This is a genomic window from Streptomyces sp. NPDC052687 (assembly GCF_040678395.1).
Lineage (GTDB): Bacteria > Actinomycetota > Actinomycetes > Streptomycetales > Streptomycetaceae > Streptomyces.
The window spans coordinates 56458-113337 of record NZ_JBFATR010000007.1 but is presented as its reverse complement, the minus strand read 5'-3'; the positions used below and the strand labels follow the sequence as shown (position 1 = coordinate 113337).

Below are 56880 nucleotides of genomic sequence, written 5' to 3'. Positions count from 1 at the left end.
TGCTCGCCAGGGGCCCCCGTTCGGTCGTGGTCACTCTGGGCGCGCGGGGTGCGCTGGTGGCGTCGGCGGAGGGAGTGGCGCGGGTGCCGTCCGTGAAGGTCGAGGCGGTGGACACGACGGGTGCGGGCGACGCGTTCACGGCGGCGCTGGCCTGGCGGCTGGGGTCCGGGGAGTCGCTCGCGGACGCGGCGGCGTACGCGGCCCGGGTCGGCGCGGCGGCCGTCACCCGCGCGGGCGCGCAGGAGTCGTACCCGACGGCGGCGGAGGTCGCGGCGCTGTGAGGAAGGCCGGGATCCTGAACCGGCATCTGGCCGGTGCCCTGGCCGAACTGGGCCACGGCCACGAGGTGCTGGTCTGCGACGCCGGTATGCCGGTCCCCGACGGCCCCCGGGTGGTGGACCTGGCCTTCCGGGCGGGGGTGCCGTCCTTCGCCGAGGTGCTGGAGGGCCTGCTGGACGAGCTGGTCGTGGAGGGCGCGACGGCGGCGAGGGAGGTGCGGGCCGCCAATCCGCCGGCGGCAAAGTTGCTGGCCGGCTGCTTCCCCGAGCTGACGCTCGTCCCGCACGAGCGGCTGAAGGAGCTGGCGGCGGGCGCACGGCTGGTCGTGCGGACCGGGGAGGCGCGGCCGTACGCGAACGTGCTGTTGCGGTGCGGGGTGTTCTTCTGAGCCGCCGTCCCGCGGATGCCCGGACGCTTCGAGGGGGCCCGGTCGTGAACCGACCGGGCCCCCTCGGCTTGCCCCCTCCGTCAGAACCCCCGTGATCCCCCGTGATCCCCCGTGATCCCCCGTGATCCCCCCGGATCCCCCTCCAGAAGTCCTGATGCACCGTACGACCGGCGAGGTGGGTGAAGGGTTGCACGCGGGGGCCGGGATTTTTTTCAGAGCCGTACGGGGTCTCCCTCGGCGACCGGTCCGAGCCGGACCACCTCCGCGTAGACCCCCGCGATGGGTTCCGGATCGCGGCCGGGGGCGGCGGGGAAGGCGTTGGTGCGGCGGATGACGCGCAGCGCCTCCGGGTCGCGGGGCAGGGTGCCGTGGGCCATGGTCGGGATGGCGCAGCGGGGCGTCCCGGCGACCACGCGCAGCACGGCCTTCTCGCCGACGCGCAGTTCGCGGCCGATCCAGTCGTTCTCGGCGAAGCCGTCGCCGCCGGTGTCGATCAGCAGGTTGGGCCGGTAGCGCTCCGGTTCGGCGAGGCCGCGCGGGTTCTCGGCGGCCAGCCGTTCGAGGGTCGCCGTGGTGATCAGGTGCACCGGGGCGCCCAGGAAGAGGGAGGCCGGCACGGGGGCGGGGCCGAGGGTGACGGGCCGGCCGAGGTACGCCGAGAGCACGGCGTCGGCGTCCGGGGCGGTGCTGTGGGTGCCCGCGCCGTCCGGCAGGGTGATCCGGACTCCGCCCTGCTCGTCGAGGGCCGCGCCGCAGCCGAGGACCGTCTGGTAGAGCCGGGGCAGGAGTGCGGTGACGGACTCGCCGCTGTCCGGGTCCAGCAACGCCAGCCGCCGATCTCCCGCGAGCCCTCGTGCGGTGAGATCGGCGGTGCGGAGGCGTTGGCCGAGCATGGCCTTGACGGGGTAGCGCCAGAGTGCGGTGACCGTGCCCGGCTGTGTGTCCATGCCTCCGAGCATCACACGGAGGACATCGCTCCCTCAGGCTTTCCATCCATCACGTGTTCGATGAAACGCGCGGCGGTCTCGGCCAGCACCTCCCGCCCGTCACGCGCCCACAACGCCTCGTTGAACAGCTCCACTTCGATGGCGCCGGTGTAGCCGGCCGCCTCGACGTAGCCCTTCCACTCGCGCATGTCGATCGCGCCGTCGCCGATCTGGCCGCGCCCGTTGAGGACGCCCTCCGGCAGGGGGGTGGTCCAGTCGGCGAGCTGGAAGGTGTGGATCCGGCCGGCGGCGCCCGCGCGGGCGATCTCGGCGGGGGCCCGGTCGTCCCACCACAGGTGGTACGTGTCGACGGTGACGCCGACCTGGTGGGCGGGGAAGCGTTCGGCGAGGTCGAGGGCCTGGGTGAGGGTCGAGACGACGCAGCGGTCGGCGGCGTACATCGGGTGCAGCGGCTCGATGGCCAGGCGTACGCCGTGCCGCTCGGCGTAGGGGCCGAGTTCGGCGAGCGCGTCGGCGATGCGTTCGCGGGCGCCGTGCAGGTCCTTGGAGCCGACCGGGAGGCCGCCGGAGACCAGGACGAGGGTGTCGGTGCCGAGGGCCGCCGCCTCGTCGACGGCCCGGCGGTTGTCGTCCAGCGCGCGGGCGCGCTCCGCCGGGTCGGTCGCCGTGAGGAAGCCGCCGCGGCACAGGGTGGTCACCGTCAGGCCCGCGTCGCGGACCAGTTCCGCGGTGGCCTCCACGCCGTACGCCTGGACGGGTTCGCGCCACAGGCCGACGTTGCGGACGCCCAGGTGCCCGCAGGCCTCCGCGAGTTCCGGCAGGGACAGCTGCTTCACCGTCATCTGGTTGATGGAGAAGCGGGTCAGGTCCGCGGTCACTGGGTCACTCCGTACATCGCCAGCAGGGTCTTCATCCGCTCCTCGGCCAGCTTCGGGTCCGGGAACAGGCCGAGGCCGTCGGCGAGTTCGTACGCGCGGGCGAAGTGCGGCAGGGAGCGGGCCGACTGGAGGCCGCCGACCATGGTGAAGTGGGACTGGTGGCCGGCCAGCCAGGCCAGGAAGACCACGCCCGTCTTGTAGAAGCGGGTGGGGGCCTGGAAGAGGTGGCGGGACAGCTCGACGGTGGGGTCGAGCAGGCCCCGGAAGCCGGTGACGTCCCCGGTGTCGAGGACGCGGACCGCCTCGGCCGCCAGCGGGCCCAGCGGGTCGAAGATGCCGAGCAGGGCGTGGCTGAAGCCCTGGTCGTCGCCCGCGATCAGCTCCGGGTAGTGGAAGTCGTCGCCGGTGTAGCAGCGCACGCCCTGCGGGAGGCGGCGGCGCAGATCGATCTCGCGCTGGGCGTCGAGGAGGGACACCTTGATGCCGTCGACCTTGTCGGGGTGGGCGGCGATCACCTCCAGGAAGGTGTCGGTGGCCGCGTCCAGGTCGGACGAGCCCCAGTAGCCCTCCAGCGCCGGGTCGAACATGGGGCCGAGCCAGTGCAGGATCACCGGTTCGGCGGCCTGGCGGAGCAGGTGGCCGTAGATCTCCAGGTAGTCCTCGGGGCCGGAGGCGGCCTTCGCGAGGGCGCGGGAGGCCATGACGATGGCCTGGGCGCCCGCCTCCTCGACGACCGCGAGCTGCTCCTCGTAGGCGGCGCGGACCTCGGCGAGGGTGCCGGCGGGGAGCTGGTCGGTGCCGACGCCGCAGGCGACACGGCCGCCCGCCGCCTTCGCCTCGGCGGCGGACCGGCGGATCAGCTCGGCCGCGCCCGCCCAGTCCAGGCCCATGCCGCGCTGGGCGGTGTCCATGGCCTCGGCGACACCGAGCCCGTGGGACCACAGGTGGCGGCGGAAGGCGAGGGTGGCGTCCCAGTCGACGGCGGCCGGGGAGTCGGGGGTGACGTCGGCGTACGGGTCGGCGACGACGTGCGCCGCGGAGAAGACCGTACGGGAGGTGAAGGGGGCGCCGGGGGTGACGGCGAGGGGGTCGGTGCGCGGCTCGTAGGCGCGCAGGCCGCCCTGGAAGTCGGGGAGCTTGATGGTCACAGGGAGATCTCCGGTACGTCGAGACGGCGGCCCTCCGCCGAGGACTTCAGGCCCAGCTCGGCGAGCTGGACGCCGCGGGCGCCGGCGAGCAGGTCCCAGTGGTAGGGAGCATCGGCGTAGACGTGCTTGAGGAACAGCTCCCACTGGGCCTTGAAGCCGTTGTCGAACTCCTGGTTGTCCGGGATCTCCTGCCACTGGTCGCGGAAGACCTCGGTGGCGGGGATGTCCGGGTTCCACACCGGCTTGGGGGTGGCGCTGCGGTGCTGGACGCGGCAGTTGCGCAGGCCCGCCACCGCGGAGCCCTCGGTGCCGTCGACCTGGAACTCGACGAGTTCGTCGCGGTTGACGCGGACCGCCCAGGAGGAGTTGATCTGGGCGATGGCGCCGCCCTCCAGCTCGAAGATGCCGTAGGCGGCGTCGTCGGCGGTGGCGTCGTACGGCTTGCCCTCCTCGTCCCAGCGCTGCGGGATGTGGGTGGCGGTGAGCGCCTGCACGGACGTGACCCGGCCGAACAGCTCGTGCAGCACGTACTCCCAGTGCGGGAACATGTCGACGACGATGCCGCCGCCGTCCTCGGCGCGGTAGTTCCACGACGGGCGCTGGGCGGCCTGCCAGTCGCCCTCGAAGACCCAGTAGCCGAACTCGCCGCGGATGGACAGGATCCGGCCGAAGAAGCCGCCGTCGATGAGGCGCTTGAGCTTGAGCAGGCCCGGCAGGAACAGCTTGTCCTGGACGACGCCGTGCTTGATGCCGGCCTGCGCGGCCAGGCGGGCCAGCTCCAGGGCGCCGTCGAGGCCGGTGGCGGTGGGCTTCTCGGTGTAGACGTGCTTGCCGGCGGCGATCGCCTTCCTGATCGCCTCCTCGCGGGCGGAGGTGACCTGCGCGTCGAAGTAGATGTCGGTGTCCGGGTCGGTGAGGACGGCGTCGAGGTCGGTGGAGACGTGCTCCAGGCCGTGCCGCTCGGCGAGCGCCCTCAGCGCGTGCTCGCGGCGGCCGACCAGGACCGGCTCGGGCCACAGCACGGTGCCGTCGCCCAGGTCGAGGCCGCCCTGGTCCCGGATGGCGAGGAGGGAGCGGACGAGGTGCTGGCGGTAGCCCATCCGCCCCGTCACACCGTTCATGGCGATACGCACCGTCTTGCGTGTCACGTCGGTTCCTTCCTAGGCGTCGTACGCGTCGTACGCGGGTGTGCGCGCCGCGTACGCCCCCTGGCCGTGCCGGCAGTGACTGGTGAGCGGTACAGCAAGCGCTTTCTATAGGGAGAAGCTAGCCTCTCGGCACGGGTCCGGACAAGACCGGTGCACACTCGGTTCGTTCGAGGGGGCGAACAGGCGGGGCCGCCGGGCTTATGGTCGGGCTTATCGTCTGCACGGAACCGTGAGCGGGCGGGTCACCGTGTAGGACGACGTGGTGGGAGAGTCGGGGTGACGGGGGCCGCCGGGGGTCGGACGGCCAGCCTGACGGGCGACCGACGGGTGACCGACGGGTGACCTGGTGGGCGACCGACGGGTGACCGACGGGTGACCTGGTGGGCAGACCGGCGGGCGATCTCCGCCGAACGGGCACCCCCGCCCCACGCCGGCGGTGTACGACGAGGTACGACAGATGCGCGACATGCGCGAGACGCGCGACCGGAGGACGACGAGATGACGGTGACCCTGGCGGACGTGGCGGCCCGCGCCCAGGTCTCGCCCGCGACGGTGTCGCGCGTGCTGAACGGGAACTACCCCGTGGCCGCCTCGACCCGGGAGCGGGTGCTGAAGGCGGTCGACGAGCTGGACTACGTCCTCAACGGCCCCGCGAGCGCGCTCGCCGCCGCGACGTCCGACCTCGTCGGCATCCTCGTGAACGACATCGCCGACCCCTTCTTCGGGATCATGGCGAGCGCGATCCAGTCCGAGATCGGCGGGCCCGGCGGACGCGCGGGCGGCGAGCGGCTGGCGGTCGTCTGCAACACCGGCGGCTCGCCCGAGCGCGAGCTGACCTACCTCACGCTGCTGCAGCGCCAGCGGGCCGCCGCCGTGGTGCTGACCGGCGGGGCCGTGGAGAACGAACCGCACGCGTCGGCGGTGGCGGCGAAGCTGCGCAAGCTCAGCGACGCCGGGACCCGGGTCGTGCTGTGCGGGCGCCCGCCCGCGCCGGACACCGACGCCGTGGCCCTCACCTTCGACAACCGCGGCGGCGGCAAGGAGCTGACGGAACACCTGATCCGGCTCGGCCACCGCCGCCTCGGCTACATCGCCGGCCCCGAGGAGCGCACCACCACCCGCCACCGTCTGGAGGGGCACCGCGCGGCGCTCGCCGCGGCGGGCATCGAGGAGGACCCCCGCTGGACGGTCCACGGCCGCTACGACCGCCGCTCCGGCTACGAGGCGACCCTGGAGCTGCTGCGCCGCGACCCCACGCTGACCGCGGTGGTCGCCGCGAACGACTCCGTCGCCCTCGGCGCCTGCGCCGCCCTGCGCGAGTCCGGCCTGCGCATCCCCGAGGACGTCTCCGTCGCCGGCTTCGACGACCTGCCCTTCAGCATCGACGCGGTGCCGTCCCTGACGACGGTCCGCCTGCCCCTCGCCGAGGCGGGCGCCCGCGCGGGCCGTATCGCCATGGGCCGTGAGGAACCGCCGCCGGGCGGGGTGGCGACGGTGCGGGGGGAGCTGATGGTGCGGGGTTCCTCGGGGGCGCCCAAGTCCTGAAGGGGCAGCACGCCCGCCCCGCGCGACAGCCGGGATGCCGCCGGCATCGGGCTTGACCTCAACCACGGTTGAGGAGCGAGGGTCGGGGTCATGACCACTCAGGAATCGACGATCCTCCTCTTCCGGAACACCATGCGCATCACGGACGGTCACCTGGAGGGCTTCCGCGACGCCATCGCCAGTGCAGTGGCGTTCGCGGAGCGGCACGGACCGCAGCTGATGGTGGAGACCTTCGTGGACGAGGAGCGGATGCTCGCCCACAGCTTCCAGCTGTACCGGGACTCCGAAGCGGTCCGCGTCCACTGGAAGCTGGCGGACCCGTACATCCAGGACGTGATGAAGCACTGCCGGGTGGAGCGCTTCGAGGTGTTCGGCGAGCCGGACGCCGATGTGGCGGCGGGCGTGCGTGCGGCGCTCGGCGAGCAGTGTGAGCCGACGTTCCACTCCCGCATCGCCGGTTTCGTCCGCTTCGACTCCGCAGTGCAGGCATAGCGCCCGCCCCCTCCCCTGGTGGGGACGGTGACGCGGCGGGCGGGACGGCATCACACCGCGGCGTGCGGGCCCGGCACCGGTGGTCGTCCGGCCCGACGCCCGGTGGCCCGTCGGGGCGGGCCGGTCAGGTGGGGCCGGGGGCGTACTGCGCTTCGCCGTGGCCGAGCGACCAGTCGGCCGGTTCGTTCTCGGTGAGGGTGACGAAGACGTTGCGCGGTTCGACTCCGGCGTGGGCGTCGGCGAGTTGGGCGATACGGCGGTACAGGGACCGCTTCTGTTCGGGTGTGCGGCCCGCGCGGAGGGTGATGGCGACGTAGGCGATGCCCGCGTCGCGGGGGACGCCGAGGTAGCCGCCGTAGCGGAGGGTGCCGGCGGCGGTGTCGTGGGCGGTGAGGATCTGGAAGTGGTCGTCGGGCGGGATGCCGAGGGTCTCGGTCAGGGCCTGGTGGACGGCACGGCCGAGGGCGGGGAGGCGGTCGGGGTCGCCGGCGGCGTAGGCGTCTATGCGGACGAGGGGCATGAGGGGCCGGCCTCCTGTCGTCGGGGCTGTACATACTAGTAGTTACAGACAGTTCGGTGAACAGATCCGCTCGCGTGCGATTACTTTCGGCCCGGTCGGCCGTCTATCCCTCGACACAGCACGCACCCCCACACCCACCCCCACACCCACCCGCACACCGCGAAACCCGGGAGATCCCAGATGCGCATCATCATCAGCGAGTTCATCAGCCTCGACGGCGTCGTCCAGGCCCCGGGCGGCCCCGAGGAGGACGTGGACGGCGGTTTCGCGCACGGCGGCTGGACGCACCCCTACTTCGACCCGGAGGTCGTCGGCGGGGCCTTCGACGCGGCGCTGGAGGCGGCGGACGCGCTGCTGTTCGGGCGGCGGACGTGGCAGAACATGGCGTCGGCGTGGCCCGAGCGGGCCGGGGACCCGTTCGCCGACCGGATCAACTCCCTCCGGAAGTACGTCGTCTCCGACTCGCTCGACGAGTCCGACCTGACCTGGGACAACTCCGTGCGGATCCCCCGCTCGGAAGCCGTCGCCGAGCTGCGGAAGCTGCGCGAGAGCGACGGCCGGGGCCTGCTGGTCATGGGCAGCCCCACCCTCGCGCGCACGCTGATCGACGAGGGCCTGGTGGACGAGCTGCGGCTGATCGTGATGCCCGTGGTGCTGGGCGGCGGCAAGTCGATCTTCCCGAGCGGGGGCGCGAAGTTCCCCTTCGAGCTGGTCTCCACGACGAGGTCGGACGCCGGCACGCTGGTCAACGTCTACCGGCGGGCGGCCGGGTGAACCGTCCCGTGGACGGGAGCGGACGGCGGGCCTAGGCTCGACACCGTACGGCACCTCTGCCTGAGTCAAAGGCACGCGGGGGCGAGCATGACGGTCCAGGACATCCGCTCCTTCAACCGCTTCTACACGCACCTGATCGGCGCGCTGGAGCACGGGCGCCACCTGTACGCGCCGTACACGCTCACCGAGTCCCGCGTGCTCTACGAGCTGGCCCACGCGCCGCGCACCGACGTCGCCGACCTGCGCGCCCAGCTGCATCTGGACGCCGGGTACCTGACCCGCATCCTCAACGGGTTCGAGAAGGACGGGCTCGTCGAGCGCGGGCCCTCCGAGCGCGATCCCCGGCGCCGGCGGATCCGCCTCACCCCGCGCGGGCGGGAGACCGCCGAGCTGCTGGACGAGCGGGCGCGGCAGGCGGTCGGCGCGCTGCTCGCGGGCGTCGCGCCGGAGGACCGGCCACGGCTGGCGGAGGCGCTGCGGACGGTGCGCGCGCTGCTGTCCGGCGGCCGGGTCCCCCGCCCCGAGGACGTCGTCCTGCGCGCGCCCGCCCCCGGCGACCTCGGCTGGATCGTGCAGCGCAACGCCGCGCTGTACGCCGCCGAGTACGGCTGGAACGCCGAGTACGAGGCGCTGGTGGCGAGGATCGTCGCCGACTACGCGGAGGATCACGATCCGCGCCGGGAGCGGGTGTGGATCGCGGAGCTGGACGGGCGGCCGGTGGGGTGCGTGATGTGCGTACGCGACACGGCGCCCGGCACGGCCCGGCTGCGGCTGCTGCTGGTCGAGCCGGACGCGCGCGGCCTCGGCATCGGGGACCGGTTGGTCGCGGCGGTCGTCGCGTTCGCGCGCGAGGCGGGCTGCCGGGAGGTGGTGCTGTGGACGAACGACGTGCTGGCCGCCGCCCGGCGGATCTACCGGCGGCACGGCTTCACGCCGGTCGCCGAGAAGCCGCACCGCTCCTTCGGCAAGGACCTCGTCGGGCAGGACTGGCGGCTGGATCTGCGCGCGGCATCCGAGTGACATCGCGGGGCGCCGAGTAGGGTCGATAAGTATGAAACTGGCGTTCTCCACTCTCGGCGTCCCCGGTCTCCCCCTCCCCGATGTGCTGCGTCTCGCGGCGGAGCACGGCTATCACGGGGTCGAGTTGCGCGCGCACCGGGAGGAACCGGTGCACCCCGCGCTCAGCCCGTCCGAACGGGCCGACATCGCGGCCGAGTTCAAGGCGTCCGGTGTCGAACTGCTCGGCCTCGCCGGGTACCCGCGCGTGGCCGCGCCGGGCGACGACGAGCCGGTGCTCACGGAGATCCGCGCCCTGCTCGACCTGGCCCGCGATCTCGGCGCCCCGTTCGTCCGGGTCTTCCCGGGCGCCGACATCGCCGCGCAGCCGCCCGAGGAGGCCGACGCCACGGCCGCCCGGCGGCTGGGCGTGGCCGCCGAACTCGCCGCCGACGCGGGCGTGCGGATCCTGCTGGAGACCCACGACTCGCATCGCACGGGCGCCGACGTGATCCGGGTCCTCGGACCGGTCGGGCACCGGAACGCGGGCGCCCTGTGGGATGTGATGCACACCTGGCTGGGCGGCGAACAGCCCTCCGAGACGTACGCCGCCCTCGCCCCGCACCTCGGCTACGTCCAGGTCAAGGACATCGCCTCCGCCGAGGACACCGCCCCGCTCCCGCTCGGCGCGGGCGTGCTGCCGCTCGCCGAGTGCGTCGAGGTGCTGTCGCGGCACGGGTGGGACGGCTGGCTGTGCTGGGAGTACGAGAAGCGCTGGTACGAGACGGCACCCCCGCTGCCCGGCCTGCTGAGCGCGGGCCGGGACCATCTCGCCCGCCTGCTCAACGACTCGGCGTGACGCGCCCGCCGCGGGCGTCCGCTCAGCGCAGAGCCGCGGCCAGCTTCGCGAACTCCTCGTGGAAGCCGGGGAAGGTCTTGCGGACGCAGCCCGGGTCGTCGAAGGAGATGCCGGGTGCGCGCAGGCCCGCCACCGCGAAGGACATCACGATGCGGTGGTCGCCGTAGGACGTGATCTCCACGTCGCGTGCGGGGGCCGCCGGGTGGATCTCGATCCAGTCCGGGCCGGTCTCCACCCGCACCCCGAGGCGCCGCAGGTTGTGCGCGCAGGCCTCCAGCCGGTCGCACTCCTTCACGCGGGTGTTGGCGACGTCCTCGATGCGCACCGGGCCGGAGGCGTACGGCGCGATGGCGGCGAGGGTCGGCATGGTGTCGGAGATGTCGCGCATGTTGACGGTGAGGCCGCGCAGCTCGCCGCTGCCGCGCACCGTGGTCCGGTCGGCGCCGGTCTCCACGTGGGCGCCCATGCGGCGCAGTACGTCGACGAAGGCCAGGTCGCCCTGGAGGGCGCCCGCGCCGAGGCCGGGAACGGTCACCTCGCCGCCGGTGAGCGCGGCGGCGGCGAAGAAGTAGCTGGCGGTGGAGGCGTCCGGTTCGATGGCGTAGGTGGTGGCGCGGTAGCCGCCGGGCGGGACGACGTAGGTGGCGCCCTCGCGGCGTACCTCCACGCCGAAGGCACGCATCATCGCGATCGTGATCTCGACGTACGGCACGGACACCAGGTCGGTGACGGTGATCCGCAGGCCGCGGCGGGTGAGCGGGCCGAGCAGGAGGAGCGCCGTCAGGTACTGCGAGGACAGGCCCGCGTCCAGGGTGACCTCGCCGCCCTCGACGCCGTCGGCCTCCACGGTCAGCGGGTGGTGGCCCTCCTTCTCCTCGTGGCGGAGCTTCACACCGAGGTCGCGCAGGGCGCGGCTGAGGGGCAGCAGGGGGCGGCGGCGCATCTGCTCGGAGGCGTCGAAGCGGTAGGTGCCGTGGCCGGCGGCGACGAGGGCGGGCAGGAAACGGGCCGTGGTCGCGCCGTCGCGGCAGTAGACGTCGGCCTCGCGCGCGGCGGGGCCCTCGGGTCGGCCGTCGACCTGCCAGGTGTCCGGGGTGCGGCCGACCCGGTAGCCGAGCCGCGCCAGGCCTTCGGCGAAGCCCTCGGTGTCGTCGGACCGCAGCGGCCGCAGCAGGGTGGTGACGCCGTCGGCTGCCGCCGCGAGGAAGAGGGCGCGGGCGGTGATGGACTTGGAACCGGGGATGTCGACTACGGGCATGTCCCTATGATCGGCCGACGGTCGCCCCGGGGGCGGGAACGTCCACGGGATGGACCGCCGCGATCCGGGTCCACCGGGCCTCGGGCTGGGCCGGGGGCCGCTGCCGCGTGGGCGGCGAAGGTCCCGCCGGCCCTCACGCCCGTACGCCACCCACCACCGGCCCTCACCGGCACGCATGCCCGCACGCCACCCATCACCGGCCCTCACCGGCACGCACGCCCGCACGCCACCCACCACCGGCACGCCACCCACCTTCGAACGCCCCGCGCACCCCACCACCCCCGCAGCCACCGACTTCCGGAATCCGTCCGTCTGGCGGGAACCCGTCCCGCGTCGCCGTCGTCCCATCGCCGACCGCCGGAGAGTCACCGCGGTGCGGTGTCGGCCTCGCCGCCGGCTGCGAACGCCGACCACCCTCTCCGCCGCGCACGCGGCCGGCGGTATGCCGCCACCGGCGCGCCCCCCTCCCGTGCGCCGGTGGCGGCCCCTTCGCTGGGTACTGTGCGTTCCCTTGACTGGCAGAAACTTCCCGGATATTGGTGACCCCTCGGAAGTTTCCTTCAGCGGACCTCCTCCGGAAGGAGCGCACGTGCCCGACACCAGCACAGGAAACACCGCGAAACCCTCCAGACGCTCGGTCCTCGCCGCCACCGCGGCGGGCGTCACCGCCGCCCTCGCCGTCACCGGCCCCGCCCACGCGCACAACGACCACCGGCTGCGCCGCATCGTCTCCCGGATGTCCCTGGAGGAGAAGGTCGGCCAGCTCTTCGTCTCCCGGGCCTACGGCCACTCCGCCGACGCGCCCGACCAGGCCGACATCGACGCCAACCTGCGCGAGTTCGGCGTCCGCACCCCCGCCGAGCTGGTCGCCAAGTACCGCCTGGGCGGGGTCATCTACTTCGTGTGGGCGCACAACACCCGCACCCCGCGCCAGATCGCGGCGCTCTCCAACGGTCTGCAACGCGCCTCCCTGGCCCTCCCGCACCGTCTGCCGCTGCTGATCTCCACCGACCAGGAGCACGGCATCGTAGCCCGCATCGGCAAGCCGGCCACGCTCTTCCCCGGCGCGATGGCGATCGGCGCGGGCGGCTCGCGCACCGACGCGCGCACCCTCGGCCGGATCGCCGGCAAGGAGCTGCGCGCGATGGGCGTACGGCAGGACTACTCCCCCGTCGCCGACGTGAACGTCAACCCGGCCAACCCGGTGATCGGCGTGCGCTCCTTCGGCGCCGACCCGAGGGCGGTGGCCGAGCTGGTGGCCGCCGAGACCGCCGGGTACCAGCGCTCGGGCGTCGCGGCGGCCGCGAAGCACTTCCCCGGGCACGGCGACACCGAGACCGACAGCCACTACGGCTTCCCGGTCATCAAGCACACCCGCGAACAGTGGGAGAGGCTGGACGCGCCGCCGTTCCGCGCGGCGATCGAGGCCGGCATCGACGCCGTCATGACCGCGCACATCCTCGTCCCGGCCCTCGACGACTCCGGCGACCCGGCGACCCTCTCCCGCCCGATCCTCACCGGCGTCCTGCGCGAACAGCTCGGCTTCGACGGGGTGGTGGTCACCGACGCGCTCGACATGGCGGGCGTACGGCAGAAGTACGGCGACGACCGGGTGCCGGTGCTGGCGCTGAAGGCCGGCGTGGACCAGCTGCTGAACGCACCCAGGCTGGACCTGGCGTGGAACGCGGTCCTGAGGGCCGTCCAGGACGGGGAACTGACGGAGGAACGGCTGGAGGAATCGATCCTGCGGGTGCTGCGCCTGAAGGCGAGGCTGGGCCTGCTGGACAACCCGTGGACCGACGAGGAGGCGGTGGACCACACGGTGGGCACGCCCGTCCACCTGCGGACGGCGGACCGGATCGCCGAGCGCACGACCACCCTCCTGGTGAACGAGGACGACCTGCTCCCCCTCTCCCCCACCGACTCCCCCCGCCTGCTGGTGGTGGGCGCCGACCCGGCCTCCCCGTCCGGCACCACCGGCCCCCCGACCGGCGTCCTCGCGCGTGCCCTGACGGAACAGGGCTTCACCGCCACCGCGCTCTCCACCGGCACCGCCCCGTCCGCGGCGGTGATCGACCGGGCCGTCGCGGCGACCGCGGACGCGGACGCGGTGGTGGTGGCGACGTACAACGTGACCGCGACGAGCAGCCAGAAGACCCTGGTGGAACGACTCCTGGCGACGGGCCGCCCGGTCGTGGCGGTGGCCGTGCGCAACCCGTACGACGTGGCCCGCCTGCCCGGCGTCCGCGCGTACCTGGCGACGTACTCCTGGACGGACGTCGAAGTACGCGCCGCCGCCCGGGTCATCGCCGGAGTCGTCGATCCGCGCGGCAGGCTGCCGGTGCCGGTGCAGCGGGCCGACGATCCCGCGCGGGTGCTGTACCCGGTCGGACACGGTTTGTCGTACAAGACGTACTAGCCCCTGCGTCACACACCTGGCGCACCACCCCGACGGGCGCAAAGCGCTCCGCGCGTCTGGCGTGGGCCCGCCGCGGCGGGTCACGCTGGACGGGGGTGGGGGGATGGGACATGGGCGAGAGACGTGCCGTACCGGGTGCCGTGCCGGGCGCCCTGCCGGACGTCGCGCTCGGCCTGCTCCTGAGCCTGTTCCTGGGCCTGCTGCTGCCCATTCTGACGGGCTGTCAGTCCCTGCCGCCCGCCCGGGACGACACCACGGGGCCGCGGCCGGCCGCGCCCGCCTCACCGGCGGCCGGGACCGTGCCCTCGGGTCACGGGGCCGAGTTCCTGGGCGTCGACGAGTGCAGCTCGTTCGGCACGAGCAGCTTCACCGAGGTCTCGTGCGGCAGCGAACGCGCCGCCGCGCGCGTGGTGGCCCGCCACGACGGCACGGTGCGCGACGGCCCCCTGTGCCCCGCCACCACCGACTTCGTCCTCCACATCAGCGAACAGCGCCCGTCCTTCGACGAGGACGGCGACGGCGCGGTCCCGCGCGGCTACGCCTGCATGCGTTCCCTCGAGCTCCCGCACCCCGGCGACCCCGGTGGCGGAGGCGGCCCCCGCACCATCGTCGGCGACTGCGTCTACGCCTCCGGCGGCGGCGAGGTCCGCGAGACGCGCTGCGACGGCGAGGGCGAACGCGAGCCCGAGCACCGGGTGACGGAAGCCGTCCGTCAGCGCTCGGACTGCCCGCCCCCGACGGCCCTCTACATCCAACTGGGCGGCGAGAACCCGGTGGGCTGCGCCCGCCCCCTGTGACCGTACGAGGGAGGCGGGCGCAGCGCCTTGGGGTCGGACGCGGGACTACGGACGCAGCGTCCGTTCCGTGTCCCTCTTGTCGAGTTTGGCGTCGTACTTGGCCAGGGGCCTGGCCTTCGACGGGTCTGCCTGGACGGGGGCGGGGGCGACGCCCGCCCAGTCGAGGATCCGGGCCGTGGCGAGGGTCCTGTCGGAGTCGGTCAGGCCCGCGACGCGGGCGCCGTGGTTGGCGCCGGGGGCGGTGAAGACGTAGGAGTCGCGGGCGCCCTTGCCGAGGCGGAAGGGTTCGGCGCCCCAGGGGTCGTTCTCGCCGTAGACGAAGAGCATCCGGCGGGCGTTGTCGCGGACCCAGGAGTCCACGTCACGCATGACCCACGGCTGGAACCTCATCTCGATGTCCCGGGGGACGAAGTGGCGCGGGGGCAGGTAGCCGTAGCGGATGTACCGCTTCTCGATGTGCGGGAAGTGGATGGTGGGGGCGCCGAGCTGGGTGCCCGCCTGGTAGTAGTACGGGGTGTACGGCTCCAGGCCCTGGTCGGTGTAGAAGGAGAAGCCCGCGACCGTGTCGAGGGTGTTCCACAGCTCGTCGTCCGTCGCGTTCTTCGCGTCCGCGGGGATCGTGTCGCAGTCGGACAGCAGGCTGTACTGCCAGAAGCCCCAGACGTAGTCGAGGACCGTCGCCTCGTAGGCCTTGTCGAGGCTGCCGACGGTGTGGAAGGTGTAGCCGTTCTCCGCCGCGTACGTGGCGTAACGCTTCTCCAGGGAATCGCGCCGCACCAGCGCCTCGCGCTGCACGCCGTTCAGGCGGTCGCGGCACTCCTCGGTGCCGACGGTGGCGAAGAAGCGGTCGTAGGCGGAGTCCTCCTTGTTGACGACGTCGTTGGGGGCGACGTACGCGACGACGCCGTCCATGTCGCGCGGGTAGAAGCGCTCGTAGTACGTCGCCGTCATGCCGCCCTTGGAGCCGCCCGTGGAGAGCCACTTCCTGTCGTAGATGGGCTTGAGGGCCTTGAAGATGCGGTGCTGGTCGCTGGCGGCCTGCCAGATGTCCAGCTTGGTCCAGTCGGCCGGGCTGGGCCGGGACGGGGTGAAGTAGCGGTACTCCATGGAGACCTGGTTGCCGTCCACGATCTGGGTCGGCTCGCGGCGGCTGGGCGTCGTGGAGACGTTGTAGCCGCTGGTGTAGAAGACGGTCGGGCGGGAGACGTCCTTGTGCAGGACGGTGATCCGCTGCTGGAACGTGCCCTTCGCCGGGTTGCGGTGGTCCACCGGCTGGGCGTAGTTCAGGACGAAGAAGCGGTAGCCGGGGTACGGCTTCTCCTCCACCAGGCTCATGCCGGGTACGGCGAGGAGCCGGTCCTTGATGTCGGTCGTGCCCTGGGCCTCCGGCTGGACGGCGGTGGCCGTCCCCGCCGTGCTCAAGGCGCCTATGAGCACCGTGAGCGCGAGCAGCCATCTGAGCGCCTTGCGCATGCACCCTCCCCTGTGAGAACAGATGTGCGCCGGAAGCTATCGGAGCAACCCGGTTCACACCAGGGGGAGTTCGATGAACGGTGTGTCGGGCGTCAGCAGAGGATCCAGCCCGAGCTGACCGATCCTCCGCTCACCGAGCCCTTGACCCAGACGCAGCGCTGCCCGGCGTACACGGTCACGGCGGGCGTGCGCTTGCGGTACTTGCCCTTGCGGACCACCGGCCGGTGGCCGCGCGCCTGGACGCTGACCGACATGTTCCGCCGGGGGCCGGGGTTCTTGGCGTAGGTCACCGAGCAGACGTACCCGCCGCTCTTGTAGACGTGCACCGAGCCGGTGGAGAACGGCAGCGTCCTGACCTTGCGCCCGGGACAGGGCGCGGCCGCCGCGTGCGCCTCCGCGGGCGCGGCGAGCGCGAGCAGGCCGGCCGCGGTCAGTACGGACAGCGCGAGCGCCATCCGCCGTCGTATCGCCCCCGAGTCCACAGTCGTCCCCTCCCGTGCCGCACCCCTCGGCAGATTGACGTACGGATGTACGGACGCGCGGCGTACGCCGGATGGTTGCGTCGGGGCGGCCGGGAGGCGTTGGTGTGCGGGCCGCCGGGAGGGGGCCGGGGGGCGGCCGGGAGGCGTTGGTGTGCGGGCCGCCGGGAGGGGGCCGGGGGGCGGCCGGGAGGGGACGGTGTCAGGCGATCACGCCGGTGTCAGGCGACCACCACGGGGGTGTCCTCGCCGACGAACGTGCGCCACAGCTCGGCGTAGCGTCCGCCGCGCGCCAGCAGTTCCTCGTGGGTGCCGTCCTCGGCGATCCGGCCGTGGTCCATGACGATCACGCGGTCGGCGCGGGCGGCGGTGGTGAGGCGGTGGGCGACGACGAGGGTGGTGCGGCGGCCCGCGAGACGGTCCGTGGCCTGGTTGACCTGGGCCTCGGTGGCCAGGTCCAGCGCGGCCGTCGCCTCGTCGAGGAGCAGGATGTCCGGGTTCACCAGCTCCGCGCGGGCCAGGGCGATCAGCTGGCGCTGGCCGGCGGAGAGGTTGCGGCCCCGCTCGGCGACCTCGTGGAGGTAGCCGCCCTCCAGGCGGGCGATCATCTCGTGGGCGCCGACCGCGCGGGCGGCGGCCTCCACCTCGGCGTCGGTGGCGTCGGGGCGGCCGTAGGCGATGGCGTCGCGGACGGTGCCGGGGAAGAGGTACGCCTCCTGCGGGACGACGCCGAGGCGGTGGCGGTAGGCGGTGAGGTCGAGGTCGCGCAGGTCGTGGCCGTCGACGGTGACCCGGCCGCGCGTCGGGTCGTAGAACCGGGCGACCAGCTTCACCAGCGTCGACTTGCCCGCGCCGGTCTCGCCGACGAACGCGACGGTCTGCCCGGCCGGGATGCGCAGGTCGATGCCGGTGAGGGCCTCCTCCGGCTCGTCGGCGGAGCCGTACGCGAAGTGCACGTCCTCGAAGGCGACCTCGCCGCGCAGGGCCCGCACCGCGCGGGGCCGGTCGGCGGGGCGCGTGGAGGCGGGCTCGCGCAGGAGTTCCTGGATGCGGCCGAGGGAGACGGTCGCCTGCTGGTAGCCGTCGAAGACCTGGGAGAGCTGCTGCACCGGCGCGAAGAACAGGTCGATGTAGAGCAGGTACGCCACCAGGGCGCCCGTGGTGAGGGTGCCCGCGTCGATCCGCGCGGCGCCCGCGATCAGCACGGCCGCCGCCGCGACCGACGACAGGAACTGCACGAACGGGAAGTAGACGGAGATCAGCCACTGCCCGTGGACGCGGGCCTTCCGGTAGCCGTCGCTGCGCTCGGCGAACCGCCGCCCGCCGTCCCGCTCGCGCCGGAACGCCTGCACGATCCGCAGCCCGGCCACGGTCTCCTGGAGGTCGGCGTTGACCCCGGACACCCGCTCACGGGCCAGTTCGTACGCCTTCACACTCGCCCGGCGGAAGAAGAACGTGGCGATGATCAGCGGCGGCAGGGTGGCGAAGACGACGAGGGCGAGCTGGAGGTCGATCGCCACCAGGGCGATCATGATGCCGAAGAAGGTGACGACGGAGACGAACGCGGTGACCAGCCCGGTCTGCAGGAACGTCGACAGCGCGTCCACGTCCGTCGTCATCCGGGTCATGATCCGGCCGGTCAGCTCCCGCTCGTAGAAGTCGAGGCCGAGCCGCTGGAGCTGCGCGAAGATCTTCAGGCGCAGGGAGTAGAGCACGCGTTCGCCGGTGCGGCCCGTCATCCGGATCTCCCCGGTCTGCGCCGCCCACTGGGCGAGCACGGCCGCCAGGGCGAGCGCGGACGCCGCCCACACCGCGCCGAGGGACAGCTCGGAGACACCGCTGTCGATGCCGTGCCGGATCAGGACGGGCAGGAGCAGGCCCATGCCCGCGTCGACGGCGACGAGGGCGAGGCTGACGAGCAGGGCCGCCCCGAAGCCCTTCAGGAGCCTGCGCAGACCGTAGGAGTCCTCCGGGCGCACCGCCCGTGCCTCGTCCACGTCCGGGGTGTCGGTCGCCGGGGGCAGGGCCTCGACCTGGGCCAGCAGCTCCGGGGTGGCCGGGGTGCCGGCGAGGGCGGTGTCCTTCGGTTCGCGGTCGCCGGTCCACAGCCGGGGCGTCACGCCCCGCTCGGCGTCGAACTCGGCGTCCAGTTCCTCGCGGACGGAAGTGTCCTCGTCCTCGGCGGGGGCGGCCGGCGGGGTGTGGCCCGGGGAGACGCCGCCCAGCTCGTCGGGGTCGGTGAGCAGCCGCCGGTACAGGGCCGAGCGCTCCTGCAGCTCCTCGTGGGTGCCGAGGTCGGCGAGGCGCCCGCGGTCGAGGACGGCGATGCGGTCGGCGAGGTTCAGGGTGGAGCGGCGGTGCGCGATGAGGAGGGTCGTACGGCCCTCCATGACGTGCCGCAGCGCCTCGTGGATCTCGTGCTCCACGCGCGCGTCCACGGCGGAGGTCGCGTCGTCGAGGACGAGCAGGCGCGGGTCGGTGAGGATGGCGCGGGCGAGCGCGACGCGCTGGCGCTGGCCGCCGGAGAGGGTCAGGCCGTGCTCGCCGACGACGGTGTCGTAGCCGTCGGGCAGCTCGCTGATGAAGCCGTGCGCCTGGGCGGCGCGGGCGGCCTTCTCGATCTCCTCGTCGGTGGCGCCGGGGCGGCCGTAGGCGATGTTGGCGCGGACGGTGTCGGAGAAGAGGAACGAGTCCTCCGGGACCAGGCCGATCGCGGCGCGCAGCGAGTCGAGGGTCAGCTCGCGCACATCGTGCCCGCCGATCAGCACGGCGCCGCGCGTCACGTCGTAGAACCGCGGCAGGAGGAGGGAGACCGTGGACTTGCCGGAGCCGGAGGCGCCGACGACGGCGAGGGTCTCGCCGGGGCGGATCTCGAAGGAGAGGCCGTCGAGGACGGGGCGCTCGGGGTCGTAGCCGAAGGAGACGCCGTCGAACTCGACGGTCGCCGGGGCGTCGGCCGGCAGCTCCTTGGTGCCGTCGGTGAGGGTGGGCTCGGTGTCGATCAGCTCCAGGACGCGTTCGGTGCCGGCGCGGGCCTGCTGGCCGACGGTGAGGACCATGGCGAGCATCCGGACCGGGCCGACGAGCTGGGCGAGGTAGGTGGAGAAGGCGACGAAGGTGCCGAGGGTGACGTCGCCGCGGACGGCGAGCCAGCCGCCGAGGGCCAGCATGGCGACCTGGCCGAGGGCCGGGACGGCCTGCAGGGCGGGGGTGTACCGGCTGTTGAGCCGGATGGTCCGCAGCCGGCCCGCGAACAGCCGCCGCCCGACCTCGCGAAGCTTTTGCGTCTCCTGCTCCTCCTGCCCGAAGCCCTTCACCACGCGTACGCCGCTGACCGCGCCGTCGACGACGCCCGCGACGGCGGCGGCCTGCGCCTGGGCGTACCAGGTGGCCGGGTGCAGCTTGGTGCGGCTGCGCCTGGCGATCCACCACAGGGCGGGCGCGACGGCGAGGGCGACCAGCGTGAGCGGGATCGACAGCCAGGCCATGATGACCAGGGAGATCAGGAAGAGCAGGAAGTTCCCGATGGTCATCGGGAGCATGAAGAGCAGGCCCTGGATGAGCTGGAGGTCGCTGGTGGCCCGCCCGACGACCTGCCCGGTGGACAGCTCGTCCTGGCGCCGCCCGTCGAGCCGGGTGATCGTGGCGTACATCTCGGTCCGCAGGTCGTGCTGGACGTCGAGGGCGAGCCGGCCGCCGTAGTAGCGGCGGATGTAGGTGAGGACGTAGACGAGGAGGGCGGCGCCGATGAGGGCGCCGGCCCAGGGGGCCATCTGGCGGGTCTTGTCACCGATGACGTCGTCGATGATCACCTTGGTGATCAGCGGGACGATCGCCATGAGGGCCATGCCCCCGAGGGAGGAGCCGAGGGCGAGGACGACGTCCCTGGGATACCGCCAGGCATAGCCCCACAGCCGTCGTGCCCATCCCCGTTGCGTGCTCACGCGGGTGCCCTCCGTGATCATCCGGTTTCTCGCCTGATCTGCCGGAAGGCACCAACGCGCACGGAAGCGGATTTCATCCCTCCGCAACAATTGGCGGCGGGACGGGATGGGCTCGGCCGGGTCAGAGACGTACGCGCAGGAAGTAGAAGCGGGTGGTCTGGACGGCGTTCTGGTTGTCGTCGCTGGCGAGCAGGACGTGCAGGCGGCCGTGGGAGCGGCCGGTGACGGCCATGGCCTCGATGTTGTCGAGCAGCGGGTTGGGCTGCGGCTGCTTGGCGGTGGCGCCGAGGTCGGGGCAGTCGGCGAGGTCGGCGAGCAGCGTCTTGCGGACCGGCCGCACACCGCCCTGCCCGGTCAGGCGTTCGATCCCGCTGACGTCCGTGGCACCGCGGCGCGGGTCGGCGAGGTAGAGGCGGACCGTGTTGCCGACACCGGCGGTGAAGCCGCGCTCCAGGACGAGGAGGCGCCCGTCGGGCGTCGCGGTGATCTCGGGGACGCCGAGGCCGGGGTCGGTGCGGTAGGCGTACTGCGCGGCCGGGACGAAACGGTCGCCGCCGTGCGTCCGCCGCCAGGTCTGGACGCGGACCGTGCCGGTCTCGTCCCCGGAGAGGGCGTACTCCATGGCGGCGACGAGCGTACGGCCGTCGCGGGTCATGGTCAGCCCCTCGAAGGTGCCGTTGACGGGCGCGCGGCCCGCCGGGGCGACGCGCAGGGCGTCCGGCACGGGCAGCCGGTCGAGGATCCGGCCGTCACGGGAGTGGCGGCGGACGGACGGCTCGGTCTCGGAGGAGACGAGGTAGGTCCCGTCCCGGTCGACGACCAGCCCCTCCGAGTCGAGCGCGGCGCCGCTCTCGTCCGCGAGCGGCAGCGCGCCGCGCGGCTGGAGCGTCCGCCCGTCGAGCGAGAACAGCACCGACCGGTCGGAGACCGCCGCGAGGGCGCCGTCCCGGTCCACGGCCAGCGCGGAGAGGTTGCCGACGAAGGTGCCCTCGTACGTCGTCTTGTCGAGGGCGTCGGAGAAGCGCTCGATGGCGACGGCGGGCGAACAGGCGCCTTCCGGGTGGGCGTTGGCGGGCCCTGCGGCGGACAGGCAGGTGGCTGCGGCGAGGGTGGCGGTGGCGGTGGCGAGTACGGCTCTCTGCCGTATGGCTCTCAAACGCATGGGCGCCACCGTAGGGAGGGTCGGTGACGGACGGTAGACGGCCTGGTGAAGGGTGGGACGGGTCGCCTCGAGTTCTCACCCTTCCAGCAGATCACCGACATAGTCGCGGAGCTGAGGCGGAAGGTCGCCGAGGTCGATCTCGCGCAGAGCCGCGATGTGATGAACGTCGACATGGCCGGTGGAGGTGAGTTCGACGATGGCGTGCAACTCGGCTTCCAGGGCGGAGCTGTCCTTTTCCGAGACAGCAGCTGCCGCCAGCAGCGTCGCCAGAGCCGACGCCTGGGCCGGCGTGTACGCACCGATCCGGTCGGTCACTTCGTCGGCCGTGCGCTCCCGCGTCCGGGCATCGGATTCCAGAATCGTGCGCACAAGGCTGATGAAGTCGTGAGACTTCAATGGAAGCACCCGTTCGTCACTGGTACGGAAATGGAAATTCGGCCGGCCGGGGGACGGGACGATCGTGTCGCGCAGTTCGAATCTGGAAACAAATACGCTCGGCCCCAGCAGCGTCCGACTTGCTCCGGTGCACCTGAAAGTGCACCGGATATGCAAACGACACGCGCTCGTCTGCCTAATTAAGGTATCTCCTCGATAGCACACCATACGGCAGCAGCTTCATATTGAGACAGGTACTCGCTCAGGTAGAGCTCGGTTTCTTCCTTCAGATCCTCCTCTCGGAGCCATAGTGACTCGCATTCGGGGCACATGAAGAAATGTGAACCGTCGTCTTTCCTTCTGTATTTGCGGATCCAGTCCTGGCCGCAATGAGGACAGGCGATTTTTTGCATCAGGGCCAACTCCTGGGGAAGGCGGTAATTACTTCGTTTCCGTGCTCTACAGTTATGGAGATGTATTCTTCTCCGTCGTACAATCCTACCCGACGACCCATGGGGATGACATATGTCGCACGTGCTCCTTGATGATTCACGGAAACGGCCAAATCGCGCCTGTCCCAAGCTTCGTCAACAGTTTCCAGGATGCCCTTGGAGCCGGTATCGAATACTCCATGCTTGGGTTTGGATGGATTCTCGCGCGCATGTTCCATGACATGCAGAATGCGGTGACCCTCCGTCGATCCTGGGCCGTAATCCAGTCCGGCTGGTGATCGATACCAGCCGTCACCCAGATCTGTGAGGTCATAATCCGGGGCCAGGCCGAGCCGATCCGTCCATGTGTGCGGGTTGTGGACGTACGTGGCGGGGTTGGGCGCCGGGGCGAGCCCGAGCGGATCGGGGGTGAGATAGCGCGCGGTTTCGGGGTCGTAGTGGCGGAAGTAGTTGTAGTGCAGGCCGGTTTCCGGGTCGTAGTACTGCCCGGGGAACCGCAGCGGTGTGTACGTCGTGCTGTCCCTCGACCAGGCCGTCGTGCCCCACAACGTGCTCCGGGTGCGCCACGCGATCTCGCCCCGCTCGTCGATGAGCTCGCTCGGGGTACCGACCAGGTCGGTGACGATGGCGAAGAAGCGGGAGTCGATCTCCTCCTGTGGGGCGTCGGCGGTGGACAGGAGGCGTTCCGTCTGGGCCAGGGGGCGTAGGCCCTGGTGGTCCCAGGTGAGGGTGACCGGGTGGGGCAGGTCCGGGGCGGTCGTGGTCTGTTCGCACAGGGTGGTGCCGTCCCAGGTGAACAGCGCCTGCTCGAGCACCGTTTCGCCGTCCTCCGCCAGGCGCAGCTTGGCCGTGCGGCGGCCCAGTGGGTCGTACGTGTACCGCCAGCGGGTGCCGTCCGGAGTCGTCACCGCTGTCAGGCGGTCCTCGGTGTCCCATTCGTAGCGCCAGGTGTCCGGCTTGCGGGACAGCCGAGTTTTCTGGCGCAGGACTGTGCGGCCGAGGGTGTCGTGTTCGTAGCGGACTCGGCCGGCTCGGGTGATGCGGGTGCCCGTGTACTCTCGGTCGCCCACGGCCTCCGCGCCGGGGTGGGAGGTCGGCCAGGAGGCCGACGTCTGGTTGCCCGCCGCGTCGTAGGCGTACCGCTCGCTCCATCCGTCAGCGGTCACGGAGGTGACGCGGCCGGCTGGGTCCAGGTCGAAGGTGCGGGTGCCCGAGAGGTGGTCGGCCAGCTTGATGAGGTGGCCGTCGGCACGGTAGGAGTACGCGCGGCTGTTGAGGGTGCGGCCGTGTGCGGTCAGGTGCTGAGCGGCCAGCCGTCCCGCCTCGTCCCAGGCGGAGTGCAACGTGAAGAAGTCGTCGAAGGCATGGGACAGTTCACGGCCCGCGGCGTCGTAGGCGTACGTGATGTCGTGGCCACCGGAGGTCAGGTGGCCGAGGCGGCCGGCCTCGTCGTAGGCGTACGTGGTGACGTGGCCGGTGGGGGTCACGCGGCGGGACCGGCGACCGAGCACGTCGTACGTGTACGTGGTGGCGCGGCCATCGACGAGTTCGGTCTTGAGCCGGCCGCAGCGGTCGTAGCGGCGTATCAGTTCGGTGCCGGGACCGGAAGCGTGAAGGAGGCGACCTGCCAGGTCGTAGGCGTACTCGGTCACCTGCCCCGCGGCATCCTTTCGGATCACCCGGCCCATCGGGTCGTAGGTGAGGGAGACGACTCCGCCGAGATCGTCGATACGGGCCGACAACTGACCGGCCTCGTCCCGGCGGTAGCTGCGCGTGCGACCGTCGAAGTCGGACTCGGCGATGAGTCGCCCAGCCGCGTCGTACGCGTAGGTCCAGTGGAGTCCGTGCGGATTGGTGACCTTGGTGAGACGCAGGGCGGCATCGTGCTCGAACTCGTAGCGGGCCCCGTCCGGGTAGGTTCGGGCGGCGAGCAGATCGAAGTGGGTGTACTCGAACCTGGTCACCCCGCCGACCGCGTCGGTGTGGGTGAGGCAGTTGCCCTCGCCGTCGTACGTCCATGACGTCGTGGCCCCGCCCGGCTCGACACGCTGGGCGAGATTGCCGTCGGCGTCCCACACGAAACGGGTGACTCCGCCGGCCGGGTCGGTGATCCGCACGAGTCTGCCGAGGGCGTCGCGTTCCAGGCGGGTGGTGCCGCCGATCGGATCGACAACCTCCACGGGGAGGCCGGCGGCATCACAGCGGACCTGCGTGGTGGCGCCGAGAGCATCGGTGACCGAGGTGAGCCGACCGGCGTCGTCATAGGTGTATCGGGTGGTGTTTCCGGCCGGGTCGGTGACAGCGATCCGGTTGCCGCGCTCGTCGAACTCCTGCGTGCGGCGGGCAGTGTCCGGTCCGCTGATCTCCACCGGCAGTCCGAGCGGACCGTGCTCGACGCGGATCCGGCTGCCGTCGGGCCGGGTGACCGCGGCGCGCCGGCCGTCCTCGTCATAGGCGTAGGCGGTCGTGCGCCCCAGCGGGTCCGTGCGGGTGAGCAGGTTGCCGTGGCTGTCGTAAGTGAAGCGGGTGGTGTTGCCGAGCGGGTCGGTGGTGGCGATCACCCGGCAGCGGTTGTCGATGCGGTGGCGGGTGACGGCGCCGTCGGCGGTGGTGAGGGTGGTGGTGCGGTGGCCGGTTTCGGGGTCGGGGTCGGTGTAGGTGAGGGTGATCTGGAAGTGGCCGGCTTCGCCGCCTTCGGCTATGACGCGGTCGCGGTCGTCGTAGACGTAGTCGTAGCGGCTGTTGTTGGAGTCGATCCAGGCGGTGACGCGGCGGCGGTCGTCGTAGACGAAGGTGGTGGTGGCGCCGGAGGGCTTGGTGACGGTGGTGAGGTTGCCGTCCTGGTAGCCGTAGCGCATCAGGGGCAGGTCCGTGCCCGCCTCTCCCGCGCCGGCCAGGGACAGGGCGGTGACCAGGCCGTCGGCCGTGGTCAGCTTCACGTGGTGGCCGGCCGAGTGGACGAGGGCCAGGGGCAGGCCGTCGTCGGTGCGGTCGAGGGTGATCGTGTGGCCGTTGCGGTCGGTGACGGAGGTCAGCCAAGCGGTGCCGTCGCCGCCGGGTTCGCTGCCGGGCGGGGCGGTGAAGTGGCGGGTCAGGCCGGTTTCGGGGTCGGTGACGGTGTAGTCGCCGTCGGCGTCGCGGGCCAGGAGGGTGCGGGCGCGGCCGGACTCGGGACGGGTGGGGGCACCGGGGACGGGGTGCGGATATGGGATGAGCAGGCCGTCGGCGGTGACGTGGACGACGCCGACCGGGTCGATCTCCAGCCGCTCGTCGACGGTGGACGTCCAGGAGGGCCCCAGGAAGCGGCCGGCCGTGCAGCCGGACTCGGTGCGGCGGGTGAAGACCAGCGGCAGGATGCCGGGGATCGTCAGGTCCGTCTGGGGCAGGAACATCCGGCCGGAGGCGAGGTCGACCGGGTCGGTGCCGTCGGTGGTGCGCTCGCCGTCGGGGCGGTTGTGGGTGCCGTCCGGGGCGTCGTCGATCAGGTTGCGCGCGCGGGCGGCGTCGGCGGCGTCCGCGGCGACGCGCACCCCCTTCACCGCGGCCCCGCCACCGGCCGTGGCCGCGGTCAGCAGCGCGTCGGGTGCCAATCGGCCGAGGCCCTCGTAGGGGTCCTTCATGAAGTCGCTGATCATCTGCTTGCCGGTGCCAACCGGGTCGTTGACGGCGACGACCAGCCCGGCGGCGAGGCTGTTGAGGTTGGTGGCGTACTCGGCCGGGTGGGTGAGGTTGTACGGGTCCAGGGGGTTGATCCCGCGCACGAAGTTCACCAGGCCCGCGGTGCCCTTGATGACACCGCCGCCGAAGTGGTCGCCCATGATCTGCAGTTCCTGGAACCCGTCGCCCAACTGCTCGGTGTACGACGGCTTCTCGGGCGCCATGTCCCGCGCGGCGCGCACCGCGCCGCGGGCGGTCTCCGCGGCGGTGTTCCGCTGCTTGCGCGCCTCGGCGAGGATGTCCTGCGCCTCCTGCATCAGCTTCTTGCCCGGGTCCTCGAACGTCGAGGCGGGGCGCGGCGGGAGGGTGGACGGGTCGCGCTGGTCGGCGGGCTGGGCGTTGTAGCGCTCGACCGCCTTGTTGTAGTCGTCGACCTTCTTGCGGTGCGCGTCGGCGGCCTCCTCGGACTTCTTCACGCCCTCCTTCCACTTGTCGATCGCCGTCTGCGCCCGTCCCTGCGCCCATGTCACGGTCGCGGCGAACGACTCCAGCGCGCCGGCCGCCTTCTCGCACGCGTCGGCGCCCTTGAACCACTTCGGCGGCTGGGTGCTCACCGCCTTGCGTAGCGCCTCGGCCGCCTCACCCTTCAGCTCCGAGGAGTCCAGCCCTTTCAGGCCGCTCCCGGCGTCGTCGAACGCCTTCTGGAACGCGCGCAGCTTCTGCGCGGTGGAGCGCAGCTTGTCCGGGCTGCCGTAGATCAGCTTGGTCTTGTCCTCGGTCTGCCCGAGGTCCATCTCGTCGACCTCGGCGCCCATCCGGTTGGCGACCGAACGGGACTGCTCGCGCACCCAGTCCGCACCGGACTCCCAGCCGACGTCGTCCAGCCGGTCCGCCGTCCACTTCCCGGCGTCCTCGACCCGGTTGCCGACCCACTCGACACCGTCCTCGACGGCGTTCTCCACCGAGTCCGGCGTGATGTCACTGATGAAGTCGCCGATACCCATGTTCAGTTGCCCCCGTTGTCACCCTGCTGCTGCGCCTGCCGGGCGCGTTCCTCCGGCGACGGGCCGAAGGTGTCGTCCAGCGCCTGGTTCCACTGGTCGTCGGAGATGCCGAGCGCGTCGTTGAGGATCTGCGACTGCCGGCCGCCCTGCCCCTCGGTCAGGACCGTCCGGCCGGTGTCCTTCCAGGTCTGCGCCATCTCCTGACCGGCCCGGTCGAAGGACTCCGGGCTCCAGTCCGGGTCGAGGGCGTCGGGTGTGAAGACGTCGCCCCAGTTCTGCCGCGTGATGTCCTCCTCGGAGGCGTGCGGGTTGCCGCCCATCACGGAGTTCACGCCCACCTTCAGCGCGCCCTGAACGTACTGGTCGTGCTCCCACTGGGTGCCCGCGGCGAGGCCGAGACGGTTGGCGATCTCGCTCGCGTCGTGCACCAGGGCGCGGACGCCCCACTCCCAGCGCTCGCAGAAGTCCTCGAAGTCGACCGACAGGCCGTGGTGGCCGGCCTCCATCCCCGTCATCGACAGCTCGGAGAAGCCCTTGCCCATCACCGAGCCGGTGGCGCCGCCCAGGTCGCCCAGCCCGTCGATGGTGGCGCCCACGCCCTTGGTGAACCGCGCCACCGCCGCCTTGTCGAAGTTCAGGTCCTTCCCGTCAGCCACGGTCGCCCCCCTCCGGCGCCCTACCGGCGTCGACGGCGGCACGGTCCGGGGCGGTAGCGGCGTCGACCGCGGCACCGTCCGGGACGATCCCGGTGACCGGCGGGAAGAACATCGACCCGTCCTCGTCGGCGATGTTCACGGCGAGACCGGCGGGCTCGCCCAGCGACGGCACGATCTCGTCGACGATGCGGGCACCCAGGAGCGCCGCGTAGTCCACCGGCCGCTCACCCGGCCCGTGCCGCAGGGCGAACCGGGCCAGCGCCGGCTCGTCCGTGAAGCCGCAGATCCACCGCACCCCGCCCGAACGCGCCGACCACAGGCCCCCGTCGGAGACGGGCACCAGCAGGATCGAGCGCCGCATCTCCCCCACCAGGGCGCGAGGATCGCCGACCCCCGCTCTCCGCTCGGCAATCCGCTCGGCCAATGCCGCCCTGGGCTGCTCCACGGCCCCTCCCTCGTCCGCTTCCACTGGTGGCACCGTGGAAACAGACGCGCGGGAAGGGGCCGGTGGTTCTGCCGGGGGCGCGGGTCAGGCGGCGGCCAGGTCGCGGTGGACGACCTTGGCGACGTTCTGGATGGTGGTGATGCCGTAGTTCATGGTGCTGTTGCCGTGGGTCAGCACGGTGATGGTGTAGTCGTGGCCGCCGCCCTTGAAGGCGCCGATGCTGTGGACCCGCCAGCCGTTGGTGGCGCGCGAGAGCCAGCCGTTCTTCACGGCGACGGTGACGCCGGCGGGGACGCCGTACGGGGTGCCCCAGCGCTGCGAGGAGACGACCTGGCTCATCAGCTTGAGGATGTAGGCGCGGGAGTTGTCGCTGAGGACGGTGTTCTTGGCGGTGATGAGCTTCAGCAGTTTCTGCTCGTCGGTCACCGTGATCTGGGTCAGTCCCCAGTAGCCGTTCGCACCGGGCTTGGTCTGGGTCATGCCCGCGGCGGCGAGGAAGCCCTTGATCTTCGTCATGCCGAGCTGCTTCCACAGGGTGCTCGTGGAGGCGTTGTCCGACTTGGTGATCATGGCCTTCGCGAGGCTCGCCTCACGGTCGGTGAGATACCGGCCCTGGTTCTTCGCGTCCCACAGCAGTGCGGCGAGGACCGTGACCTTGACCACACTCGCCGAGTCGAAGGCGGTGGAGGCGCGCAGCGTGCACGTCGTCTTGGTGCTGCGGTCGTACACACCGACGGCGATGGTGCCCTTGCGGTTGGCGAGGGCGGCGGTGATGTCCTTCTTCAGCTTCGCCGCGAGGGCGGCGTTCGCCGAGGTGCAGCTGACGGCGGGTGTGGCGGCGGCCGCCGGGGACGCGGCTGCCGCGGTGGATATGAGGGCGCCGGCGGCGAGAGTGGCGCCGAGCACGTGGGTACGGCGCGGTCTGAGGTGAGCCATGCCCTACTTGACTCACGGGCCTGGCCAACGGTTGCACGCACCGCTGTCACGGCAGGCCGGCACCCCGGCTCTCGGCGATTCGGTGGACGTCGGCCAGCGCCTCGCGCATGCGGGCGAGCGTGAAGCGGAGCTGCGCGGCGGTCGCGCGCTCGTCCGCGAGGAGGTCCGCCGCGTGGTCGAGCAGCCCCGCGGCCATGTCCAGTCGCACGCGCTCCACCGTGTCGGCCGACCGGGACAGGAGGCCGTTCCCGTCCGTGACGACGATGCAGCGCTTGCCGTCCGCCCCGGTCCAGGACAGCACCCGCCCGTGCGCGTCGCCCGTCACCTGCCCGCCTCCCTCTCCACCGCCGGCATGCCGAGCGAGCCGAGGCCGATCCCCGGCACCGCGGCCGGGCGGGCCGTACCCGGACGCGGCGGCCGCGGGCCGGCGGGGTGGACGGACGGCCGGTGGACGGCGGCACCGGGGCGCCGTCGGCGGCGCAGCAGCCGGAGCAGCGGTGCGGTGAGACCGGTGATGCGGGTGATGCGGTGGGACATGCCTCGACTCCTTGCGGTGTTCGCTCTCTGTGGTGATCCGCTCACAGACTGAGAGGAGCTTGGCTAGGCTCGCCAGGGGGTCGGGTGTGACCAGTCACTTGTCACAAGGGAGTTGATCCGGTGGGCACCATCTACGGCGATTGGCTCAAGCAGCAGCGCGAGGCGGCCGGCCTGACACAGCAGCAACTGGCCGACATGGCGATCATGACGCGTTCGCACATCGCCCACATCGAGGCGGGCCGCAGGGTGCCGTCGCGGGAGGACGCGCGACGGCTGGACAGGGCTCTGAACACGGGGAATGTGCTGAGCAGTTTCCTGCCGCGGGACGAGGACGTGTCGATCGCCGAGTACTTCGAGAAGGTCCGCGTACTCGAACAACAGGCGACAGCCATCCACGAGTTCGCGCTCGCATACTTTCCGGGCATCCTCCAAACGGAAGGGTACGCGCGTGCGGTTCTGGGCTCGGCGTTCCCTCCGGTGAGTGATGAGGAATGTGACAGGCGCGTTGTCACACGCCTTGAGCGCGCGAAGATCCTTCAAGACCCGGTGACACCCGTAGTGTTGGCAGTTTTGGACGAGACGGTGTTGCGGCGTCCCATCGGCGGTGCGGATGTCATGGCGGAGCAGATCATGCACGTGGTGCGTCTCGCCGAGAGCCGACGAATCCGCGTGCACGTGATGCCGTTCGAAGTAGGTCACCATCCCCTGGCGCACAGCATGCTCACGCTGCTGTGGTTCGAGGACCAACCGCCGCTGGCCTACACCGAGGGCGGCTACCTGGGGAAGCTCCACGACTCCCCGTCCGCCGTCCTGAAAATGCAGCATCGCTACGATCTCGCACTGGGCGACGCCCTGTCGCTCAAGGACTCACTGGCTCTGCTCAGGGCCACGGCGAAGGAGTACGGGCATCATGACTGACCGAGCCATCCCGAACGCGGCCGTGCTGAGCGGCTGGCGCAAGTCCTCGCACAGTGACAACAACGCCGGCAGCTGCCTCGAAGTCCTCGACAACCACCCCGCCGGCATCCCCGTCCGCGACTCCAAGAACCCGGCCGGCCCCGCCGTCGTCTTCCCGGCGGCCGGTTGGGCCTCGTTCGTCAGGGCGGTCGGGAACGGCACTCTCCCGGCCTGACCGGAGGGGCGGCTGCAGGAAGCGACTCACCGTAGGGAGCACGGGCACCATGACTGACCGCGCGATAACGAACGCGGCCACGCTGAACGGCTGGCGCAAGTCGTCCTACAGCGGCCCGGAGGCCGACAGCTGCCTCGAAGTCCTCGACAACCACCCCACCGGCATCCCCGTCCGCGACTCCAAGAACCCGGCCGGCCCCGCCGTGGTCTTCCCGGCGGCCGGTTGGGTCTCGTTCGTCGGTGCGGTGAGGGACGGTGAACTGCCGGTTCGGCCGGCGCTCACATGACGAGGCCGGGCAGCGGGTAGGACTACGCCGGGCCGGCGAAGGGGGCGCGGTGGGGCAGCGGAAGCGTGACATCGCACAGTCGTGCGGGCGGCTGTACGCGGCGCTGTGGGCGCTGGAACGTATCGGCGCCGGAACCGACGAGCTGGGCAGGCCGGGCCGCGCCCGTTACGTGATCACCAATGGCCCGGAGGACAAGTTGCGCCGGCTCCTGGACAAGGTGGGCGGCCAGCTGTACGAGGCGACGGCCAGGCAGCCGGAGGCGCGGGCCGCGGCGGCCCTGGAACTGGTGCGGGGCATCGCGGAGTTCATCCCGGCCGGCGGCATCCCCTCGGGCAACTTCAACCCCGAGGAGTGCGAGGCGTTCGAGCGGGGGTTCGCGGAGCAGCGGGCCATGTACGAGGAGAAGTGGAAGGACTTGCTGCCGGGCAAGACGGCCTGAGCGGGCCGCTCTCGCGCCGAGTGACGCGAGTTGTCCGTTCCCGTCATCCAACCGACACCCACCTGTCACCCATTTGACTGCATGTCCATGCCACTCTCCCGGGTGCCGCCTCCGATCAACCCGCGTAGATGGGACCCCACATGCTGGCGACACGCACCCGCCGCTGGAAGTCAGTGGCCCTGGTCACGGCCGCCGTCCTGGCCGGCCTCACCACCCCCGCCCTCACCGCCACCCCCGCGGCGGCGACCACGACGGCGTACGACTCGACGTACTACAAGAACGCCGTGGGCAAGACGGGCACCAGCCTCAAGACCTCGCTGCACACCATCATCAGCAGCCAGAACAAGCTGTCCTACTCGGCGCTCTGGGAGGCGCTGAAGGTCACCGACCAGGACCCGGCGAACAGCAACAACGTCAAACTGCTGTACTCGGGCATCTCCCGCAGCAAGACCCTCAACGGCGGTGACGTCGGCGACTGGAACCGCGAGCACGTGTGGGCCATCAGCCACGGCGACCTCACCACCTCGACCGGTCCGGGCACCGACCTGCACCACATCCGCCCGGAGGACGTCCAGGTCAACGGGATACGGGGCAACAAGGACTTCGACAACGGCGGCAGCGGCTTCACCGACTCCGGCGGCAGCCTCACCGACTCCAACTCCTTCGAGCCGCGCGACGCCGTCAAGGGCGACGTGGCCCGCATGATCTTCTACATGATCGTCCGGTACGAGGGCGGCGACGGCTGGGCCGACCTGGAGGGCAACGACAGCGTCAGCAACGGCAGCAACCCGTACATGGGCCGGCTGTCGGTGCTCAAGCAGTGGAACGACGAGGACCCGCCGGACGCCTTCGAGGAGCGCCGCAACCAGGTCATCTACGACACCTACCAGAAGAACCGGAACCCGTTCATCGACCACCCGGAGTGGGTCGAGGCGATCTGGTAGGACCCGCGCTCAGCCCAGGTGCGTCGGTGCGAACATCCGCAGCAGTGCCGGGAGGACGACCACCGACGGGCCCGGCGTCGCCAGTGCCTTCGCCAGGTCCGACTCCAGCGACTCGGGGGTCGTCCGCACGCCGGGCACCCCGAAGGACTCCGCCAGGGCCGCGTAGTCGGGGCGGGTCAGTTCCGTCGCCGTGGCCTGGCCGAAGGCGTCCGTCATGTACTCGCGGAGGATGCCGTAGCCGCCGTCGTCGACGATGAGCCAGGTGACGTTCAGGTCGTACTGGCGGGCCGTGGCCAGTTCGGCGATGGAGTAGAGGGCGCCGCCGTCGCCGGAGACGGCGAGGACCGGGGTCGTCGGGTCGGCCGCGGCGGCGCCGAGGGCGGCCGGGAAGCCGTAGCCGAGGCCGCCGGCGCCCTGGGCGGAGTGCATGCGGTTGGGGCCCTGGGGGTCGAAGGCGGACCAGGCCCAGTAGGCGAGGATCGTCATGTCCCAGAAGGAGGGCGCCCGCGCGGGCAGGGCCCGGCGGACCGACGCCAGCACCCGCTGCTCCAGGGTGAGGTCCTGCGCGGCGAGGCGCGCGGCCACCTTGTCGAGGACCTCCCGGACGCGCGCCGGGGCCGTGGCGTCCTCCCGCTCGCGCGTCGTCTCCAGCAGTGCCTGGAGGGCGAGGCGGGCGTCCGCGTGGATGCCGAGCGCCGGGTGGTTGGACTCCAGCTTGCCGAGGTCGGCCTCGATCTGGACGATCCGGCCGCGCGGCTTGAACGTGTAGTAGTTCGAGGAGAGTTCGCCGAGGCCGGAGCCGACCACCAGCAGGACGTCGGCGTCCTCCAGGAAGTCGGTGGTGTGGCGGTCCTCCAGCCAGGACTGGAGGGAGAGCGGGTGTTCCCAGGGGAAGGCGCCCTTGCCGCCGAAGGTGGTGACGACCGGTGCCTGGAGCTTCTCCGCGAGCTGCCGCAGCTTCTTCGAGGCGTCCGCGCGGACCACTCCCCCGCCCGCGATGATCGCCGGGCGCTCGGCGTGCGAGAGCAGGTGGGCGGCCACGGCCGTGAGTTCGGGGCGCGGGACCAGGTCCTCCGGGGTGGCGTCCACCCCGGTCACCACCGGCAGGTGCGTCTCGGCGAGCAGCACGTCCTGCGGGATCTCCACCCACACGGGCCCGTGCGGAGCGGTCAGCGCCGACTTCCAGGCGGCGGCGATCGCGGACGGGATCTGGGACTGGGTGCGCACGGTGTGGACGGACTTCACCACGCCGCGGAAGGACGCGGCCTGGTCGGGGAGTTCGTGCAGGTAGCCGTGGCGGCCGCCGCCCAGGCCGGCCGTCGGGATCTGGCTGCTGACGGCGAGGACGGGCGCCGAGGCCGCCGCCGCCTCCTGGAGCGCCGCCAGTGACGTCAGCGCGCCCGGTCCCGTCGACAGCAGGAGCGGGGCCGCCTCGCCGGTGATCCGGCCGTACGCGTCCGCCGCGAAGGCGGCGTTGTTCTCCACCCGCAGCCCGATGTAGCGCAGGTCGGAGCGGCGCAGGGCGTCGAACATGCCGAGGGCGTGCTGGCCGGGCAGCCCGAACACGGTGGTCGCGCCCAGCCCGGCCAGCGTCTCCACGACCAGGTCTCCGCCGGTGCGGCCGGGGGGAGGGTTCAGCGCGGCCTCCGTCTGGGCGGCCGTCGGGCGGAGTTCCAGGTCGTGGTCGTGGGTCACTTGCCCTCGTTCTCCTTACCGGCCTCGCGGGCCGCCGCGATCTGCCGGGACATGATCGTCGTGAGTTCGTACGCCGTGTGGGAGGCCGCCACGGAGGTGATCTCCGCGTGGTCGTACGCGGGGGCCACCTCGACGACGTCCGCCGACACCAGGTTGCAGGACGCGAGGCCGCGCAGGATCTCCAGCAGCTCGCGGGAGGTCATGCCGCCCGCCTCCGGGGTGCCGGTGCCGGGGGCGTGGGCCGGGTCGAGGCAGTCGATGTCGATGGAGATGTACAGCGGGCGGTCGCCGATGCGCTGGCGCAGCTGGTCGGCGATCTCGTCGGCGCCGCGGCGGTAGACGTCGGCGGAGGTGACGATGCCGAAGCCCATCTTCTCGTCGTCGGTGAGGTCCTGCTTGCCGTAGAGCGGGCCGCGGGTGCCGACGTGGGAGAGGGCCGAGGTGTCGAGGATGCCCTCCTCGACGGCGCGGCGGAACGGGGTGCCGTGGGTGTACTCGGCGCCGAAGTAGGTGTCCCAGGTGTCGAGGTGGGCGTCGAAGTGGAGCAGGGCGACCGGGCCGTGCTTCTTCGCGACCGAGCGCAGCAGCGGCAGGGCGATGGTGTGGTCGCCGCCGAGGGTCATCAGGCGGGCGCCGGTGGAGAGGAGGTCGTCGGCGGCGGCCTCGACGGTCTCCACGGCCTCGTTGATGTTGAACGGGTTGACGGCGATGTCGCCGCCGTCCGCGACCTGGGCGAGGGCGAACGGGGAGGCGTCCTGCGCCGGGTTGTACGGGCGCAGGAGGCGGGAGGCCTCGCGGATGGCGTTGCCGCCGAAGCGGGCGCCCGGCCGGTACGAGACGCCCGAGTCGAACGGCACGCCGATCACGGCGACATCGGCGGTGCCGACCTCGTCGAGGCGCGGCAGCCGGGCGAAGGTCGCGGGGCCGGCGTACCGCGGGACGCGGGAGGAGTCGACCGGGCCGCGGGGCGTCTCGTTGCTGCTCATGGGGAAATGCCTTCTTTCTTACGCTTCGTCGCGCAGGTACTGCTCAGTACCACTACTGACCGGTATACGACTCTACTGTGGAGTCGCCACCGCTTCGGACACGGGTTCGGGTGCCGTCCGTCGCTTCGGAGGCCGTCGCTTCGGAGGCCGTCGGTTCGGGTGCCGCCCGGCCGGCGAGCCGGTCGCGCCAGGCGGCGAGCACCGCCTCGTCGGTCGGCTCGGTCGCCAGGGAGACGACGACGTAGGCGGCGAGGGAGGCCAGGAGGCCGTAGTAGACGGGCTGGTTGGCGAGGATGCCGTAGGCCGCCATCAGGCCGGTGACGGCGAGGCCGCCGACGGCGACGGAGGCGAGCGCGCCCGCCGCGGTGCCGCGCCGCCACAGCAGCCCGCCGAGGATCGGCACCAGCAGCCCGCCGACGAGCAGGTTGTACGCCACGGTCAGCGCCTCGACGACGTCGTTGAGCGCGATGGCGGTGAGGATCACGGCGACGCCCATGAGGAGGATGAAGGCCCGGTTGCCCTTGACCTCGTCGTGCTCCTCGCCCGCGGGCCGCACGGCCCCCCGCAGCCGCGCCCAGATGTCGTTGTTGGCGACGGTCGCGCAGGCGATGAGGGCCCCGGAGGACGTCGACATCACGGCGGCCAGCGCGGCGGCGAGCACCAGCCCGCGCACGCCCGTCGGCAGCTCGTCCCGGACGATGGTGGCGAAGGCGTCGTCGGCGCTCGCGAGGTCCGGGTACAGCACCTTGGCCGCCGTACCGATGACCGCGCCGCCCACGGCGTACGCCAGGCAGTAGGTGCCCGCGACGGTGCCGCCCCACCGGGCGGTGCGGTCGCTGCGGGCGGTGAACACGCGCTGCCAGATGTCCTGGCCGATGAGCATGCCGAAGGTGTAGATCAGCACGTACGTGAAGATCGTCTCGCCGCCGATGCCCAGCGGGTCGAAGTAATCGGTGGGCAGCTGCGCCTTCATCTCGCCGAAGCCCCCCGCCTTGACGACGGCGATGGGCAGGAGCAGAAGCAGCACGCCGACGGTCTTCACCACGAACTGCACCATGTCGGTGAGCGTGATCGACCACATGCCGCCGAGGGTGGAGTACGCGACGACGATCGAGCCGCCGAGGACGATCGCGAGGGTGCGGTTCACGTCGAAGAGGACGTCGAAGATCGTGGCGTAGGCGATGGTGGACGTGACCGCGAGCATGAGGGTGTACGCCCACATGACGACACCGGAGATCACCCCGGCCCGGCCGCCGTAGCGCAGGTCGAGCATCTCGGAGACGGTGTAGACCTTCAGGCGGGCGATCCGCGCGGAGAAGAAGACGGACAGGGCGAGCAGCCCGAGCCCGATGGTGAGGACCATCCACGCGCCGGAGAGGCCGTACTGGTAGCCGAGGCCCACCCCGCCGATGGTGGAGGCGCCGCCGAGGACGATCGCCGCCATGGTGCCGGAGTACATGGCCGGGCCGAGCCGGCGGCCCGCCACCAGGAACTCGCTCTTGGACCGGGCGCGGCGCATGCCCCACCAGCCCATGGCCAGCATCCCGGCCAGATAGACGACGATCACGATGTAGTCGACGGCCATGGGGCCTCCTTCGCGCACTCCCGGTGGCGTGTCGTGCAATGGCGTTTGCCCGGTGGCTCGTCGCGGGGACAACCGCCCGTACCCGCGGCCGCCGGCCGCGACCGACAGTAGGTGGCCGGAAAGCGACTGCGAAGTGTACGTTTCATCCACTTGAACGGAACGGGATGGAGGAATCGCACATCATGCCCGACACGCCGCCGCCCGTTCCCCCCACCCCGCCGATCCCGCTCTCCGCGCTCCTCGCCCGCGAGGACCTGGCGCTGCGCCAGATCGCCGGACCGCCGGCCGCGGACGTCTCGATCCACTCCGCGCACACCTCGGAGATGTCCGACCCCTACCCGTACATCCTGGGCGGCGAGCTGCTGCTGACGGCGGGCGTGCACGTCCCGCAGGCGGCGGGCTCGGACGGGGGCGCCTGCGGCCCGAGCGGAGCCGAGGGTTCGGGGGGCTACTTCGACGCGTACGTCTCACGTCTGGTCGAGGCCGGCGGCGCGGCGCTGGGCTTCGGCCTCGCCCCGGTGCACGACACGGTCCCGCGCGCCCTGGTCGCCGCCTGCGAGACGTACGGCCTGCCCCTCCTGGAGGTGCCCCCGCAGACCACCTTCTCCGGTGTCGCCCGCGCCGTCTGGCAGCTGATGGCCCAGGCGCGTCTCGCGGAACTGCGCCGGGTGACCGAGGCCCAGCAGAGCCTCGCCGCCGCGGCGGCCCGCCCGGACCCGGTCCCGTCCGTCCTGCGCCGGCTGGCCCAGCGGGTCGCGGGCAGGGCGGTGCTGTACGGCCCGGAGGGGACGGAGATCGCGGCGGCGGGCCGGGCACCGGACGAGGCGGCGCTCACGGCCCTCACCGACCTGGTCCACGTCCTGACCGCGCGCGCCTCCGCCACCACCGCCACCGACACCGTCGCGGGCACCCACCTCGCGGTCTACGCCCTGGGCACCGGCCAGGGCTTCGTCCTCGGCGTGGCCTGCCCGCACCGGGACCCCGGCGACCACACCATCGCGTCCGTCGCCGCCGTCCTCCTCGCCCTCCTCACCGGCGAGCACCAGAGCGGCACCGGCGCGGCCCGCTCCTCCGCCCTGGTCCGGCTGCTCCTGGGCGCCCCGCCCGAGGAGGTCGCGCCCCTCCTCGGCGCGACGGACCACTGGCTCGTCGTCCACGCGGTCCCACAGGCCGGGGCCGCCCCCGACCCGGTCGCGGCCGCCGCCCTGGGCACGGCGCTGGGCTCCCCCCTCGTCGACACCGCGGGCGACGTCGTCCGCGTCCTCCTGCCCGCCGGGCACACCCCCGCCCCGCCCCCCGGCTGGACCCTCGGCGTCAGCGCCCCCGCCGGCCCGGACGCCCTGGCCGACGCGGACACCCAGGCGGCCCGCGCCCTCTCCCGCGCCCGCGCCACCCGCACCCCGGTGGTGCACCACAACCCGCGCCCCACCCTGACGGACCTGGTCCCCCCAGCCGAGGCCGCCGCCCACGCCCGCGCCCTCCTGGCCCCCCTCGCCCCGCCCCTGCCCGAGACCCTGCGCACCTGGCTCTCCCTGCACGGCAGCTGGGACCGCACCGCGGTCGCCCTCTCCGTCCACCGCAACACCGTCCGCCAGCGCATCGCGCGGTGCGCGGCACTGCTGGGGGCGGACCTGGACGATCCGGATGTGCGCATGGAGTTGTGGTTCGCGTTGCGGCAGGTGTAGGCGGGGATCGGGCGGGCGTGACCGCGGGCGTGATCCACATCCCAGACCCCGCGACGTCAAGGACGGACACGCGCGACTGCCTCACAATGAGAACCATGCCGATACCCGGGACCCCCAGCCGCGCCGAACTCGTCGACCATCTCGTGAGGACCCGTATCGCGGGGGACGTCGCCACGCCCCGTGAGAACAACCTCTCGCACTACCGCCAGCTGGCGAACGGCAACCGCCACTACTGGCTCGGCCTGGAGCTGGGTGAGCGCTGGAGCGACGAGCAGGACGTGCTCGCGGTGATGGCGGAGCGGGCCGGGGTGAACGACGACCCGGAGTACCGGTACGGCCAGGACACCATCGACCCGGAGTTGACCGTCTCCGGGCTGGAGCGGATGGCGGCGCGGCTGCGCAAGGCGGCCGACGGGCGGCAGCGCGTGCTGTTCGCGACCGGTCACCCGGGCGGGCTGCTCGACGTGCACCGGGCGACGGCCGCCGCGCTGCGGGCCGCGGGCTGCGAGATCGTCGTCATCCCGGACGGCCTCCAGACGGACGAGGGCTACGTCATGCAGTTCGCGGACGTGGCGGTGCTGGAGCACGGCGCGACCCTGTGGCACACCCACTCCGGCGAGCCGATGAAGGCCATCCTGACCGGGCTGGAGCGCGAGGGCCGTCCGCTGCCCGACCTGGTCGTCGCCGACCACGGCTGGGCGGGGTACGCCGGGCAGCACGGGGTGGACTCGGTGGGTTACGCCGACTGCAACGACCCGGCGCTGTTCCTCGCCGAGGCGGAGGGCACCGTCCAGGTGACGGTGCCGCTCGACGACCACGTGGTCAGTCCTCGGTACTACGACCCGATGACGGCCTACCTCCTGGCGGAGGCGGGGCTGGCGTAGGCGACAGGCGCACCGCCGGAAGACCGGCCGCCGCCGGGAGCGTGATCACTCCCCCGATCACCTGGCCGACCCGGGCCCGCCCCGTGAGGAACGCCAGCCGGTTCAGCAGGGCGTACCCCTCGGCCAGCACCACCTCGTGGCCCGCGTAGGACTCCAGGTTGAGCACGGCCGCCTCGACCAGGCCGATCTCGCTGACGAGCATCGGGACGGCGGAGCGGCCCAGCGCGTGCGCGGCGCCGGCGCGTTCGTACAGCGCCGTGACGAGCGGGGAGCCGCTGGCGTCGGCGATCGTCGACGCGGAGGCGTCGCTGAGGGTGCGCAGCTGCGTCCGGGCGTGGAGCGTGACCCGTTCGATCGCCCGCAGCTCGTCCATGGTGATCTCGAACGCCAGCGGCGGCGGTAACGCGGCGGTGGCCGGGGCCTCCTGGGCGGCGCGCCTGCGGCGTCTTCCGAAGAGCGGCACGGCGACGGGTCTCCTCACGGACGGGCAGCCCTGAGCAGCCGTCCCGGCGGGAGCCGGTACGGCGAACTCCGTGGCAGCGCGGGTCAGATGGCGTGGGGAGACCGTAAGCGACCCTTCTGACAGGGGTGAAGCGCTTTCGATGATAGAGGTGGAACGGTCAACAAGTCTGGCCAATGCCTGACGAATGTGTGAACGGGTACGGCGGACCGGGCGGGCGCGCCGGCCGCCGCACCGTCGAGCCGTCGAGCCGTCGAGCCGTCACACCGGCATAACGGCATAACGGCATAACGGCACACCGGCATACCGTCACCGCGGTACGCGGACGACGCCCTCCTGGATCACCGAGACGGCGAGCCGGCCGTCGCGGGTGTAGATGCGGGCCTGGCCGAGACCGCGCCCGCCGTACGCCGACGGGGACTCCTGGTCGTACAGCAGCCACTCGTCGGCGCGGAACGGGCGGTGGAACCACATCGCGTGGTCCAGCGAGGCGCCGACCACGTCGCCGACGGCCCAGCCGCCGCGGCCGTGCGCGAGCAGGACCGAGTCGAGCAGCGTCATGTCGGAGACGTAGGTGGCCAGCGCGATGTGCAGCAGGGGGTCGTCGGCGAGCTTGCCGTCGGTGCGGAACCACACCTGGGAGCGCGGCTCGCGCGGGGCGCCGTAGTGGCCGAACGGCGGGTCGTCGACGTAGCGCAGGTCGACCGCGGCCCGCGCCTCGATGAACCGCTCCACGACCTGCGGGTCGAGGTGCGGGTAGCCGCGCAGCCGGTCCTCGCCGGTCGGCAGGGTCGCCGGGTCGGGGGCGGGCGGCATCGGCGCCTGGTGGTCCAGGCCCTCCTCGTCCGTCTGGAAGGAGGCGGACAGGCCGAAGACCGGCTTGCCGTGCTGGACGGCGACGACGCGGCGCGTGGTGAAGGAGCGGCCGTCGCGCAGCCGGTCGACCGTGTACACGATGGGCGCGCCGGGGTCGCCGGTGCGCAGGAAGTACGCGTGCAGGGAGTGGGGCGTGCGGTCCGCCGGGACCGTACGGCCCGCGGCGACCAGCGCCTGTGCCGCGACCTGTCCGCCGAAGACCCGGGGGACGACGGCGGACCGGGAGCGGCCGCGGAAGATGTTCTCCTCGATCTGTTCGAGGTCGAGCAGACCGAGGAGGTCGTCGAGTGCCTGACTCATCGCCACTCAGCGGGAGTTGGGGGACCGTTGCTTACAGGCCCATGTCCTTGGCGATGATCGTCTTCATGATCTCGCTGGTGCCGCCGTAGATGCGGTTGACGCGGTTGTCGGCGTACAGGCGGGCGATCGGGTACTCGTTCATGTAGCCGTAGCCGCCGTGCAGCTGGAGGCAGCGGTCGATCACGCGGTGCGCGACCTCGGTGCAGAACAGCTTCGCGGAGGCGGCCTCGGCGGGGGTCAGCTCGCCGGCGTCGAGGGCTTCGAGCGCCCGGTCGGCGACGGCCTCGGCCGCGTCCACCTCGGCCTGGCAGGCGGCGAGTTCGAACTTGGTGTTCTGGAAGGCGGCGACGGGCTTGCCGAACACCGTCCGCTCCTGCACGTACTGCTTGGCGAACCGGACGGCGGCCTTGGCCTGCGCGTAGGCGCCGAAGGCGATGCCCCAGCGCTCGGAGGGCAGGTTGGCGCCGAGGTAGGAGAAGCCCTTGTTCTCCTCGCCGAGCAGGTCCTCGACCGGGACCTTCACGTCGACGAACGCCAGCTCGGCGGTGTCGGAGACCTTCAGGCCGAGCTTGTCCAGCTTGCGGCCGACGGAGTAGCCCTCGGACTTGGTGTCCACGGCGAAGAGCGAGATGCCGTAGCGGCGGTCCTCGGCGGTGGGCGGGGCGGTGCGGGCGCAGACGATCACCTTGTCGGCGTGGACGCCGCCGGTGATGAAGGTCTTGGCGCCGTTGAGGACGTAGTGCGTGCCGTCCTCGCTGAGCTTGGCGGTGGTCTTCATGCCGGCCAGGTCCGAGCCCGTGCCCGGCTCGGTCATGGCGATGGCCCACATCTCCTCGCCGGAGACGAACTTGGGCAGGTAGCGCTTCTTCTGCTCGTCGGTGGCGAGCATCTTGATGTACGGCAGAGCGAGCAGCACGTGCACGCCGGAGCCGCCGAAGGTGACGCCCGCGCGGGCGGTCTCCTCGTACTGGATCGCCTCGAACTTGTGCGTCTCCAGACCGGCGCCGCCGTACTCCTCCGGCACGTTGATGCCGAACAGGCCCAGCTCGGCGAGCTTGTAGTAGAACTCGCGCGGCGCCTGGCCGGCCTGGAACCACTCGTCGTAGACCGGGACGACCTCGGCCTCGATGAAGGCGCGCAGGGTCTCCCGGAACGCCTCGTGATCCTCGTTGAACACCGTACGGCGCACGCCGCCACCTCCACCGGTACGTATCTAAGCGCTTGCTCAGGCTTACCGTACCGGCGAGTAGGGAGGGGAGTCCAGAGCGGGGCGGTGGTAACGCTCGTCACGCCCGCCGCGCCCACGGCCCCCTTCGGGCGACGGTTTTGACGAATGGGCGCCGGTTGTCCGACGAGTGGGCGCCGGTTCCCCGACGGACGGCATGAGCCGCCGTCAGCCCCGCGCCTGCGGCGGCGGGCACCGAGGCGGATCCGGGCGGCCTTCACCCGCGCGGCGCAGAAGACGCCGGAAACCCCCCGCGCGGGGCCCCGGGCCGGCCGGCCCGCGCGGTCGCGCGGCTTCGCCAGGCCGGGCATGCCGTTCCGCACTCCGATGGCGGTGCCGGAGGCGGGAGTGTCCGGGGCCGGGAAGACCCCCGGGCCGGCGGCGGGCAGCGCGGACGGGGCCGCCGTGGCGGCGGGCTACCGCCCGCGCGGAGAAGGCCTCCGCCCGCCGGGAACGGTCACTGCGCGGCGGAGTTGGAGCCCGCCGCCGCGAACGCCCCCCGGGCCATCCGGTGCAGCAGCTCCGCCGTCGCCCCGCGGCCCGGCAGGGAGCCGCGGCGGCCCAGGTGGGGGGTGGAGTTCAGCAGGCCGAAGACGGAGTGGACGGCCGAGCGGGCGGCGGGCTCGGCGAGGGCGGGGTAGACCTTGCGCAGGACGTCCACCCACAGCTCGACGTACTGCCGCTGGAGCTGGCGGACCAGCTTGCGGTCGCTCTCCCGGAGGCGGTCCAGCTCGCGGTCGTGCAGGGTGATGAGGGGACGGTCGTCGAGCGCGAAGTCGATGTGGCCCTCGATGAGCGAGTCGAGGACCGTCTCCGGGGCCGCCCCGTCGGCTCCCCCGGCGCCCTCCGCCTCCTTCAGGCGCTGCCTCGCCCCGGTCAGGAGCTGGCCGGAGATGCCGACCAGCAGCTCGGCGAGCATCGCGTCCTTGCCCGCGAAGTGGCGGTAGAGCCCGGGGCCGCTGATGCCGACCGCGGCGCCTATCTCGTCCACGCCGACGCCGTGGAAGCCGCGCTCGGCGAAGAGCCGGGCGGCCTCCTTGAGGATCTGCTCGCGGCGGGTGGGGGCGTCGGTTCTCGTGGCCATGGAAGCAATTCTAGACAGGGAGGTTAGCGGTCGTTAACCTGGAGGAAATGCGTTAACGCTCATTAACAAGGTGAGGGGACCGCAGGATGGACCAGGCACCGGAGCTGACGACCGCGGTGGATCCCGCGTCGGAGGCCTGGCAGGCCAACGAGGCGGCGCATCGCGCGCTGGTCGAGGAGCTGCGCGGCAAGCTGGCCGCCGCCCGGCTCGGGGGTGGTGAGAAGGCGCGCGCCCGGCACACCGCGCGCGGCAAGCTGCTGCCGCGCGACCGCGTGGACACACTGCTCGACCCGGGTTCGCCCTTCCTTGAGCTGGCCCCGCTGGCGGCGGACGGGATGTACGACGGGCAGGCGCCGGCCGCGGGGGTGATCGCGGGGATCGGCCGGGTCAGCGGACGCGAGTGCGTGATCGTCGCCAACGACGCCACCGTCAAGGGCGGGACGTACTACCCGATGACGGTGAAGAAGCACCTGCGCGCCCAGGAAGTCGCCCTGGAGAACCGGCTGCCCTGCCTCTATCTCGTGGACTCCGGCGGCGCCTTCCTGCCGATGCAGGACGAGGTGTTCCCGGACCGCGACCACTTCGGGCGGATCTTCTACAACCAGGCCCGGATGTCGGGCGCCGGCATCCCGCAGATCGCCGCCGTGCTCGGCTCCTGCACGGCCGGCGGCGCCTATGTGCCCGCGATGAGCGACGAGGCCGTGATCGTGCGCAACCAGGGCACGATCTTCCTCGGCGGCCCCCCGCTGGTGAAGGCCGCGACCGGCGAGGTCGTCACCGCCGAGGAGCTGGGCGGCGGCGAGGTGCACTCCCGGATCTCCGGTGTCACGGACCACCTCGCCGAGGACGACGCGCACGCCCTGCGGATCGTGCGGAACATCGTCGCCACCCTGCCGGAGCGCCGGGGCGTCCCGTGGGAGGTGCGGCCCGCCGTCGAGCCCAAGGTCGACCCGTACGGGCTGTACGGGGCGGTCCCGGCCGACCCGCGCACCCCGTACGACGTCCGGGAGATCATCGCCCGCGTCGTCGACGGCTCGCGGTTCGCCGAGTTCAAGTCCGAGTTCGGGCAGACCCTGGTCACCGGCTTCGCCCGGATCCACGGCCACCCGGTCGGCATCGTCGCCAACAACGGCATCCTGTTCGCCGAGTCCGCCCAGAAGGGCGCCCACTTCATCGAGCTGTGCGACCAGCGCGGCATCCCGCTGGTGTTTCTGCAGAACATCTCCGGCTTCATGGTCGGCAAGGACTACGAGGCGGGCGGCATCGCCAAGCACGGCGCCAAGATGGTGACGGCGGTCGCCTGCACGCGCGTGCCGAAGCTGACCGTGGTGGTCGGCGGGTCGTACGGCGCGGGGAACTACTCGATGTGCGGCCGGGCGTACTCGCCGCGCTTCCTGTGGATGTGGCCCAACGCCAAGATCTCCGTCATGGGCGGCGAGCAGGCCGCCTCCGTCCTCGCCACCGTCAAACGGGACCAGCTCCAGGCCCGCGGCGAGGAGTGGCCGACCGAGGAGGAAGAGGCCTTCAAGGCCCCGATCCGCGCGCAGTACGAGCGGCAGGGGAATGCCTACTACGCCACCGCCCGTCTGTGGGACGACGGCGTCATCGACCCGCTGGAGACCCGGCAGGTGCTGGGCCTGGCCCTGACGGCCTGCGCGAACGCCCCGCTGGGCGAGCCGCAGTTCGGCGTCTTCCGGATGTGAGGGGGTTCACGACCATGTTCGACACCGTTCTCGTGGCCAACCGCGGCGAGATCGCCGTGCGGGTCATCCGTACGCTGCGCGCGCTCGGCGTGCGCTCCGTGGCCGTCTTCTCCGACGCCGACGCCGACGCCAAGCACGTACGCGACGCCGACACGGCGGTGCGGATCGGCCCGCCGCCGGCCGCCGAGTCCTATCTGTCGGTGGAGCGGCTGCTCGAGGCCGCGGCCCGCACCGGCGCGCAGGCCGTCCATCCGGGGTACGGCTTCCTCGCCGAGAACGCCGCCTTCGCGCGCGCCTGCGCCGACGCGGGGCTGGTGTTCATCGGGCCGCCCGCCGACGCCATCGCCCTCATGGGCGACAAGATCCGCGCCAAGGAGACCGTCCGTGCGGCCGGGGTGCCGGTGGTGCCCGGCGGCCGGGACCCGGAGCTGGCCGAGGCGGCCCGCGAGCTGGGCGCGCCGGTGCTGCTGAAGCCGTCCGCGGGCGGCGGCGGCAAGGGCATGCGCCTGGTGCGCGACCTGGACCGGCTGGACGACGAGATCGCCGCCGCCCGCCGCGAGGCCCGCGTCTCCTTCGGCGACGACACGCTGCTGGTGGAGCGGTGGATCGACCGGCCCCGGCACATCGAGATCCAGGTGCTGGCCGACGCCCACGGCAACGTGCTGCACCTCGGGGAGCGCGAGTGCTCCCTGCAGCGCCGCCACCAGAAGATCATCGAGGAGGCGCCGAGCGTGCTCCTCGACGAGGCCACCCGCGCGGCGATGGGCGAGGCGGCGGTGCAGGCGGCCCGCTCCTGCGGGTATGTCGGCGCGGGCACGGTGGAGTTCATCGTCCCGGGCGGCGACCCCTCCCAGTACTACTTCATGGAGATGAACACCCGCCTCCAGGTGGAGCACCCGGTCACCGAGCTGGTCACCGGCCTGGACCTGGTGGAGTGGCAGCTGCGCGTCGCCGCCGGCGAGAAGCTGCCGTACGGGCAGGAGGACATCCGGCTCACCGGGCACGCCGTCGAGGCCCGGATCTGCGCCGAGGACCCCGCGCGCGGCTTCCTCCCCTCCGGCGGCACGGTGCTGCGGCTGCGCGAGCCCGAGGGCGACGGCGTCCGCACCGACTCGGGGCTCACCGAGGGCACGGAGGTCGGCAGCCTGTACGACCCGATGCTGTCCAAGGTGATCGCGTACGGCCCGGACCGCGCCACCGCCCTGCGCAGGCTGCGCGCGGCCCTCGCCGGGACGGTCACCCTGGGCGTGCAGACCAACGCCGGTTTCCTGCGCCGCCTCCTCGCCCATCCGGCGGTCGTCGCGGGCGAGCTGGACACCGGGCTCGTGGAGCGGGTCGTGGACGACCTGGTCTCCACGGACGTGCCGGAGGAGGTGTACGAGGCGGCGGCCGCCGTCCGGCTGGACGCGCTCAGGCCGCGCCAGGAGGGCGGCTGGACGGACCCGTTCTCGGTGCCGAGCGGCTGGCGCCTGGGCGGCGAGCACCGGCCCGTCGCCTTCCCCCTGCGGGTGCCGGGAACCGACCCCGTCACCCACGCCTGCCGGGGCGCGCACACCGTCACCGAGGACCGGGTGCACGTCACCCTCGACGGCGTCCGCCACACCTTCCACCGCGCGGGCGACTGGCTGGGCCGGGACGGCGACGCCTGGCAGGTCCGCGACCACGACCCGGTGGCCGCGTCCCTGGACCGGGCCGCCCACGCCGGCGCCGACTCCCTCACCGCGCCCATGCCCGGCACGGTCACGGTGGTGAAGGTCGCGGTCGGCGACGAGGTGACCGCCGGTCAGAGCCTGCTCGTCGTGGAGGCGATGAAGATGGAGCACGTCATCTCCGCCCCGCACGCGGGCACGGTCGCCGAACTGGACGTCACGCCCGGCACCGCGGTCGCCATGGACCAGGTGCTGGCGGTCATCACCCCGCACGAGGACACGTCCGCGGCCGCACCCGCGGGCGCGTCGAAGGAGGCTGCGCGATGACACCCGGCGCACTGCCCATGACCGTGCCCGCCGACGGCCTGCCCGCCCGCGTGCGGATCCACGAGGTCGGCGCCCGTGACGGTCTGCAGAACGAGCAGGCGACGGTGCCCGTGGAGGTCAAGGCGGAGTTCATCCGCCGCCTCGCCGACGCGGGCCTGACGACGATCGAGGCGACCAGCTTCGTGCACCCCAAGTGGGTGCCCCAACTGGCCGACGCGGAGGAGCTGTTCCCGCGGGTCAGGGACCTTCCCGTGGACCTGCCGGTGCTCGTGCCCAACGAGCGCGGCCTGGACCGCGCCCTGGCGCTGGGCGCCCGCCGGATCGCCGTGTTCGCCAGCGCCACCGAGTCCTTCGCGAAGGCCAACCTCAACCGCACGGTCGACGAGGCGCTCGCCATGTTCGAGCCGGTGGTCGGCCGGGCGAAGGCGGAGGGCGGGCACGTCCGCGGCTATCTGTCGATGTGCTTCGGCGACCCCTGGGAGGGCCCGGTGCCCGTCCCCCAGGTGGTCCGCGTCTGCCGGGCGCTGATGGACATGGGCTGCGACGAGCTGAGCCTCGGCGACACCATCGGCGTGGCCACGCCCGGCCATGTCACGGCACTGCTCAGCGCGCTCACCGCCGAAGGCGTCCCCGTGGACGCGCTGGGCGTGCACTTCCACGACACCTACGGCCAGGCGCTCGCGAACACCCTCGCGGCGCTCCAGCACGGGGTGACGACCGTCGACGCCTCCGCGGGCGGCCTGGGCGGCTGCCCGTACGCGAAGTCCGCCACCGGCAATCTCGCCACCGAGGACCTGGTGTGGATGCTGCGGGGCCTCGGCATCGACACCGGTGTCGACCTCGGCCGGCTCACCGCCACGAGCGTGTGGCTGGCCGGACACCTGGGCCGGCCCAGCCCGTCCCGCACCGTCCGAGCCCTCTCCCACAAGGAGCAGTGAACAACGATGGACCACCGTCTCTCCCCCGAGCTGGAAGAACTGCGCCGCACCGTGGAGGAGTTCGCGCACGACGTGGTGGCCCCGAAGATCGGCGACTACTACGAGCGGCACGAGTTCCCGTACGAGATCGTCCGCGAGATGGGCCGGATGGGCCTGTTCGGGCTGCCGTTCCCGGAGGAGTACGGCGGCATGGGCGGCGACTATCTCGCGCTGGGCATCGTGCTGGAGGAGCTGGCGCGGGTGGACTCCTCGGTCGCCATCACGCTGGAGGCGGGCGTCTCGCTGGGCGCGATGCCGATCCATCTGTTCGGCACCGAGGAGCAGAAGCGGCAGTGGCTGCCGCGGCTGTGCTCCGGCGAGATCCTGGGCGCGTTCGGGCTGACCGAGCCGGACGGCGGCAGCGACGCCGGGGCGACCCGGACGACCGCCCGCAGGGACCCGGCGACCGGCGAGTGGGTGATCAACGGCACCAAGTGCTTCATCACCAACTCGGGCACGGACATCACGGGTCTGGTCACGGTGACGGCGGTGACCGGCCGCAAGCCGGACGGCAAGCCGCAGATCTCCGCGATCATCGTCCCCTCCGGCACCCCGGGCTTCACGGTCGCCGCCCCGTACTCCAAGGTCGGCTGGAACGCCTCCGACACCCGCGAACTGTCCTTCGCGGACGTGCGGGTGCCCGCGGAGAACCTGCTGGGCGAGGAGGGCCGCGGGTACGCGCAGTTCCTGCGCATCCTGGACGAGGGCCGGATCGCCATCGCGGCGCTGGCGACGGGTCTGGCGCAGGGGTGTGTCGACGAGTCGGTCAGGTACGCGAAGGAACGTCACGCCTTCGGCCGCCCGATCGGGGCGAACCAGGCGATCCATTTCAAGATCGCCGATATGGAGATGAAGGCCCACACGGCGCGGCTCGCCTGGCGTGACGCGGCGTCCCGGCTGGTGGCCGGGGAGCCCTTCAAGAAGGAGGCGGCGCTGGCCAAGCTGTACTCGTCGACCGTCGCCGTCGACAACGCCCGCGACGCCACGCAGATCCACGGCGGCTACGGCTTCATGAACGAGTACCCGGTGGCCCGGATGTGGCGGGACTCGAAGATCCTGGAGATCGGCGAGGGCACGAGCGAGGTGCAGCGCATGCTGATCGCCCGGGAGCTGGGCCTGGTGAGCTGACATCCCGCCCGGGAGCGGAGCCCGCGGCGGTCTCCGGGGCCCCCGCCGGTTCGACGCGCGATCCGGCGGGGGCGCTCCTAGGCTGGTGGAGTACGGCCCGACGGGCCTGCGAGCAGGGCTACGGCGACACCCTCATGCGCTGGGAGCAGCCCATGACGTTCACGTCGAGACGACTTCGCAGGGGGGCTGTGGCCGCGGGAGCGGCGGCCGTTCTCCTGGTGCCGGTGACCGCGGCGACCGCGGCCCCCTCGGCCGGTGCCGTTCCCGCCGCCGTCACCCAGCCGGAACCCTCCCCGGGCGACGACTTCCGGGAGATCACCCCGCAGGTCCGGCAGCGGCTGGACACGGCGATCCAGCGGGTCATGCGCGAGGCGAACGTCCCGGGCGTCACGGTCGGGCTGTGGACGCCCGACAAGGGGGAGTACGAGCGCTCCTTCGGGGTGGCCGACAAGAGCACCGGCCGGCGGATGGCGCAGGACCTGTTCTGGCGGATCGGCAGCGAGACGAAGACGTTCACCGTCACGGCCGTGCTGCAACTGGTCGACCAGGGCAGGATCAGCCTGGACGACCCGATCAGCGAGTACGTCGACGGCGTGCCGAACGGTGACGAGATCTCCCTGCGCGAACTGGCCGGCATGCGCAGCGGGCTGTTCAACTACTCCGAGGACCCGGACTTCTTCAAGGCGCTGACGTCCGATCCGAACCGCGTCTTCACCCCGCAGCAGCTGCTGGACTACGCGTTCAAGCACCCCCCGATGTTCGAGCCGGGCGAGAAGTTCTTCTACTGCAACACCAATCTGATCCTGCTGGGCCTGGTCGTCGAGAAGGCCAGCGGCCAGCCCCTGCACGACTTCGTCCAGGAGAACGTCCTGGAGCCGGCCGGCATGACGGACACCGTGTTCCCGACGAACGCGGACTTCCCCGCACCGCACGCGCAGGGCTACACGAACCAGACCGCCTCCGGCAGGATCGAGGAATCCACGGACTGGAACCCGTCGTGGGCCTGGGCGGCCGGGGCGATGATCTCGAACCGGGACGATCTGCGCATCTGGGCGCGCACGGTGGCCACCGGCACCTTCCCCGACGGCTCCACGATGGTGGAACCGGCCACCCAGCGCGAGCGCCTGCGGACACCCTCGACCGGTATCCGGGGCGCCGGGTACGGTCTCGGCATCTTCGACGTCCAGGGCTGGATCGGCCACAACGGCTCGCTGCCCGGCTACGAGTCGCTGACCATCTATCTGCCCTCCGCGGAGGCGACCCTGGTCGTGCTCCTGAACACCGACGTCCTCGTCGGCAAGACGGAGCCGAGCACACTGTTCGGCGACGCCATCACGCGGATCGTCAGCCCGGACCACGTCTACAACCTGCCGGTCCCGCCGATGCCCAAGTGATCCTGATCATCTTCCGGACCGGCGTTTCGGCCAACGTCCCGTCAGGGTAGGCGCGTTGTGAGCGGCGCGCGGACCGTCTCGCTCACGCTCTCGAGCCAAGGGCTCCCCACCTCTGGACAAGATCTGAGGTTAGGCTAACCTACCTTCGAATTGTCCGGCGGCCCTCCGCCCTGTTCGAAAGCAGCCAGACTCATGTCCAACGCCCGTGCCACCCACCTCACCCGCCGCGGGATCCTCGCCGCCGGCGGTGCCCTCGGCCTCGGTGCCGTCCTCGCCGCCTGCGGTGACGAAGACAAGAAAAGCGGTGGCTCGGACTCGGCCGGTGCCGCCAAGCCCTCCGGTCCCTGGACGTTCAAGGACGACCGCGACAAGACCGTGAAGCTCGACAAGGTTCCCACGAACATCGTCGCCTTCACCGGTGTCGCCGCCGCGCTGTACGACTACGGCATCCAGGTCAAGGGCGTCTTCGGCCCGACCAAGACCCAGGACGGCAAGCCGGACGTCCAGGCCGGCGACATGGACATCAGCAAGGTCGAGATCCTCGGCAACGTCTGGGGCCAGTTCAACGTCGAGAAGTACGCGGCGCTGGCCCCCGAGGTCCTCATCACCACGATGTTCGACGACGCGGGCACCCTCTGGTACGTCCCCGAGGAGTCCAAGGACAAGATCGCGAAGCTGGCCCCGAGCGTCGCCGTCTCCGTCTACGACCGTCAGCTCACCCAGCCGCTGGAGCGGATGTGGGCGCTGGCCGAGTCGCTGGGCGCGGACCTGGAGGCCGACAAGGTCGTCAAGGCCAAGCAGGAGTTCGAGGCGGCGGCGGAGCGGCTGCGCAAGGCCGCGAAGTCCCGCCCCGAGATCAAGGTGATGGCCGGGTCCGCGAGCGCCGAGCTGTTCTACGTCTCCGGCACCAACCTCTCCATCGACCTGGAGTACTTCAAGGCGCTCGGCGTGAACTTCATCGAGCCGTCGGAGAAGTCCAAGGCCCAGGGCGGCGGCTGGTTCGAGAGCCTGAGCTGGGAGAACGTCGACAAGTACGACGCGGACATCATCATGATGGACGACCGTGCCCAGGCGATCCAGCCGTCGGCGATCACCGAGGCGACCTGGAAGAAGCTGCCCGCCGTGAAGGCCGGTCAGGTCATCGCCCGGTCGCCGGAGCCGATCCTGTCGTACGGCAAGTGCACGCCGCTTCTCACCAGCCTCGCCGAGGCCATCGAGAACGCGAAGAAGGTCAGCTGAAGTTCGCCCAGGGGGTGGGGCTGATGCCGGTCGGCGCCTGCGAGTCGTTCGGGGCCGGCCGCGCCCGCGCGGCGGAGCCGCATATCGATACAGCCCCGTGCCCCTGAGTGGGACCACTCACCCTCCGTCCATGGAGTCAGCCATGTCCACGGCCGTAGCCGCGCCGTTCCGTTTCTTCTCCCTTCAGGTCGTGCGGACGGAGCGGCTCGGGCCGTCTCTGGTCCGGGTCTCCTTCGCGGGGGACGACCTCGCCGGCTTCCACTCCGACGGGTGCGACCAGTCGCTGTCGCTGTTCCTGCCGCATCCGGGGCAGGAGGCGCCGGTCGTGCCCGTCGAGCTGGGCGAGGACTGGTGGAAGGGGTGGATGGCGCTGCCCGACGACGTGCGGGCGGTGATGCGCTCGTACACCCTGCGGTCGCTGCGCCGCGATCCCGACGAGATCGACATCGACTTCGTGCTGCACGGGGTCGAGCCGGACTCCGCCACCCCCGCCGGACCCGCCTCGCGGTGGGCCGCCCAGGCCTCCCCGGGTGACCGGGTGCTGGTGCTGGGCCCGGCGGTCGCGGACAACCGGGCGATCCGGTTCCGGCCCCCGGAGGACACCGACCTGGTGGTGCTCTGGGGCGACGAGACCGCACTCCCGGCGATCGCGGCGATCCTCGAGTCGCTGCCGGCCGGGCAGCGGGCGCGGGTGTGGCTGGAGGCCCAGGACCCCGGCAACGTCCTGGACCTGGCGACCGAGGCGGACGCCGAGGTGACGTGGCTGGTCCGGGAGCACGACCACGCCACCGAGTCCCCCCTGGCCCTCAGCGCCCTGCGCGACGCCCAACTGCCGCCCGCCGAGCACCCGTACGTCTGGATCGCGGGCGAGTCGGGCTCGGTCAAGGCGCTGCGCCGGCACTTCGTCGGGGAGCGCGGGATCGACCGGCGCCGGGTGACGTTCGTGGGCTACTGGCGACAGGGGCTCACCGAGGAGCAGTTGCGCGAGCAGGGCGAGTAAGTCCCCGCGGAGTGACGGAGGTTACCGGGCCCCGGCACTTGACCCATTCAACTTAGGTTAGGCTAGCCTAAGTAAGCCGGAGCCCCGGCCCGCCCCGGCCGCTCCTTCCGTCCGCTCGGCCAGTCCCCACCGGAGGACCTCCCCATGCGCTCGCACCTGCTCAATGACACGACCGCGGAGCAGTACCGCCGCTCCGTGACCGAAGGAGTCGAGCGGGTGGCCGCCAAACTCGCCACCACCCAGCGCCCGTTCACCGGCGTCTCGGTCGACGACCTGGCCCCCGTCATCGAGCGGATCGACCTGGACCGGCCGCTGCACGACACCACGGCGGTCCTCGATGAACTGGAGGACGTCTACCTCCGGGACGCGATCTACTTCCACCACCCCCGCTACCTCGCCCACCTCAACTGCCCCGTCGTCATCCCGGCCGTGCTGGGCGAGGCCATCCTCTCCGCCGTCAACTCCTCCCTGGACACCTGGGACCAGTCGGCCGGCGGCACCCTGATCGAGCGCAAGCTCATCGACTGGACCGCCGCCCGCATCGGGCTCGGCGAGAACGCCGACGGCGTGTTCACCTCCGGCGGCAGCCAGTCCAACCTCCAGGCGCTGCTGCTCGCCCGCGAGGAGGCCAAGACCAGCGACCTCGGGAAACTGCGCATCTTCGCCTCCGAGGTCAGCCACTTCAGCGTGAAGAAGTCGGCGAAACTGCTCGGCCTCGGCCAGGACGCCGTCGTGTCGATCCCCGTCGACCACGAGAAGCGCCTGCAGACCGTCGCGCTCGCCCACGAGCTGGAGCGCTGCGCGAAGGACGGCCTGGTCCCCATGGCCGTCGTCGCCACCGCCGGCACCACCGACTTCGGGTCCATCGACCCGCTCCCCGAGATCGCCGAGCTGTGCGAGCAGTACGGCACCTGGATGCACGTCGACGCCGCCTACGGCTGCGGACTGCTCACCTCGCTGAAGCGCCGCGACCTACTGACGGGCATCGGGCGGGCCGACTCGGTCACCGTCGACTACCACAAGTCCTTCTTCCAGCCGGTGAGTTCCTCCGCCCTGCTGGTCCGCGACGCGGCCACGCTGCGGCACGCCACCTACCACGCGGAGTACCTCAACCCGCGCCGGATGGTGCAGGAACGTATCCCCAACCAGGTGGACAAGTCCCTCCAGACCACCCGCCGCTTCGACGCCCTCAAGCTGTGGGTCACCCTGCGGGTGATGGGCGCCGACGGCATCGGACAGCTCTTCGACGAGGTCTGCGACCTCGCGCGGGAGGGCTGGAAGCTGCTGGCCGCCGACCCGCGCTACGACGTCGTCGTCGAACCCCGCCTGTCCACCCTGGTCTTCCGCTACATCCCGGCCACCGTCACCGACCCCGCCGAGATCGACCGCGCCAACCTCTACGCCCGCAAGGCCCTGTTCGCCTCGGGCGAGGCCATCGTCGCGGGCACCAAGGTGAACGGGCGCCACTACCTGAAGTTCACCCTGCTCAACCCTGAGACGAAGGCGTCCGACATCGCCGCCGTCCTCGACCTGATCGCCGGCCACGCCGAGCAGTACCTGGGAGACTCCCTTGACCGCGCTTCCTGAATCCACCACCAAGACCTACGACTTCGTGGGGATCGGACTCGGGCCCTTCAACCTCGGCCTCGCCTGCCTCACCGAGCCGATCGACGCACTCGACGGCGTCTTCCTGGAGTCGAAGCCCGACTTCGAGTGGCACGCCGGCATGTTCCTCGACGGCGCCCACCTCCAGACCCCGTTCATGTCGGACCTGGTCACCCTGGCCGACCCGACCTCGCCGTACTCCTTCCTGAACTACCTGAAGGAGAAGGGCCGGCTGTACTCGTTCTACATCCGCGAGAACTTCTACCCGCTGCGCGTCGAGTACGACGACTACTGCCGCTGGGCCGCCAACAAGCTGAGCAGCGTCCACTTCAACACGACCGTCACCGAGGTGACGTACGACGAGAGCGACGAGCTGTACGGGGTGACGACGGCCGCCGGTGAGACGTACCGCGCCCGCCACCTGGTCCTCGGCACCGGCACCCCGCCCTACATCCCGGAGTCCTGCCGGGGCCTGGGCGGCGACTTCATCCACAACTCGCGCTACGTCCAGCACCGGGCCGAGCTGGTGAAGAAGGAGTCGATCACGCTGGTCGGCTCCGGCCAGTCCGCCGCCGAGATCTACTACGACCTGCTCTCCGAGATCGACGTCCACGGCTACCGGCTGAACTGGGTCACCCGCTCCCCGCGGTTCTTCCCGCTGGAGTACACCAAGCTCACCCTGGAGATGACCTCCCCGGAGTACATCGACTACTTCCGGGCGCTGCCGGAGCGGACCCGCTACCGCCTCACCCAGGAGCAGAAGGGCCTGTTCAAGGGCATCGACGGCGATCTGATCAACGAGATCTTCGATCTGCTCTACCAGAAGAACCTCGGCGGCCCGGTCCCCACCCGCCTGCTCACCAACTCGGCGCTGACCAGCGCGACGTACGAGAACGGCACGTACACGCTGGGCTTCCGCCAGGAGGAGCAGGAGAAGGACTTCGAGCTGACCTCGGACGGCCTGATCCTCGCCACCGGCTACCGCTACGTCGAGCCCGCGTTCCTGAAGCCGATCCGCGACCGCCTGGTCTACGACTCCCAGGGCAGCTTCGACGTCGGCCGCAACTACGCCATCGACGTCACCGGCAGAGGCGTCTTCCTGCAGAACGCCGGCGTCCACACCCACAGCATCACCAGCCCCGACCTGGGCATGGGCGCCTACCGCAACAGCTACATCATCCGGGAGCTGCTCGGCAGCGAGTACTACCCGGTAGAGAAGACCATCGCGTTCCAGGAGTTCTCCGCATGAGCCGCACGACCTTCACGTTCCGCCCCCTCGACCCGCTGAAGGACGCCGAGCTCCTGCACGCCTGGGTCACCCACCCCAAGGCCGCGTTCTGGATGATGCAGGACGCGAAACTGGAGGACGTCGAGCGCGCGTACATGGAGATAGCCGCCGACGAGCACCACCACGCCCTGCTCGGTCTGAAGGACGGCGAGCCCGCCTTCCTGATGGAGAAGTACGACCCCGCGCACCGCGAGCTGGTCGGCCTGTACGAGGCGCGGCCCGGCGACGTCGGCATGCACTTCCTGACCCCGCCGACCGACAAGCCGGTGCACGGCTTCACCCGGTCCGTCATCACCGCCGTCATGACGCACCTCTTCGAGGACCCGGCCACGCAGCGGGTCGTCGTGGAGCCGGACGTGCGCAACAAGGCCGTGCACGCCCTGAACGAGGCCGTCGGCTTCGTCCCGGAGCGCGAGATCCAGAAGCCGGAGAAGAAGGCGCTGCTCAGCTTCTGCACCCGCGAGCAGTTCCACGCCGCCATCACCGCCGCGGAGGTGTCCGCATGAGCCTCGCCGACGCCGTCGCCCACCTCTCCCCCGAGCGCTGGGAGCAGGCCAACCGCCTGCTCATCCGCAAGGCCCTCGCCGAGTTCGCCCACGAGCGGCTGATCACCCCCGAGCAGGACGGGGAGGAGTACGTCGTCCGCAGCGACGACGGCCTGACCTCCTACCGCTTCCGTGCCGTGCGCCGCGCCCTCGACCACTGGCAGGTGGACGCCGCCTCCATCGCCCGCCACCGCGACGGGGCTGAACTGCCGCTCGCCGCGCTGGACTTCTTCGTCGAGCTGAAGGGCGCTCTCGGCCTGAGCGACGAGATCCTGCCGGTCTACCTGGAGGAGATCTCCTCCACCCTCTCGGGCACCTGCTACAAGCTCACCAAGGAGCAGATCCCGGCGGCGGAGCTGGCGGGCGCCGGCTTCCAGGCGATCGAGACGGGGATGACCGAGGGCCACCCCTGCTTCGTCGCCAACAACGGCCGCCTCGGCTTCGGCATCCACGAGTACCTGTCGTACGCCCCGGAGACCGCGAGCCCCGTGCGCCTGGTGTGGCTGGCCGCGCACCGCTCGCGCGCCGCGTTCACGGCCGGCGTCGGCATCGACTACGAGGACTTCTTCCGCCAGGAGCTGGGCGAGGAGACCGTCGGCCGCTTCCACGGCATCCTGCGCGACAAGGGCCTGGACCCGGCCGACTACCTGCTCATCCCGGTCCACCCCTGGCAATGGTGGAACAAGCTGACCGTCACCTTCGCCGCCGAGGTCGCCCGGCAGCACCTGGTGTGCCTGGGCGAGGGCGACGACGAGTACCTGGCCCAGCAGTCCATCCGGACCTTCTTCAACACCAGCCACCCCGAGAAGCACTATGTGAAGACGGCGCTGTCCGTCATCAACATGGGCTTCATGCGCGGCCTGTCCGCCGCCTACA

General features: G+C 71.8%; 51 protein-coding genes (2 of these 51 cut by a window edge). 27 read left to right on the top strand and 24 right to left on the bottom strand.

The window, feature by feature from the left end; all coding sequences use genetic code 11:
• Positions 1 to 281 carry the 3' portion of a ribokinase gene (locus AB0K92_RS10135; protein WP_365921221.1) on the top strand. It extends 622 nt beyond the left edge of the window, so the window shows 281 of its 903 coding nt (coding positions 623–903); its start codon lies beyond the left edge, outside the window; it ends in the stop codon at positions 279 to 281.
• On the top strand, positions 278 to 667 hold the full coding sequence (gene rbsD, locus AB0K92_RS10130; protein ID WP_365921219.1) for a D-ribose pyranase: 390 nt from the start codon (positions 278 to 280) through the stop codon (positions 665 to 667). Before AB0K92_RS10135 ends, rbsD begins: the two co-directional genes overlap by 4 nt.
• Before the next feature lie 212 nt (positions 668 to 879).
• Here rbsD and AB0K92_RS10125 read toward each other — a convergent pair whose 3' ends face one another.
• Genes AB0K92_RS10125 through AB0K92_RS10110 form a run of 4 tightly spaced genes read right to left on the bottom strand, consistent with a single transcriptional unit; the run spans position 880 to position 4788 of the window.
• Positions 880 to 1614 (bottom strand): MOSC N-terminal beta barrel domain-containing protein, encoded by a 735-nt coding sequence (locus AB0K92_RS10125; protein WP_365921217.1) that lies wholly within the window; start codon positions 1612 to 1614, stop codon positions 880 to 882.
• A gap of 11 nt (positions 1615 to 1625) precedes the next feature.
• Positions 1626 to 2456, bottom strand: a complete 831-nt coding sequence (locus tag AB0K92_RS10120; RefSeq protein WP_365921364.1) for a sugar phosphate isomerase/epimerase family protein — start codon at positions 2454 to 2456, stop codon at positions 1626 to 1628.
• 32 nt (positions 2457 to 2488) lie between these two features.
• Positions 2489 to 3640, bottom strand: a complete 1152-nt coding sequence (locus AB0K92_RS10115) for a dihydrodipicolinate synthase family protein (protein WP_365921215.1) — start codon at positions 3638 to 3640, stop codon at positions 2489 to 2491.
• Entirely contained in the window at positions 3637 to 4788 is a 1152-nt protein-coding gene (locus AB0K92_RS10110; RefSeq protein ID WP_365921213.1) for a Gfo/Idh/MocA family oxidoreductase, read from the bottom strand. The genes AB0K92_RS10115 and AB0K92_RS10110 overlap by 4 nt, the downstream gene beginning before the upstream one ends.
• A 498-nt stretch (positions 4789 to 5286) precedes the next feature.
• Between AB0K92_RS10110 and AB0K92_RS10105 the strand changes: the two genes are divergently transcribed.
• The gene (locus tag AB0K92_RS10105; RefSeq protein ID WP_165998774.1) at positions 5287 to 6333 is read left to right on the top strand and encodes a LacI family DNA-binding transcriptional regulator; all 1047 of its coding nucleotides are present in this window, start codon (positions 5287 to 5289) and stop codon (positions 6331 to 6333) included.
• A gap of 90 nt (positions 6334 to 6423) precedes the next feature.
• Entirely contained in the window at positions 6424 to 6825 is a 402-nt protein-coding gene (locus tag AB0K92_RS10100) for a hypothetical protein (protein WP_365921211.1), read from the top strand.
• Positions 6826 to 6949: 124 nt separating this feature from the next.
• On the opposite strand, the gene AB0K92_RS10095 is transcribed toward AB0K92_RS10100, so the two are convergent.
• Positions 6950 to 7345 (bottom strand): tautomerase family protein, encoded by a 396-nt coding sequence (locus AB0K92_RS10095; RefSeq protein ID WP_365921209.1) that lies wholly within the window; start codon positions 7343 to 7345, stop codon positions 6950 to 6952.
• Positions 7346 to 7525: 180 nt separating this feature from the next.
• On the opposite strand from AB0K92_RS10095, the gene AB0K92_RS10090 reads away from it, so the two are divergent.
• From AB0K92_RS10090 to AB0K92_RS10080, 3 genes are all read left to right on the top strand, one after another.
• Complete coding sequence (locus AB0K92_RS10090) at positions 7526 to 8119, top strand: dihydrofolate reductase family protein (RefSeq protein ID WP_365921207.1); 594 nt, start codon at positions 7526 to 7528, stop codon at positions 8117 to 8119.
• Positions 8120 to 8206: 87 nt separating this feature from the next.
• Complete coding sequence (locus AB0K92_RS10085) at positions 8207 to 9139, top strand: bifunctional helix-turn-helix transcriptional regulator/GNAT family N-acetyltransferase (RefSeq protein ID WP_365921205.1); 933 nt, start codon at positions 8207 to 8209, stop codon at positions 9137 to 9139.
• A 31-nt stretch (positions 9140 to 9170) separates the two neighbouring features.
• On the top strand, positions 9171 to 9974 hold the full coding sequence (locus AB0K92_RS10080) for a sugar phosphate isomerase/epimerase family protein (RefSeq protein WP_365921203.1): 804 nt from the start codon (positions 9171 to 9173) through the stop codon (positions 9972 to 9974).
• 22 nt (positions 9975 to 9996) lie between these two features.
• Here AB0K92_RS10080 and aroA read toward each other — a convergent pair whose 3' ends face one another.
• Positions 9997 to 11232 (bottom strand): 3-phosphoshikimate 1-carboxyvinyltransferase, encoded by a 1236-nt coding sequence (gene aroA / locus AB0K92_RS10075; RefSeq protein WP_365921201.1) that lies wholly within the window; start codon positions 11230 to 11232, stop codon positions 9997 to 9999.
• A gap of 589 nt (positions 11233 to 11821) precedes the next feature.
• Between aroA and AB0K92_RS10070 the strand changes: the two genes are divergently transcribed.
• Both AB0K92_RS10070 and AB0K92_RS10065 read left to right on the top strand, forming a co-directional pair.
• The gene (locus AB0K92_RS10070; protein WP_365921199.1) at positions 11822 to 13651 is read left to right on the top strand and encodes a glycoside hydrolase family 3 protein; all 1830 of its coding nucleotides are present in this window, start codon (positions 11822 to 11824) and stop codon (positions 13649 to 13651) included.
• Positions 13652 to 13761: 110 nt separating this feature from the next.
• On the top strand, positions 13762 to 14448 hold the full coding sequence (locus tag AB0K92_RS10065) for a hypothetical protein (RefSeq protein ID WP_365921197.1): 687 nt from the start codon (positions 13762 to 13764) through the stop codon (positions 14446 to 14448).
• 45 nt (positions 14449 to 14493) lie between these two features.
• On the opposite strand, the gene AB0K92_RS10060 is transcribed toward AB0K92_RS10065, so the two are convergent.
• From AB0K92_RS10060 to AB0K92_RS10010, 11 genes are all read right to left on the bottom strand, one after another.
• Positions 14494 to 15921 (bottom strand): S28 family serine protease, encoded by a 1428-nt coding sequence (locus AB0K92_RS10060; RefSeq protein ID WP_365921195.1) that lies wholly within the window; start codon positions 15919 to 15921, stop codon positions 14494 to 14496.
• A 92-nt stretch (positions 15922 to 16013) separates the two neighbouring features.
• Positions 16014 to 16403 (bottom strand): hypothetical protein, encoded by a 390-nt coding sequence (locus AB0K92_RS10055; RefSeq protein WP_365921193.1) that lies wholly within the window; start codon positions 16401 to 16403, stop codon positions 16014 to 16016.
• Between the two features lie 218 nt (positions 16404 to 16621).
• On the bottom strand, positions 16622 to 20344 hold the full coding sequence (locus tag AB0K92_RS10050; protein WP_365921191.1) for an ABC transporter ATP-binding protein: 3723 nt from the start codon (positions 20342 to 20344) through the stop codon (positions 16622 to 16624).
• Between the two features lie 121 nt (positions 20345 to 20465).
• Positions 20466 to 21491 carry an esterase-like activity of phytase family protein gene (locus AB0K92_RS10045; protein ID WP_365921362.1) on the bottom strand — a complete coding sequence of 342 codons (1026 nt, stop codon included), beginning with the start codon at positions 21489 to 21491 and terminating at the stop codon, positions 20466 to 20468.
• A gap of 90 nt (positions 21492 to 21581) precedes the next feature.
• Positions 21582 to 21875 carry a hypothetical protein gene (locus AB0K92_RS10040; protein WP_365921189.1) on the bottom strand — a complete coding sequence of 98 codons (294 nt, stop codon included), beginning with the start codon at positions 21873 to 21875 and terminating at the stop codon, positions 21582 to 21584.
• A 418-nt stretch (positions 21876 to 22293) separates the two neighbouring features.
• Positions 22294 to 26994, bottom strand: a complete 4701-nt coding sequence (locus AB0K92_RS10035) for a putative T7SS-secreted protein (protein WP_365921187.1) — start codon at positions 26992 to 26994, stop codon at positions 22294 to 22296.
• A gap of 2 nt (positions 26995 to 26996) precedes the next feature.
• Complete coding sequence (locus AB0K92_RS10030; RefSeq protein WP_365921185.1) at positions 26997 to 27650, bottom strand: hypothetical protein; 654 nt, start codon at positions 27648 to 27650, stop codon at positions 26997 to 26999.
• A complete protein-coding gene (locus AB0K92_RS10025) occupies positions 27643 to 28095 on the bottom strand; it encodes a hypothetical protein (RefSeq protein WP_365921183.1) in 453 nt (150 codons plus the stop codon). The genes AB0K92_RS10030 and AB0K92_RS10025 overlap by 8 nt, the downstream gene beginning before the upstream one ends.
• A gap of 84 nt (positions 28096 to 28179) precedes the next feature.
• A complete protein-coding gene (locus AB0K92_RS10020; RefSeq protein ID WP_365921181.1) occupies positions 28180 to 29031 on the bottom strand; it encodes a serine hydrolase in 852 nt (283 codons plus the stop codon).
• 46 nt (positions 29032 to 29077) lie between these two features.
• Complete coding sequence (locus AB0K92_RS10015) at positions 29078 to 29356, bottom strand: hypothetical protein (protein ID WP_365921179.1); 279 nt, start codon at positions 29354 to 29356, stop codon at positions 29078 to 29080.
• Positions 29353 to 29568 carry a hypothetical protein gene (locus AB0K92_RS10010; protein ID WP_365921177.1) on the bottom strand — a complete coding sequence of 72 codons (216 nt, stop codon included), beginning with the start codon at positions 29566 to 29568 and terminating at the stop codon, positions 29353 to 29355. Before AB0K92_RS10010 ends, AB0K92_RS10015 begins: the two co-directional genes overlap by 4 nt.
• A gap of 120 nt (positions 29569 to 29688) precedes the next feature.
• Between AB0K92_RS10010 and AB0K92_RS10005 the strand changes: the two genes are divergently transcribed.
• The 5 genes from AB0K92_RS10005 (at position 29689) to AB0K92_RS09985 (ending at position 32369) form a co-directional block, all read left to right on the top strand.
• Positions 29689 to 30486, top strand: a complete 798-nt coding sequence (locus AB0K92_RS10005) for a helix-turn-helix transcriptional regulator (protein ID WP_365921175.1) — start codon at positions 29689 to 29691, stop codon at positions 30484 to 30486.
• The gene (locus AB0K92_RS10000) at positions 30479 to 30700 is read left to right on the top strand and encodes a DUF397 domain-containing protein (protein WP_365921173.1); all 222 of its coding nucleotides are present in this window, start codon (positions 30479 to 30481) and stop codon (positions 30698 to 30700) included. Before AB0K92_RS10005 ends, AB0K92_RS10000 begins: the two co-directional genes overlap by 8 nt.
• Positions 30701 to 30749: 49 nt before the next feature.
• Positions 30750 to 30986, top strand: a complete 237-nt coding sequence (locus tag AB0K92_RS09995; RefSeq protein WP_365921171.1) for a DUF397 domain-containing protein — start codon at positions 30750 to 30752, stop codon at positions 30984 to 30986.
• Positions 30987 to 31035: 49 nt separating this feature from the next.
• Positions 31036 to 31425: a hypothetical protein gene (locus AB0K92_RS09990; protein WP_365921169.1), complete on the top strand. Its 390-nt coding sequence runs from the start codon at positions 31036 to 31038 to the stop codon at positions 31423 to 31425.
• A gap of 140 nt (positions 31426 to 31565) precedes the next feature.
• Positions 31566 to 32369, top strand: coding sequence for an endonuclease (locus tag AB0K92_RS09985; RefSeq protein ID WP_365921167.1), 804 nt, complete (start codon positions 31566 to 31568; stop codon positions 32367 to 32369).
• 9 nt (positions 32370 to 32378) lie between these two features.
• Here the strand turns inward: AB0K92_RS09985 and AB0K92_RS09980 are convergent, their stop codons facing one another.
• Genes AB0K92_RS09980 through AB0K92_RS09970 form a run of 3 tightly spaced genes read right to left on the bottom strand, consistent with a single transcriptional unit; the run spans position 32379 to position 36635 of the window.
• Positions 32379 to 34064, bottom strand: coding sequence for a thiamine pyrophosphate-binding protein (locus AB0K92_RS09980; RefSeq protein ID WP_365921165.1), 1686 nt, complete (start codon positions 34062 to 34064; stop codon positions 32379 to 32381).
• Positions 34061 to 35050, bottom strand: coding sequence for an agmatinase (speB, locus tag AB0K92_RS09975; protein ID WP_165998825.1), 990 nt, complete (start codon positions 35048 to 35050; stop codon positions 34061 to 34063). The genes AB0K92_RS09980 and speB overlap by 4 nt, the downstream gene beginning before the upstream one ends.
• A 52-nt stretch (positions 35051 to 35102) precedes the next feature.
• Positions 35103 to 36635: a sodium:solute symporter gene (locus AB0K92_RS09970; protein ID WP_365921163.1), complete on the bottom strand. Its 1533-nt coding sequence runs from the start codon at positions 36633 to 36635 to the stop codon at positions 35103 to 35105.
• A gap of 182 nt (positions 36636 to 36817) precedes the next feature.
• Between AB0K92_RS09970 and AB0K92_RS09965 the strand changes: the two genes are divergently transcribed.
• Together AB0K92_RS09965 and AB0K92_RS09960 are read left to right on the top strand one after the other, a co-directional pair.
• Positions 36818 to 38320 (top strand): PucR family transcriptional regulator, encoded by a 1503-nt coding sequence (locus AB0K92_RS09965; RefSeq protein WP_365921161.1) that lies wholly within the window; start codon positions 36818 to 36820, stop codon positions 38318 to 38320.
• 95 nt (positions 38321 to 38415) lie between these two features.
• Complete coding sequence (locus tag AB0K92_RS09960; protein WP_165998829.1) at positions 38416 to 39204, top strand: phosphatase; 789 nt, start codon at positions 38416 to 38418, stop codon at positions 39202 to 39204.
• On the opposite strand, the gene AB0K92_RS09955 is transcribed toward AB0K92_RS09960, so the two are convergent.
• The 4 genes from AB0K92_RS09955 to AB0K92_RS09940 form a co-directional block, all read right to left on the bottom strand.
• Positions 39143 to 39667 (bottom strand): hypothetical protein, encoded by a 525-nt coding sequence (locus AB0K92_RS09955; RefSeq protein ID WP_365921159.1) that lies wholly within the window; start codon positions 39665 to 39667, stop codon positions 39143 to 39145. The two genes, AB0K92_RS09960 and AB0K92_RS09955, sit on opposite strands and share 62 nt — an antisense overlap.
• A gap of 306 nt (positions 39668 to 39973) precedes the next feature.
• Positions 39974 to 40840 (bottom strand): acyl-CoA thioesterase II, encoded by an 867-nt coding sequence (locus AB0K92_RS09950; protein WP_365921157.1) that lies wholly within the window; start codon positions 40838 to 40840, stop codon positions 39974 to 39976.
• 31 nt (positions 40841 to 40871) lie between these two features.
• The gene (locus AB0K92_RS09945; RefSeq protein ID WP_365921155.1) at positions 40872 to 42029 is read right to left on the bottom strand and encodes an acyl-CoA dehydrogenase family protein; all 1158 of its coding nucleotides are present in this window, start codon (positions 42027 to 42029) and stop codon (positions 40872 to 40874) included.
• A gap of 493 nt (positions 42030 to 42522) precedes the next feature.
• Entirely contained in the window at positions 42523 to 43149 is a 627-nt protein-coding gene (locus AB0K92_RS09940; RefSeq protein WP_365921153.1) for a TetR/AcrR family transcriptional regulator, read from the bottom strand.
• 86 nt (positions 43150 to 43235) lie between these two features.
• Here AB0K92_RS09940 and AB0K92_RS09935 point away from each other — a divergent pair, with 86 nt between their 5' ends.
• From AB0K92_RS09935 to AB0K92_RS09885, 11 genes are all read left to right on the top strand, one after another.
• Positions 43236 to 44852, top strand: coding sequence for a carboxyl transferase domain-containing protein (locus AB0K92_RS09935; protein ID WP_365921151.1), 1617 nt, complete (start codon positions 43236 to 43238; stop codon positions 44850 to 44852).
• Between the two features lie 14 nt (positions 44853 to 44866).
• Positions 44867 to 46828: a biotin carboxylase N-terminal domain-containing protein gene (locus AB0K92_RS09930; protein WP_365921149.1), complete on the top strand. Its 1962-nt coding sequence runs from the start codon at positions 44867 to 44869 to the stop codon at positions 46826 to 46828.
• Positions 46825 to 47766 (top strand): hydroxymethylglutaryl-CoA lyase, encoded by a 942-nt coding sequence (locus tag AB0K92_RS09925; RefSeq protein WP_365921147.1) that lies wholly within the window; start codon positions 46825 to 46827, stop codon positions 47764 to 47766. The genes AB0K92_RS09930 and AB0K92_RS09925 overlap by 4 nt, the downstream gene beginning before the upstream one ends.
• Positions 47767 to 47772: 6 nt before the next feature.
• Complete coding sequence (locus AB0K92_RS09920) at positions 47773 to 48933, top strand: acyl-CoA dehydrogenase family protein (RefSeq protein ID WP_365921145.1); 1161 nt, start codon at positions 47773 to 47775, stop codon at positions 48931 to 48933.
• Between the two features lie 152 nt (positions 48934 to 49085).
• Positions 49086 to 50327 (top strand): serine hydrolase domain-containing protein, encoded by a 1242-nt coding sequence (locus AB0K92_RS09915; protein WP_365921143.1) that lies wholly within the window; start codon positions 49086 to 49088, stop codon positions 50325 to 50327.
• A 192-nt stretch (positions 50328 to 50519) separates the two neighbouring features.
• Positions 50520 to 51566, top strand: coding sequence for an ABC transporter substrate-binding protein (locus AB0K92_RS09910; protein ID WP_365921141.1), 1047 nt, complete (start codon positions 50520 to 50522; stop codon positions 51564 to 51566).
• Positions 51567 to 51708: 142 nt separating this feature from the next.
• Positions 51709 to 52566, top strand: coding sequence for a siderophore-interacting protein (locus AB0K92_RS09905; protein WP_365921139.1), 858 nt, complete (start codon positions 51709 to 51711; stop codon positions 52564 to 52566).
• Positions 52567 to 52710: 144 nt separating this feature from the next.
• A complete protein-coding gene (gene desA, locus AB0K92_RS09900) occupies positions 52711 to 54153 on the top strand; it encodes a lysine decarboxylase DesA (protein ID WP_365921137.1) in 1443 nt (480 codons plus the stop codon).
• Positions 54137 to 55420 (top strand): SidA/IucD/PvdA family monooxygenase, encoded by a 1284-nt coding sequence (locus AB0K92_RS09895; RefSeq protein ID WP_365921135.1) that lies wholly within the window; start codon positions 54137 to 54139, stop codon positions 55418 to 55420. The genes desA and AB0K92_RS09895 overlap by 17 nt, the downstream gene beginning before the upstream one ends.
• Positions 55417 to 55965, top strand: coding sequence for a GNAT family N-acetyltransferase (locus AB0K92_RS09890; protein WP_365921133.1), 549 nt, complete (start codon positions 55417 to 55419; stop codon positions 55963 to 55965). The genes AB0K92_RS09895 and AB0K92_RS09890 overlap by 4 nt, the downstream gene beginning before the upstream one ends.
• On the top strand, positions 55962 to 56880 hold the 5' portion of the coding sequence (locus tag AB0K92_RS09885; RefSeq protein ID WP_365921131.1) for an IucA/IucC family siderophore biosynthesis protein. The gene runs 851 nt beyond the window's last position; the window shows 919 of its 1770 coding nt (coding positions 1–919); the start codon lies at positions 55962 to 55964; the stop codon falls past the right edge of the window. The genes AB0K92_RS09890 and AB0K92_RS09885 overlap by 4 nt, the downstream gene beginning before the upstream one ends.

What these genes read in the sequence shown, in the direction of transcription:
- AB0K92_RS10095 (WP_365921209.1), bottom strand. Translation starts at nt 7,345, where the DNA reads ATGCCCCTCGTCCGCATAGACGCCTACGCCGCCGGCGACCCCGACCGC.
- AB0K92_RS10080 (WP_365921203.1), top strand. Translation starts at nt 9,171, where the DNA reads ATGAAACTGGCGTTCTCCACTCTCGGCGTCCCCGGTCTCCCCCTCCCC.
- AB0K92_RS10060 (WP_365921195.1), bottom strand. Translation starts at nt 15,921, where the DNA reads ATGCGCAAGGCGCTCAGATGGCTGCTCGCGCTCACGGTGCTCATAGGC.
- aroA (WP_365921201.1), bottom strand. Translation starts at nt 11,232, where the DNA reads ATGCCCGTAGTCGACATCCCCGGTTCCAAGTCCATCACCGCCCGCGCC.
- desA (WP_365921137.1), top strand. Translation starts at nt 52,711, where the DNA reads ATGCGCTCGCACCTGCTCAATGACACGACCGCGGAGCAGTACCGCCGC.
- AB0K92_RS09890 (WP_365921133.1), top strand. Translation starts at nt 55,417, where the DNA reads ATGAGCCGCACGACCTTCACGTTCCGCCCCCTCGACCCGCTGAAGGAC.
- AB0K92_RS09965 (WP_365921161.1), top strand. Translation starts at nt 36,818, where the DNA reads ATGCCCGACACGCCGCCGCCCGTTCCCCCCACCCCGCCGATCCCGCTC.
- AB0K92_RS09950 (WP_365921157.1), bottom strand. Translation starts at nt 40,840, where the DNA reads ATGAGTCAGGCACTCGACGACCTCCTCGGTCTGCTCGACCTCGAACAG.
- AB0K92_RS09920 (WP_365921145.1), top strand. Translation starts at nt 47,773, where the DNA reads ATGGACCACCGTCTCTCCCCCGAGCTGGAAGAACTGCGCCGCACCGTG.
- AB0K92_RS09915 (WP_365921143.1), top strand. Translation starts at nt 49,086, where the DNA reads ATGACGTTCACGTCGAGACGACTTCGCAGGGGGGCTGTGGCCGCGGGA.
- AB0K92_RS10020 (WP_365921181.1), bottom strand. Translation starts at nt 29,031, where the DNA reads ATGGCTCACCTCAGACCGCGCCGTACCCACGTGCTCGGCGCCACTCTC.
- AB0K92_RS09925 (WP_365921147.1), top strand. Translation starts at nt 46,825, where the DNA reads ATGACACCCGGCGCACTGCCCATGACCGTGCCCGCCGACGGCCTGCCC.
- AB0K92_RS10125 (WP_365921217.1), bottom strand. Translation starts at nt 1,614, where the DNA reads ATGGACACACAGCCGGGCACGGTCACCGCACTCTGGCGCTACCCCGTC.
- AB0K92_RS10120 (WP_365921364.1), bottom strand. Translation starts at nt 2,456, where the DNA reads ATGACGGTGAAGCAGCTGTCCCTGCCGGAACTCGCGGAGGCCTGCGGG.
- AB0K92_RS09985 (WP_365921167.1), top strand. Translation starts at nt 31,566, where the DNA reads ATGCTGGCGACACGCACCCGCCGCTGGAAGTCAGTGGCCCTGGTCACG.
- speB (WP_165998825.1), bottom strand. Translation starts at nt 35,050, where the DNA reads ATGAGCAGCAACGAGACGCCCCGCGGCCCGGTCGACTCCTCCCGCGTC.
- AB0K92_RS09935 (WP_365921151.1), top strand. Translation starts at nt 43,236, where the DNA reads ATGGACCAGGCACCGGAGCTGACGACCGCGGTGGATCCCGCGTCGGAG.
- AB0K92_RS09930 (WP_365921149.1), top strand. Translation starts at nt 44,867, where the DNA reads ATGTTCGACACCGTTCTCGTGGCCAACCGCGGCGAGATCGCCGTGCGG.
- AB0K92_RS10035 (WP_365921187.1), bottom strand. Translation starts at nt 26,994, where the DNA reads ATGGGTATCGGCGACTTCATCAGTGACATCACGCCGGACTCGGTGGAG.
- AB0K92_RS09970 (WP_365921163.1), bottom strand. Translation starts at nt 36,635, where the DNA reads ATGGCCGTCGACTACATCGTGATCGTCGTCTATCTGGCCGGGATGCTG.
- AB0K92_RS09940 (WP_365921153.1), bottom strand. Translation starts at nt 43,149, where the DNA reads ATGGCCACGAGAACCGACGCCCCCACCCGCCGCGAGCAGATCCTCAAG.
- AB0K92_RS10100 (WP_365921211.1), top strand. Translation starts at nt 6,424, where the DNA reads ATGACCACTCAGGAATCGACGATCCTCCTCTTCCGGAACACCATGCGC.
- AB0K92_RS09905 (WP_365921139.1), top strand. Translation starts at nt 51,709, where the DNA reads ATGTCCACGGCCGTAGCCGCGCCGTTCCGTTTCTTCTCCCTTCAGGTC.
- AB0K92_RS10000 (WP_365921173.1), top strand. Translation starts at nt 30,479, where the DNA reads ATGACTGACCGAGCCATCCCGAACGCGGCCGTGCTGAGCGGCTGGCGC.
- AB0K92_RS10085 (WP_365921205.1), top strand. Translation starts at nt 8,207, where the DNA reads ATGACGGTCCAGGACATCCGCTCCTTCAACCGCTTCTACACGCACCTG.
- AB0K92_RS10090 (WP_365921207.1), top strand. Translation starts at nt 7,526, where the DNA reads ATGCGCATCATCATCAGCGAGTTCATCAGCCTCGACGGCGTCGTCCAG.
- AB0K92_RS10105 (WP_165998774.1), top strand. Translation starts at nt 5,287, where the DNA reads ATGACGGTGACCCTGGCGGACGTGGCGGCCCGCGCCCAGGTCTCGCCC.
- AB0K92_RS09960 (WP_165998829.1), top strand. Translation starts at nt 38,416, where the DNA reads ATGCCGATACCCGGGACCCCCAGCCGCGCCGAACTCGTCGACCATCTC.
- AB0K92_RS09910 (WP_365921141.1), top strand. Translation starts at nt 50,520, where the DNA reads ATGTCCAACGCCCGTGCCACCCACCTCACCCGCCGCGGGATCCTCGCC.
- AB0K92_RS09995 (WP_365921171.1), top strand. Translation starts at nt 30,750, where the DNA reads ATGACTGACCGCGCGATAACGAACGCGGCCACGCTGAACGGCTGGCGC.
- AB0K92_RS10010 (WP_365921177.1), bottom strand. Translation starts at nt 29,568, where the DNA reads ATGTCCCACCGCATCACCCGCATCACCGGTCTCACCGCACCGCTGCTC.
- AB0K92_RS10065 (WP_365921197.1), top strand. Translation starts at nt 13,762, where the DNA reads ATGGGCGAGAGACGTGCCGTACCGGGTGCCGTGCCGGGCGCCCTGCCG.